Genomic DNA, 55,304 nt, shown 5'->3' on the forward strand with positions numbered 1-55,304 from the left:
CGTGCAACCAGGCACGTTCGCTGAAGTTCTTCTCCGGCAGGTCGGCCACGGCCTCGGTGAACTCAGCTGGTGGTAGTTCGCCGCACCCGTGTCTGGCCACGTCCTGGTACACCGTGTCGGAGAGGATGAAGGCGCAGTCCCCAGGCGGGGTGCTCGTGCAGGGCGGTCCGGAGCGGAGTGGAGTCGAGCATCCGGTGCACCGCGATCGTCGACCGCCCGACCCAGCCGTTCGCGCCGGGTGCCACGAACCCCCGTCGAGCGCGATGCGGACACGCAACCTGGCGTGGTCGCTGAGGCCGTTGTCGATCGCGTGAGCGGCGCGCTTGAACCCCACAAGGAGCCGTGGCACCACCAGGCTCTCGTCGATTCCCGCGGGCAGCACCGCGTACTGGCCGGCTCGGTCCTTTCGGTGTTCACGTCGACCTCGCCGATGTCCGCGTGTGCGCGTGCTCGCCGCCTGAGTTCGACGAACCGCTCCTGTGCGCGTGAGGCTTCAAGGTTGTGGAACCGGCTGTACCGCTCGACATCAGCGGCGATGCACAGCTGGACACCGGCGCCGCCGGTCGCCGGGGCGTTTCCCGGTTCGGCCGTGGCCGCTTCCGGATCGGCCGGCAGTCTGAGCCGGAAGGTCCACGGTTCGGCGGTCCGTGCGTGGTCGAGGCGCCATCGGCCTGGGAACCGCGGTCGGTGGAACGATCCGTCCACCTGCACGGTCAGCCCCACATCGTGTTCTTGTCGCACAGCGGGTAGGAAGGCGTGCAGCACCAGCGGCTCACCGGGGAGCGCGCCGTTGTCGAAGACTCCCAAATACCAGCTGAAGACGGACTCGTCGATCCCGGAGACTCGCGTGGTGACCGAGTTCGGTCCAGCCAGACCGGCCACGGACGTGGCGGGTGTCATCCGGCAACGGACGAAGGCCACCACGTGCCGCCAGTCGTCGGGTGCCGGCCCGAACGTGATCGTCAGGCGAAGTGCTGTGCCGTGGTCGCCGAACGAGTTGCCGGCAGTGACCGAGCAGTCCACAAAGGAGATCGGAACGCCGCTCGCGATCAGGTGCTGCCTGGTCATCGGACCGCCGGCAGGTCGGGCCAGGTGCGCTGATCGCCGACCAGGTAGGCGGAACGGGGTGCGATCAGCGCGCTGCCGGCACGTCCGTGTGCGATGTCCGACGAAGTCACGGCGATCACGGTGTCCACGGTGGGATCGTCGGCCAGGTCCACCAGGCGGCGCTTGAACTCCACCGCGTCACGTCCGGCGCACAGCAGGTCGTGGAACTCGAACCGCCGGAGCTGTTCGTACGGTTTGCCCGGAGCGGATTCCGGCCCTTCGACTCGGTGCGCAATGGTGCGAACCGCAGGGAGCGCACGTTCTCCCCGAGCTCCGGGAACCGACTTCGTCGAGTTCCTCGACCAGTTCCCTGTGCAGGCACTCCGTGGAGTCCTCGCGGTAGGCCCCGCTGTCGAACCACCGGCGGAACTCGGCGATCGATCGTGCGGGCAGCACTCCTCTCAGATCCGCCCGCATCCCCGCCGCTCGCTCGACCCAGCGGTCCGCTCTGAACTGCAGCCGGTCCAACAGGTCCGCCGCCGGGGCGAAGTACTTGAAGACACCTCCGGGGGGTGTGTGCGCCCGGCCTGGACCCGGAACCGAACAACACGTGCCGGTCGTCGTCCCGGATCCGCACCAGGGCCGCGTACGAGACGCGGACCGAGCGTTCGGGTCCCCACCGCGTCATCGTCCACCCCTTTCTCCTCGGGTTGTCGCACTCCTGGAGGTTTTCGTTTCGCAGGAACCCTGACGGACCGTCCGTCAGTAACTGCGGGACCGGGGACACGAGGAGTTCGAGATGACCAAGCGAAGACTGACCACCGCGCAGCGGCGACGACTGTTCGAACTGCTGCGACACGAACTGGCCGAAGCGGTGCGCAGATCAGCCGGTGCGGACAGCGCTGTCGTCGTCGACGACCAGGAGGACCGCGCCGATCACGCGACGGAGCCCTGCCTCGTCGAGGAGCTCCGCGTCGAGCCACTCGGCCAGGTGGCCGCCGAGGGCGTCGCCGCCGCAGAACAGCGTCCGGACGACGTCGTGCACCACGATCTCAGGCACCTCGCCCCGTCCGATGCGGGAAACGATCTGGTGCATGGCGAGCCTCGCGGCGGCCGTGAGCCGGGAGTCGGTGGTCTCGTGCTCGTCGACCAAGACAAGCGCCGGAAGCGGGCCGGGACTCGTCGCGGTTGGCGACTCCTTGCAGCCCAACGGTCTTTCGACGTGGTCGGCGTACCACGCCGGTCGGGTCCGCATGGCCGCCAGCACCACCTCGACCTCTTCGGCGACGAGCTCGGGGCTGCTGCGCTGCCAGTCGCAGCGGACCTCCGCGCGGAGGTCCGTCCAGCTGTCGAGCGGCCACAGACCGGTTCCGGCGGTCGCGGGCACACCCACCCACTCGAGCACGTGCACCGCGAGTCTTCCGAGCCATTCGTCACCGCCGAGTTCCCGTGCGAGCCATTGGGGGAGACGCGGGCGCTGCAGAGCGCCGAGGTCGCCACGGCGGCGCCGATGCGCGTCGACGGTCGCGGACCTGGCCATCGACGCGATCCAGGCTTCCAGGCCGGCGATCGGGCGATCGGCGCGCCGGACGATCTCCTGCACCACTGCCGCAACATCGTCGTGGAAGCGGTCGGCGCATTCCGGCATCAGGTTCGCGAACGCTTTGGCACAGCGTTGATGTCCACGCTTGCGCTCAGCCGGACGGGTGATTTTGGTGAACACGATCGGCCACGTGATCGAGTACAGCTCGCGCAGCATGCTGCGGCGGCTCAGAACGTCCGCTGTTGCGAAAGCGCTGGCCAGCAGTCCCCGACGAGCGAGGGTGATGAGGGTGGAGGTGTCCTGCGACGGCACCGGGATCTCCTTGACACCTGTGGTCTGTTCGGGTGGATGGCAAATGCTCTCCTGGCCGGGAACGCCGTCGTGGTCAGAAGATGGCCAACTTCTGCCCAGTCCACCGTCGAACCGAGGTGATGCGCCGTGAGCGGGCCGGAGCAGCGGCTGCGAGAGGAACTGGGCGCTCTGTGCAGGGGGTGGGGTCTTCACCGGAAGAAGTTGCACGTCCTGATCGGCCGCGCCGTCGCCGAGTGGGCCAACGTGTCCGGCAACGCGTCGGACTACGACGTGCGGATGCAGATCACCCGTGCGATCGACAGGCTGATCCCGCAGGGGCTGCTCAGCGACCAGCTGCGCGCGGTGCGCGTGGCCCTGGCGATCGAACCCGGCGTTCAGTTCCGCAGTCTGAAGGAGCGCACCGAGACGTTGGCGAGCGAGTACAACGTCTCGGACCGCACCATGCGACGGTGGATCAACGACGCACTGGACCACCTGTCCCATCTCGCCGTCACATCGGCGGGGGCGGAGGACCACGACCACGGCTGGGCGGTCGAGCGCTTGAAGACGTTGGTACGTCTCGACGACGACATGCCGCTGGTCATCGAGCAGCGCACCGTTGTGGCGACCGTTGACGGCCTGGAACGGGTCAGCGCGCGATTCAGCCTGCCGTGCGAACCGGGCACCCCCACCCAGGCTCGTGACGTCGTCGCGGAGGTCATGCACGGTGCTCGCATCAAGTGCGAGCACCGTGACGGCCTGGGCCACTTCCGCTACGACCTGGCTCTGCCCAATCCGCTGGCGCGCGGACAGGAGCTCACTTACACCATGGCTTTCCGAGTCGTGGACGGACTGCCGATCCGCAACTACTACGCGGTCGTGCCCGTGGTCACCTGCTCATCACTCGTCATCACCGTCCGATTCGGCCTGTCGCGGCTGCCCACCGCGGTCTGGAAGATCGACGAGGTGCACCATCGCGTGCTTTCCGACCCGCTCAAGCCCGGTGACGGCACCTTGCCCCTCAACGGCGCCGGCGAGGTCACGGTGCCGTTCGCCGCGCTGAAACCCAGCTTCGGTTATGGGGTCGCCTGGCATCTGTGACCGCCCAGATCTCGTCAGTCCCGGATGAGTTGGGTGCCGTCCTGGTGTTCGGCGAACCTCTTGAGCTCCCAGAGGAGCGAGCGGCGCCGAGGTGTCAGGTCGTGGTCACGAAGGGCGTCGTCCATCCAGCGGGCGGTGGGGCCACTCCGTACAGGTCTCTGGGCGTCGAGGGGCCGGGCGCCCATCGCTTGAGCGCGTTGCCCGCTGCCGCGAGCACGAGAGCCTCGTCCTCGGACGTCAGCAGCGGCACCCAGTCGCCCAGGTGTGCGAGGCCGACGAGGTCGGCGCCGCTGACCGCGTTGTGCTCCGCCTGCGTGACCTGCCCGACCCCGTAAACGTCCGCGGCACCGAGCAGCACCGCGACCGCGAGAAGCTTCCGCACTGGGCGGACCTCGGCTAATGAGGCTTGTTCACCTTGCGGCACAACAGGGTTCGCCCGACGTGACCCGCGTTCGTGAAGAGTCGCGGACCGCAGGGGAACCGGTCCTGGTTCCGGTTCCCCCGGGTGGTCCTCAGCGGCACCAGGACTGCACGGTCTCCTCGAAGTCCGGGAACTCCGCCCGCGCCTTGGCGAGCACCTCGACGGGCGTTCGCGGCTCGACCCCGGAGTGCTCCTCCGCGATCGCGCGGAGCTCCGGGTGGGGCACGCCGCTGTCCGTCCCGAACTCGACTGCCTCCTGCGGCCCGACCCCGCCCGCGAGCAACCACAGGAACTCGCCCAGGTTCGCCGCGACGGGCCCGACCTCGCCCTCGGAACCGAAGAACACCACGGGCTGCTCGGTCAACGGCCCCTCGCGCACCAGCCACAGCACGGCCATGCCGCCGGTGCCGTCCTCGCCGAAGAGCCGGAACCGGTCTCCGTCGAGCTCCTGGTTGCCGGTCCACGCCCGGATCCAGTCGGTCGTGTCCTCGGCCGACTCGAACTCGTCGTACGGCTCGTAGTCGATGTTGGTCGGCGCCGGCCCGTCGCCCTCCTCGTCGTGGTCCCAGGGGAACTCGACGCCGCTCAGGGCGGTCAGCGCGGCGGGGAAGGCGCGGTCGTCAGTGATCTCCACGCGCGCACGCTACTTCACGGGTCGCGCGTGGGCGGAACCTCAGTCCGGGAGAGGGGGAATGGGGAGATCAGGATTGTCGATCGGCACATTCAGCGCGTTCAGGTGAAAATCCATTCGGGACCGATGTGGAATGTCTTGCCAGGTCACGTGTTCCGCGAGGAACGGCTGCTCTGATGGTGCGGACATCCGTCGCACGCGGGTGACGGCGGTCCGACCGGTCTGCGGGGCCCCTAACGTCGGCCGCCTGTTCCCGAACCGCATCCGCCCCAGAAGGGATACTGCCCGTGCGAAGACGCTTGCCGGCGATGGCGCTGGCGACGGTGCTCGCCGGGAGCGCGCTCACCGCCGCCCTCCCCGTGGCCGCCCAGCCATCCGTTTCGACGCTCATCAAGTCCGTCCAGGGCGTGGCCGACCCCGCCGCCCACGGGGACGTCGCCACCTGGGTCGTGTCGTACTCCAGCGGTGCCAACGGTGCCGCGACCATCACCGACACCATCGGCGCCGGCCAGACGCTCGTGTCCGGCTCGCTGCGGGTGCCGCCGGGCTGGACCGGCACCGAGGGCAACCCCGTCAACGCCACGAACCCGAACGTGCGCAACGGCGGCACCGCCCTCTCGAGCCTGCTCACCCCGCCCGTGCAGGCCAGCGCGAGCAGCACCGGCGGTGACGGCTTCACCCCGATCCTGCACCGGACGCCGGACGGGCGCCTGCAGGCGTGGAACGTCTACCACCACGTGGCCGAGGCCGGTCCCAAGCTCGTCTGCACCGACCTCACCACCAGCGCGCTCTGCGCCGGCGGTCCGTGGCCGAAACCGCTGAACACGACGCCGGGCCCGTTCGGCGCGGGCAACACCGGGGACATCGCGAGCCCCCTCGAACCCCAGTACGTCCGCGACCCGGCCAACGCCGCCAGGGTCTACTACTCCGCCACCACCGCCTCCTCGATCGGCGTGGCCTGCCTCGACCTCGCCGCGCCCGGCAACTGCGGGTACTGGCCTCTGATGCCCCGCTCCGGGGCGACGTTCGAGATGGCCGGGCTCGTCGAAACCGGCGGGAACCTCTACGGCGTCGCGACTTCCGGGCACGTCGTGTGCTGGACGATCGCGACCCGGGGCGCGTGCGCGGGCCAGCCGTACGCGCCGGTCGTGCCGCCGACCAACCACGGCGGCTACTACCTCGGCGCGCTGGCGGTGGCCGGGGGCAAGCTGTTCGCGTCGTCCTCGCAGCAGGGCGCCAGGGCACCCGTGCTCGGGTGCTTCGACCCCGCCACCGCGGCCGCGTGCGCGGGCTGGCCCGCCCCGAAACCGCTGGGGCCGGTCGGGAACTTCAGCTACAACGCCTACACCGCCTACAGCACAACGGGTGCGGAGGTCGGCGCGTGTTCGAGCACGACCGGCGGCCTGAACGTCACCACCTGCTACGCGATCGACGGGTCGCCGCTGCCCGCACCGTCGGCGCCCGCCGGGCTGGAGTCCAACGTCATCTCGTTCAACCCCGAGGTGATCCGCACCGGTGACCGCGTGCGCAGCTACATCGGCATCTGGGGCGGCCCGTACTCGGGTGCCGCGGTGTGCCACGACTGGAGCACCGGGGCCTCGTGCGCCGGTCTGCCGTCGCGCATCACCCACCCGACCGTGAACGGTGGCGACACGAGGGATTACGGCTACGCCTACGACGCGCCCACCGGGTGCCTGATCGGCCTCGGAGACGCCGGCGTGCTGTTCTCGATGGATCCTGACACGGGGGCGTCGCCGTGCGTACGCAGTGGCGCCTCCGTGTCGCTCAACCCGTCGCAGTTCTACTGCGACGGCAAACCGCACAACGTCACCTACGGCAAGGCGCGGCTCACCGGTGTGACACCGGCGAACGTCAACTTCGGCGCGTCGACCGTCAAGATCGTCGACCAGGGTGGAAACCCCGTCAGCACACCGGGTTTCGCGCCGGACGGCACCGTCGACCTGACCGGGGTCTCCGCCGCCTCGCTGACCGTGACGGCGTCGATCGTGCTGAACAACGCGTCCGACTTCGGCGGCGGCAACCAGCCGGCGCTGGACGTGGAGTTCACCGGTGACGCACCGCAGATCTGCTTCCGCACCACCATCTCCGCGGAGTGCTCGGTCACGTCCGTCGCCAACACCGCCGGCGGCACCGACGCGACCGGCGGGTTCACCTCCAACACCGTGACGCGGCAGGTCGCACCCGGTGCGTCGTGCCTGCCGAACGTGGTGGTGAACAAGGAGATCTGCGGCTCGCACACCCCCGCCCACTGCAAGGCGGGCGGTTCAGGACCGTGGGTGAAGCAAGCACCCGTGGGCGTGCTCGGACTGTTGCACGCCACCGCGTACTGGCGGATCACCGTGACCAACAACGGCCCGATCGCCATCACCGACGCCTACGTGCTCGACGACGTGGAACCGTCCTGCCACACCGGCCCGTTCTCGCTGCAACCGGGTGAGTCGAAGCAGGTGCACTGCTCGACCTACGCGTTGCTCTCGCTCTTCCCCCTGGTCAACGAGGCGAAGGCGAAGTACACGCCGGTGAACGGCACGAGGCTCTACACCACCTGGTCGTCCGCCAAGGCCTGTTCACTGCTCTGCGCGCTGAACTGACCTCCGCGGACTGGCCGCGGCCGGGCTGGAACCACCACCAGCCCGGCCGCCCCGGGCGGCCATCGCCACCAGCGCCACCACGACCGCGGGAACGGCGGCGGCACCGGTGAAGGCCAGCACCACCAGCACGACCACGAACGCGGCCGCCGCGGCGACGCGCACCCCGCCGTCCAGCAGCCGCCATGCCGCCGCCGTGCACCCGAGGTACACCACCAGGAACAACGCACTGGGAACGGTCACCAGTGACTCGAGCTCCAGCACCCCGCCGGCGAGCAGGCCGATCAGCACGCAGCCGGAGGCGAGGATCGCGAGGTTCAGCCACCGGGGCGGCGTGTCCGCGTCGTCGTGGGGCTTCGTCAGGGTGCGCGCCAGGTTCGCGGCACCGGAGACGTAGGCGTTGATCGTGCCCATCGTGAGGACGACCGCGCACACCGACGCCAGCACCACACCGGCCGGGCCGACGGCGAGCACCAGCAGCTTCGCGACGGGCGTGGAACTCCCGGCCCGCGGCCCCAGCGCCGCCACGGTCACCGCCGCCAGCGACAGGTAGAGCAGGCTGGTGACGACGAGCGTGATGGCGACGATCCTCGGCAGCTGCCGGCGCGGGTCCGCGAGCCTCGCCGTGAGCGGTGCGGCGGCTTCCCAGCCGACGAACGACAGCATCAGCGGGGCAGCGGCCGTCCCGATCGCGGCCCACCCGTGCGGTGCGAAGGGCGTCCAGTTCGCGGCCTCGGCGCCGGCCGCCCCGCCGACGATGCTGATCGCGACCACCACGAGGAGCAGCACCACGAGTCCGAACTGGACGGTCGACGACGTCCGCAGGCCGCGGGACGTGACCGCGAGGACCGCCACCAGGATCGCGGCGGCGAGGAGGCAGGCGGTGACGCGGCCGGCCCCGGCGAGCTCGGCGACGTAGCCGCCGCCGATCACGCAGACGATCGGGGCGCCCGCGACGATCCCGGCGAGGAAGCACCACGACGTCGCCGTCGAAGCCCGGCGGCCGAGCCCCAGCGCCACGTAGCCCCGGACCCCGTCCGCGGACGGCAGCCGGATGCCCAGCGCGGCGAAGACCCAGCCCAGCAGGCCGGAGAGCACCAGCAGCGCCGCCCAGGTCACGACGGACGCCGGACCGGCCAGGGCGGCGGTCAGCCCGGGCAGCATCAGCAGGCCGGGACCGAGCAGGGCGCCGACGTACATCGCCGAGCCGCGAGCCACGGACAGGGAAGAGGAGGACATGGGCGAATTCTGCGGCGCGGAGCAGGGCAGCCGCTGCGAAGTTGCAGCGTGTGGAACTGGTTATATGCAATTCAGTTGTGCAGAAACGCGGAACAGTCGAATATTCTGCACATGGAGAGGTTCGACGCCATCGACAGGGCGATCCTGCGGAGGCTCCAGACCGACGGCCGGGTGCCGAACAACGAGCTGGCCGAAGCCGTGCGCCTCTCGCCGTCCGCCTGCCTGCGCCGCGTCCGCGCACTGGAGAGTGCCGGGATCATCGCGGGCTACCGGGCCGAGCTCGACCGGGCGAAGGCGGGCCTCGGCCTCACCGTGTTCCTGGAGCTCAAGGTGACCGGCCACTCCGCGGAGACGGCGCGCGAGGTGGAGGAGGCGTTGCTGGCGATCCCTGCGGTGGTGGCGTGCCACCTCGTCACGGGCTCCGCCGACTTCTTCGTCGAGGGCGTGCTGCCCGACCTGCCGTCCTACGAGCCGTTGCTGCTCAAGCACGTGCTGGCGATCCCCGTCGTGGTCGACGTGCGCAGCTCGTTCGCGATCCGGACCATGCGCTCGCGCGGCCCGCTGCCGGTCGACCACCTGAGGTGAGCGGGCGTCACGGCCGCCTGATCACGGCCAGCGCGTGCTCGCGGGCCGGGGCGCTCAGCCGGGTGTTCAGCTCTTCGAACAGCGCCTCGGCCGTCACCCCGTTCCAGCCGGGCGGCAGCAGCGACAGGGGCAGGCCGGGATCGCTGTAGGGCAGGCGCCGCCACTGGGTCAGCATCGGCACGTACGTCTGGAACGCCTGCTCGGCGGTCGTGGTGCCGGCGTCGAGGATCGGGCGGTGGCGCCGGACGAAGTCCGCGTAGAGGTCCGCCAGCTCGTCGAGGTTCCACCACGCGCGCACCTTGGAGCGCAGGTCGCCGAACGCGAAGTGCTGACCGGTGAAGATGTCCACGTACTCGGCCAGGCCGCGCCGCGCCAGGGTCCGGCGGGTCTCGGTGGCGAGGTTGCCCGGCGCGACCCAGACGCCGGGGGCGGCGGTGCCGAAACCGAGCTGGGTCAGGCTGGTGCGCAGCTCGTGGCGCTTCTCGCGTTCGGACTCGGGCACGGAGAACACCACGACGAGCCAGCCGTCCTCGGTGGTGGCGCGGCGGCGTTCGAAGATCCGCGCGTCCCCCTCGGCGAGGGTCTCGAGCGTCGATTCGGCGAGGGCGTACCCGGCGGCGCCGTCGCGGCGGTCGGCGCGGACCACGCCGCGGCGCTTCAGCCGGGAGATCGACGAGCGCACGGCCTGGCCCTCGACGCCCAGGTCCGCCATGAGCTGCACGACCGAGGCCACCGAGAGCCAGTTGTCCTCACCGCGCGCGTACAGGCCGAAGATCGTGATGATGAGCGGGCCGAGCCGGTCGCGCCCGGCGGGAGCCGCGGCCTCCGCGGTCGTGTCCGCGACGTTCAGTGCCCTCTCCTCACCTTGATCAGCTGCCGGGAACAGTACCGCCCGGCTCGCCGAGGTCGGTCAGCCTCACGGTGTTGCGCAGCTCGCCGAGTCCGCTGACCCGCGTCAGCACCACGTCGCCGTCGCGCAGGAAGACCTGCGGCTCGCGGGCGTTGCCGACGCCGCTGGGCGTGCCGGTGAGGACCACGTCGCCGGCGCGCAGGGTCATGCCGTGGCTCAGCTCGGCGATGATCCGCGCGAACGAGAACGCCATCTGCCCGCTGGAGGCGTTCTGCAGCAGCACGCCGTTGACCTCGCACTGCACTTGCAGCCGCGTCAGGTCGTCGATCTCGTCGAGCGTCGTCACCCACGGGCCGAGCGGCATCGTGGCGTCGAGGCTCTTGCCCTTGAGCCATTGCCCGCCGTGTGCGCGCTGGAGATCGCGTTGCGACACGTCGTTCGCGACGAGGAAGCCGAACACGTGGTCCAGAGCCTCCTCCTCGGGGATCGACCTGCCGTCGCGGCCGATGACCATCGCGATCTCGGCCTCGTAGTCCCACATCCGCGACAGCCGCGGGTCGTAGGCGATGTCGTCGGACGGGCCGACGACCGTGTCCGGGCCCTTGGTGAAGAAGGCCGGCCGCTCCGGGAGGGACGCCGGGCCCTGCCCCTCGCGCTTGCCCTTCGACTCCTCGAAGTGGTCGAGGTAGTTCCAGCCGGTGCACAGGACGTCGCGGTTGAAGCGGTGCAACGGCGACTCCAGCCGCACCTGCGACAGCGGCACGGTCCCGTCGGGAACGGCCTCCGCACCGCGCACCACGTCGTCGGCCGTCGCGGTGAGCAGCGTGATCGAGTCGCCGTCCACGACACCGCCGCGCCGCACGCCGTCGACGGTCACCGAAGCCAGCTTCACCCGCGGACCTCCCTTGATATGGCGTTCACATTTCGTAGATCATGAATGCGCTATCGATTCAGTTCGGACGGATCAGGCGTTCGTCCGGGATCACCGCGACCCCGAGGATCTCGATCAGCGCCTCCGGCTGCCACAGCGCGGTGCAGCCGATGCCCGCCATGGCGGGGTAGACCGGTCCGGCGAGCTCGCGCCACACCTCCCCGATCTCTTTGCCGTGCGCCTGGTAATCGGGGATGTCGGTGAGGTAGATCGTGATGCTGACCAGGTCTTCCGGTTCGCCACCCGCCGCGCGCAGCGTCGTCAGGACGTTGCCGAACGCTTGGCGGAACTGCTCGACGATGCCGCCGGGAACGATCTTCATGTCGGCGTCCAGCGCCGTCTGGCCGCCGAGGTGGAGGGTGTTGCCGGCGAGCGTGCCGTGGGAGTAGCCGCTCGGCTTCGGAAGGCTGGCCGGGTTCACTGCTGCGGGCCTCATGAGTATTGACAGTATCTGACGGTCGTGAAGAATACGAGATATGGAGCCCGACCTGAGCAGGTACCAGCTCGAAGGCGACAACTCGATGTACCGGCTGCCGAGTGGCCTGGTGGCGCCGGTCGTGACGCGCGGGGGTGCCGAGAACCCGGACACCGCGGACTCCGGTGGCGCGGTCCGGATCTCGGGCGTGAGCATCCAGCACACCCCGGCGACGAAGCTGTGGTTCGGCAAGGTCACCAACGAACCCGGCTACCGCTCGGTGACCCACCACCACGGCGAGGCCGAGACCGGCGGCTACGTGCTGTCCGGGCGTGCGCGGATCTACTTCGGCGAGAGGTTCGAGGACTACGTGGACATGGAGGAGGGCGACTGGGTCTTCGTGCCGCCGTTCATGCCGCACATCGAATGCAACCTCTCGCGCAACAACCCGCTCACGTGGATGACGACGCGCACGCCCGAGAACATCGTCGTGAACCTCGACGACGTCCCGGACGAGGAGCTCCGCGACTGGCTGACCCGATGACCGCCGGGATGCTCGCGACATCCGAGATCTTCACGTCGGCGATCACGCTGGAGCAGGCCGAGCCGGAGCACTTCGACCTCGCCTTCACCGCCGTCACCCAGCCCTGCCCGTGGCCCAAGGCGTACGGCGGCGACCTGGTCGCCGCGGCGGTGGCCGCCGCGATGCGCTCGGTCTCCGACGGCAAGACCGTGCACTCGATGCACAGCTACTTCCTTCGCCCCGCCGACATCGGCGCCCCGGTGCGGTACGAGGTCGAGCTGCTGCGCGACGGCCGCGGCTACAGCACCCGGCAGGTCCGCGGCTACCAGAACGGCAAGCCGCTCTACACCTGCCTGGCGAACTTCGCCGCCGGCGAGGCGGGCGGCAGCTTCCGGGCCGCGTTCACCGGCGACGTGCCCGGTCCCGAGGACCTGCCCAGCTCGGCGGACTTCCTCGCCGCGCGCGGCGGCGGCACCATGACCAGCGAGTCGAAGGCGTACTGGTCGGGCGGCCGCAGCTTCGACATGCGGCACGTTCCCGGCCCGGTCTACCTCGCTGTCGAGGGCGAGAAGGTCCCGCGCCAGGCGGTGTGGGTGAAACCGTTCGACCCGCTGCGCCCCGTCGAGGGGCTGACCGTGGCGCAACGGGACCTGGCCGCGCTCGCCTACGTCTGCGACTACACGATCCTGGAGCCGGTCCTGCGCGTGCTCGACCTGCCGTGGGCACGGCCGGGCCTCGTCACCGCGAGCCTCGACCACGCCATGTGGTTCCACCGCGAGAGCCCGGTCGGCGACTGGCTGCTCTACGTGCAGGAGGCCGTCGCCGCCGACTCGGGCCGCGGCCTGGGGTACGGCCGCTTCTTCACCCGCGATGGTCTGCACATCGCGACCGTTGCCCAGGAGGGCATGATCCGCGCTTCCTGACCCGCCGCCCGCGGAAGGACTCACCGATGGACACCTTCGCCCGCGACCACCTCCCTCCCACGGCGCTGTGGCCGACGATCGAGTTCACGACGCCGGAGCTGCACTACCCGGACCGGCTCAACGCCGCCACCGAGCTGGTCGACGTGCCCGTGGCGCGGTTCGGCCCCGACCGGGCGGCGCTGCGCACGCCGGCGGGGGAGGTGTGGTCCTACGGCGAGCTGCTGACCCGCGCCAACCAGGTGGCCCGGGTGCTGGTCGAGGACTTCGGCCTCGATGCGGGACAACGGGTTCTGCTGCGATCGCCCAACAACCCCTGGACCGTGGCGGCGTGGCTCGGCGTGCTGAAGGCGGGTGGTGTCGTGGTGACGACCATGGCCGCGCTGCGGACGCGGGAGCTCGAGCCGATCGTCGAGCGCACCCGTCCGTTCCTCGCGCTGGTGGACGGGCGGTTCGCGGAGGACGTCCGCGCCCTGCCCCCGCTGACCGTCGTGGACTACGACGACCTCCGGGCGCGTGCCGCGAGCAGGCCGGGGGAGTTCACCGCCGTGGACACCGCGGCCGACGACGTGGCGCTGCTCGCGCCCACGTCCGGCAGCACCGGCTCACCCAAGATCACCGCGCACTTCCACCGCGACGTCCTGTCCATCGACAACACCTTCGGCCGGCACGTGCTGCGGCTGGTGCCGGACGACCTGGTGGCGTGCACGGCGCCGTTCGCCTTCACGTTCGGCCTCGGCATGCTCGTCGTGTTCCCGTTGAGAGCGGGCGCCTGCGCCCTGCTGACCGAGGCGGCCACGCCCGCCCGGGTGGCCGATCTCGTGGCGGAGCAGGGAGTCACGGTGCTCGCGACGGCACCGACCGCGTACAAGGCGATCCTGCGCGACGGTGCCGAGGAGAAGCTGCGCGGTCTGCGGGTCGCGGTGTCGGCGGGCGAGCACATCCCGCGGGACACCTGGCAGCGGCTGCACGACCGGCTCGGGCTCCGCGTGGTCGACGGCATCGGTGCCACCGAACTCCTGCACATCTTCATCTCCGCCGCCGGCGACGACATCCGGCCCGGGGCGACGGGCCGGCCCGTGCCGGGCTACCGCGCCACCGTCCTCGGTCCCGGCGGCGAGGAGCTCGGACCCGGCGAGACCGGGCGGCTGGGCGTCATCGGGCCGGTCGGCTGCCGCTACCTCGACGACGCGCGGCAGGAGGACTACGTGGTCAACGGCTGGAACGTCACCGGCGACGTCTTCCACCGCGACGGGGACGGCTACTTCCACTACCACGCCCGCAGCGACCACATGATCGTGTCATCCGGGTACAACATCGGCGGGCCGGAGGTCGAGGAGGCCATCGACACGCACCCCGACGTGCTGGAGTCGGCCGTGGTCGCCAAGCCCGACGACGAACGCGGCTCGGTCGTGTGCGCCTTCGTCGTGCTGCGCGAGGGCGTCGAGGGCGACGCCGCCAAGGCCAGGGAGATCCAAGACCACGTGAAGCGGACCATCGCGCCGTACAAGTACCCGCGCGACGTCCGGTTCCGGACCTCGTTGCCGCGCAACGCGAGCGGCAAGCTGCAGCGCTTCGCGCTCCGCAGGATCGTCGAGGAGGAGGTGCCGCGATGAGGATCGCCGTCGTCGGCGGTGGCCCCGGTGGCCTCTACTTCGCCGCGCTGGTGAAGCAGCTCGACCCGTCGCATGACGTGACCATCTGGGAGCGCGACGCCGCGGACGTGACGTTCGGGTTCGGCGTGGTGTTCTCCGACGAGACGCTGGGCGGCATCGAGAACGCCGACCCGGAGTTCGCGGACGCGATGGCGCGGAGGTTCGCGCGGTGGACGGACATCGACATCCACCACCGCGGGGAGACGCACACCGTCGGCGGGCAGGGTTTCGCCGCGATGAGCCGCAAGGAACTGCTGCGCCTGCTCCAACAGCGGTGCCGCGACCTCGGTGTGGTCGTGCACTTCTCCACGCCCGCGCCCGCCGTCGAGCTCCTGCGCTCCGAGTACGACCTCGTCGTCGGTGCGGACGGCGCCAACTCGTTGGTGCGTCAGGCGTTCGCGGACGTGTTCGGCTCCACTGTGGACCGTCGGCGCAACAGGTACATGTGGCTCGGCACGGACCTGGTCTTCGAGGCGTTCCAGTTCTTCATCAAGGACACGCGGTGGGGGACCATGCAGGTCCACGGCTACCCGTACTCGGAGACCGGGTCGACGTTCATCGTCGAGATGCACGAGGACGTCTGGCGCCGCGCCGGGTTCGACACCGGCGAGGAGTTCCCGCCCGGTGCCTCGGACGACCGCGCCGTCGAACGGGTCCGCGAGCTGTTCGCGGAAGAACTGGCCGGGCACCGGGTGTTCGCGAACAACTCGAAGTGGCTCAGCTTCTCCACCGTGCGCAACGAACGCTGGCACGACGGCAACCTCGTCCTGGTCGGCGACGCCGCGCACACCGCGCACTTCTCGATCGGCTCCGGCACCAAGCTCGCGATGGAGGACTCGCTCGCCCTCGCCGCGTGCCTGCACGAGCACCCCGGCGTCGAGGCCGCGCTGGCCGCCTACGAGGCCGAGCGGCGTCCCGTCGTGGAGTCGACGCAACGCGCCGCCCAGGCGTCGCTGGAATGGTTCGAGAACATCGGCATGTACGCGGACCAGGAGCCGACCCGCTTCTGCTTCAACCTGCTCACACGCTCGCGCCGCATCACCTACGACAACCTCCGCACGCGCGACGCTGAGTTCGCCGACCGCGTCGACGCCGCGTTCGCCGCCTCGCAGGGCTCGGAGACCGTCGTGCCCGCGATGTTCCAGCCGTTCCGCCTGGGAGAGTTGGAGCTCAAGAACCGCGTGATCGTGTCACCGATGGACATGTACTCCGCCGTGGACGGCGTGCCGGGCGACTTCCACCTGGTCCATCTCGGGTCGAAGGCGATGGGCGGCGCCGGCCTGGTGATGACCGAGATGGTCTGCGTATCCGAAGAAGGCCGCATCACGCCCGGCTGCACCGGCCTGTGGACCGACGAGCAACGCGACTCGTGGGAACGCATCGTGTCGTTCGTCCACGAGAGGAGTACCGCCCGCATCGGCCTGCAGCTCGGCCACTCCGGCCGCAAGGGTTCGACGCGCCTGATGTGGGAGGGCATGGACGAGCCGCTGCCCGACGGCGGCTGGAACGTGGTCGGCCCGTCGGCCCTGCCCTACGGCCCGGGATCGGCTGTCCCGTCCGAGGCCACCCGCGAAGACCTGGACCGGATCACCGCCGAGTTCGTCGCCGCCACCCGCCGCGGCGCCTCGGCGGGCTTCGACCTGCTCGAACTGCACTGCGCACACGGCTACCTGCTGTCGTCGTTCCTCTCGCCGATCGCGAACCGGCGCACCGACCCCTACGGCGGCTCCCTCGCGAACCGCCTGCGCTTCCCGCTGGAGGTGTTCGACGCCGTCCGCTCGGCGTGGCCGGCCGAGCGCCCGATGATCGTGCGCATCTCCGCGACCGACTGGGCAGAAGGAGGCAACACCGAACACGACGCCGTGGAGATCGCCAAAGCCTTCATCGCCCACGGCGCCGACGCGATCGACGTCTCGTCCGGCCAGGTCACCGCCGACGAACGCCCGGCCTACGGCCGCTCGTACCAAACCCCGTTCGCCGACCGGATCCGCCACGAGGTGGCCGCCGCCACCGGCACGGCCGTGATCGCCGTCGGCGCCATCGCCTCCTACGACGACGTCAACTCGATCCTGCTGGCGGGCCGCGCCGACCTGTGCGCTCTCGGCCGCACCCACCTCTACGACCCGCACTGGACCCTGCACGCCGCCGCCGACCAGGACCACCGCGGCCCCGGCGCGGACTGGCCGGTCCAGTACCGGGCGGGCAGCCGCAAACCGCCGGCCTCGCGCACCGACGCGGTCCGGCCCCGGCTGTCGCTGTTGCGGGCGGACCCGCCGGATCGGGTTGTGCACCTGCGGTGGAGGCCGCGCCGCGAGCCGGCGGCCCTCGGGTAGGAGGGTTGGGGGAGGGCGGCAGAGGGGGCTGCTCGGGTGGGAGTTTGAGTGACTGCTCGGGTGACCGCTTGGGTGGTGCGTGGCTGGCGTCGCGGGCAGCGTGTGCGGACGCGGTGGTTCGTGGCGTAGTACGGCAGGCGGCTACTGCATGCGGAGACGCCATGGCGAAGGGCTGGGCGGGCTTCGTCGCTTGTCGGAATGTCAACATTCGGGCAAGCACTAGTTATAGGAATGTCAACATTCCTAAAACCGGCTCGCTCACGCTCGCACCACCGCATGACAAGAGCTGAGGCGCTCAGCGTCAACAACTCCACCCTCCCGCGCCCCAACAGCCACGCACCTGCCGAGCAACACATCTCAGACGTTCATGTAATCTGGATGATGTCATCATCTGAAATGGGCATCCGAGAGGAGCGGCCATGGTCCGGCTGACCAGAGCGCAGCAGCAGGCGCGCACGCGTGCCGCTGTGCTGGCCGCGGCGAGGGAGGAGTTCGCCGAGCGTGGATTCGTGCAGGCGAAGGTCGACCGGATCGCCGAGCGGGCTGAACTCACGCGCGGGGCGGTGTACTCCAACTTCCCGAGCAAGCGCGCGCTGTACCTGGCGGTGCTGATCGACCTGATCGAGAGGTCGGCGGAGGGGGAGCCGCGGGCGGCGGTTTCGCCGTCGTCGCGGCTGGACGCTCTGGGCGTGTTCGCCAGGGTGTGGCTGGAGCGGTTGCCGCTCACCACCGGCACGTTGTCCGGCGGGCGGCTGCAGTTGCGGTCGTTGGACGGTGTCCTCGACGACGAGCACGGGCCCGCCGTGCTCGCGCAGGTGGCGCGGCTGGAGGCGTTGTTGCTGGCCATCGCGCTGGAACGGGGTGCGCCGTACCGGCATGTGCGGCTGGCCGAGTTGGCGCTGACGCTGCTCGACGGCGCCGGCCACCGGGCGGAGACGGCGCCTGGCTTCGGTGACCCGTTCGACGTGGCGCTCGCGTGCCGGCACCTGGCGACCATCGACCTCACGGACACGTGGTCGCCGCCGCACCTGCCGTACGTCGCTCCGGCGCGCACGTGCAACGACGAGTGGACCGCGCCCGCCGGGCTCGTCGACCAGATCAGCGGTGCCGAGGTCGGCCTCGACGACGGGCTCGTCGTCGTGCTCGGTGCGAACCGGCTCGGTGCCGCCGAAGAGGCCGTCAGGTCCGGCAAGCGGGTCACGCTCGTAGTCGTGACGAGCGATCCGGAGGAGACCGGCCGCCTCGTGCGGCTCAAGGTGACCGACGCCGTGAGCTGCCTGCGGAGGGTGTTCGCCGCTGAGGCCTTCGCCCAAGTCCGCCTGGTGCTCGACGACGGTGCGGTGGTCGCGGCGGCACTCGGGATCGCCGACGCCGGTGACGACACCGAGGCCGCGGTCGAGGTCCGGAACGGTGCCGTCACCGCTCGGGCGCTGGGCCGGGGGGCGGGGCACGCGGTGGGTGTGCGCAGACGGGAGGCCATGCCGTGAGCCACGACCTGCTGGTGTTGCACGCCTTGCGCTGCGTGGGTGCGGCCGGGCCGGCGCGTGTCGCGTCGTTCACGGGGCTGTCCGAGTCCGAGGTGGAGTCCGAGCTGATCGACCTGGCCGTCGCCGGTCTCGTCACGCACCACCGGGAGTTCGGTGGCTGGGCGCTCACCGGGGCCGGGAAGGCGGCCGACCTCGAACGGACCACCGCCGAGCTGGTCGCCGCCGGCACGCGCCGGGAGCTCGCGGAGGCGTTCGACGACTTCCTCGTGCTCAACCCGGAGCTGCTCGACCTGTGCACGGCGTGGCAGATCCGGTCCACCGACGGCACCGTCAACGACCACGGCGACGCCACCTACGACGCCCGCGTCCTCGGGCTCTTCGAGGACTTCCACGGCCGCGCGGTGAAGGTCATCGCGGCGCTGTCCACCGCCCTGCCCCGGTTCGGGCGCTACGAGGACAGGCTCGCGCGGGCCCTCGGGCGGGCGCGGGCCGGGGAGCTCGGGTACGTGGCCGACGAGATCGGGTCGTTCCACGCCGTGTGGGCGGAGCTGCACGAGGACCTGCTGGCCACGCTCGGGATCCAGCGGTGGTGAGCCACGACGCGCCGCGGTGGGTGCGGCGGCTGTCCGCCGACCTCGGCGAACCGCCCGAGGTGATCGGCGGAAAAGCGCACGGGCTCGTCGTGCTGCACCGGCTCGGGCTGCCGGTGCCCGCCGGGTTCGTCGTCACCACGGCGGCGTGCCGGGCGTTCCTGCGCGACGGCCGGCTGCCAGACGGGCTCCGCGACGAACTCGCTGCCGCGACGCTGCCGCCGGTGGTGTCGGTGCGGTCCGGGGCCGCGGTGTCGATGCCCGGCATGATGGACACGGTCCTCAACCTGCGGCCGGCTCCCGACGCACTCGAGGACGCGCTGAAAGCGGTGTTCTCCTCGTGGAACACACCCAGGGCACGCACTTACCGCACCCTGAACGGCATCCCGCACGACCTCGGCACCGCCGTGGTGGTGCAGCAGATGGTGTTCGGCGACCGGGACGACCGCAGCGGCTCCGGTGTCGCGTTCAGCCGGGACCCGAACACCGGCGAGAACGTGCCGTCCGGTGAAGTCCTCTTCGGACAGCAGGGTGACGCCGTCGTCTCCGGCCGGTCGCTGACGCTGCCGCTGGAGGCGCTGGCGGAACGAGAACCGGTGGTGTGGCGGGGTTTGCGTGCCGCGTTCGGCAGGATCGAGGAGCACTACCGCGACGCCTGCTACGTCGAGTTCACCTTCGAGTCCGGTGTGCTGTGGCTGTTGCAGGTGCGGCGGGGCGGGTTCGGCGGGGCGGCCGCCGTGCGCGTCGCCGCCGACCTCGCCGACGAAGGCGCGATCGACCGGGGAGAAGCACTGCTGCGGGTGTCGGCGCAGCACCTCGCGCACGTCCGCACACCCCGGATCGCGCCCGGTGCGGAGGTCCTCGCCCGCGGCCTGGGCGTGTGCCCCGGCGTGGCGTCCGGGCGGGTGGCGCTCACGGCCGACGCGGCCGTGCGGATGGCCGCGGACGGGCCGGTGGTGCTGGTGCGGCCCGAGACGTCACCGGAGGACATCCGCGGGCTGGCGGCGGCGACCGGCATCGTCACGGCGCAGGGCGGGCCCGCCAGCCACGCCGCCGTGGTCGCGCGGTCGATGGGCAAACCCGCTGTCGTGGGTGTCACCGACCTCGTCGTCGGTGCTGACTCGCTCTCGCTGCGCGGGCACGAGGTCGGCGCCGGCGCGGTCATCGGCCTCGACGGGACGGGCGGTGAGGTCGTTCTCGGCACGCCGCGCGTGGTCACGGCTGCGGCGGACGCGCACCTGGGCCGCCTGCTGGAGTGGGCGGACCAGGTGTCCGGTGACCGCTCGGAGCGCGACGAGGCCGCGCGGCTCGAAGCGGCACACGCGGTGCTCCGCCGGCGATGACAGCTAGACCTTGGACCGCAACGCCTCGACGTCCTCGCGCAGCCTGCGGACCTCGGCGAGGATCTCCATCGTCGCGGCCATCTCCTCGCGGTCGTGCTCGGCGTGCTCCTCGGCCATCTGCGTCTGCATGGCGCTGACGGCGACCGCGATGAACAGGTTGAGCACGGTGAACGTCGTGACGGCGAGGTAGCCGACGAAGAAGATCCACGCGAACGGCTTCTCGGCCATGACGAGCCGGGCGACCTCCGACCACGCCTCGCCCGTCATGACCTGGAAGAGCGTGAACAGCGAGTCGCCCAGGTCGCCGAAGTACCCCGGCGCGACACCGCTGAACAGCTTGGTGGCGATCACCGAGGACACGTAGAGCACCAGCGCCAGCAGCGCGGTGATGGACGCCATGCCCGGCAAGGCGGTCAGCAGCGCGGACACCACCCGGCGCATGCTCGGCACGACGGACACCAGCCGCAGGACCCGCAGCACCCGCAGGGCGCGCAGCACCGAGAACATCCCCGACGCCGGGAGCAGCGTGACGCCCACGACGATCGTGTCGAACCAGTTCCACGGGTCGCGGAAGAAGTCCCTGCCGTAGGCGCCGAACCGCAGTGCCAGCTCGACGACGAACACGGTGAGCGCCAAACGGTCGACGAGGTGCAGCAAGTCCCCGTACGACGCCATCAGCTCCGGCGAGGTCTCGGCGCCGAGCGTCACCGCGTTGACCAGGATCACCGCCGTGATCACCTTGGTGAACCAGGGGGCGTCCACCAGGACGCGCAGCCGACCACTCGGGATCAACGGGAACTCCTGGCGCGGCGAGAAGGCGGAGCGGACGAAGATCAACCTATCGAGTGACCTCCGCCGCCGGTCGCTTCGCCCGTTCGGACGCTGCCCGCGCCGGTGGCCTCCGCACGCGGGCCCCGGTCGGCGCGCTACGCGTTCGGGATTCGCCCGAGCAGGTGCCGCAGTGCCGGTTCCAGCTCGGGGTACCGGAACCGGTGCCCGAGCTTCGCGAGCGCCGCGGGCCGGACGAGCTGGCTCGCCTCGGCCAGTTCCCCGGCGCCCTGCTCGCCCAGCAGCACGCGCGGCCCGAACGCCGGCACCGGCAGCAGTGCGGGACGCCGCAGCACCTTCGCCAGGGTGGCGGTGTAGGTGCTGTTGCGCACCGCGCCGGGGGCGACGGCGTTGACGGGACCCGAGACCGCCGTGTCGTAGAGCGCGCGGTGGTAGACGTCGACCAGGTCGTCGATGCCGATCCACGACTGCCACATGCGGCCGTCGCCGAGCCTGCCTCCCAGACCGGTGGAGAACAACGGGTAGAAGATCTTGAGCGTGCCGCCGGCGGGGGACTGCACCAGTCCTGTCCGGACGGTCACCACCCGCATGTCCGCGGTCGCGGCGGAGGTGGCCGCGCCCTCCCAGTCGGCGACCACGTCGGCCAGGAACCCCTCGCCGCGCTCGCTGTCCTCGGTGAGCTCCTCGTCGCCCCGGTCGGGCCCGTAGACGCCGATCGCCGAGGCGCTGACGAACACGCGGACCCCCGCGGCGGCGGCCAGCCCGGCGAGCGCCCTGGTCGGTCCCACCCTCGACTCCCGGACGGCACGCCGGTGCGACTCGGTGAAGCGCCCGGCGATCGAGGCGCCGGCCAGGTGCACCACCGCGTCCACACCGGACAGCAGGTCCGGGGCGGGCGCGTCGGGGTCCCACCGCCGCTCGTCCGGTCCGGCGGGATCGCGGCGGACGAGCCGGACCACCCGGTGCCCGGCCGTGGTGAGGAACGGGCCGAGCGCCTTGCCGACGAAGCCGCCGCCGCCGGTCAGGGCGATTGTCATCGGCGCGTCCCCGGCCTGCCGCGCGGCGGCCTGCGCGGCGAGATCGGCCGCGACCTGCCGGTGCCGGTAGGCGAACATCTGCCGCAGAAAGGCCGCGGGAACGGGCGTGTCGACCCGGTCGGTCATCCGCGTCCCGCCGCCCTCGGCCGCGAACTCGTGGGAGTGCTTCCAGCGCAACACCCAGCCCAGCGGCGCGGAGTCGAGCTCGTCGACGAACCTGTGCGGCGGCTCGTAGCCGCTGTGCCGCGCACCCCAGCGCAGCCCGAGCGGGAAGCTCAGCACGGCGCGCCCGTCGACGAGGGACTCCGCCTCCCGCACCACGCCGATCGGCTGCCACGGCGGGGAGAGCCGGTGGATCGCCCCCGGTCGTTCATGCCACGCGAACACCTCGTCGAGCGGAGCGTCGACGACGCTCGAGTAGATCAACGACATGGTTCCACGCTAGGTGAGCCGGTGCCCGGACGCTCGACGGGAGAAGAACCGCCCGCCATCATGCAGACCCCGTCGGGCGGCCATAGCGTTGTCCGCAGTGACCTGGAGACGCGAAAGGTGATCTCATGCGCCGCTTCACCGCCCCCGTGGCCGCCCTCGTGCTCGGGCTCTCCCTCGTTCCCGCACCGGTTTCGGCGCAGGCGCCGGGCGCCGAGGTGCGCCCCGTGCGCTCGGTCGACCTCGAGCGCTACCAGGGCCGCTGGGTGCAGGTGGCGGCGATCCCGCAGCCGTTCCAGGCGCAGTGCGCCCGCAACGACAACGCGGTCTACACCCTGCTGCCGGAAGGGCAGGTGCGGGTCGTCAACTCGTGCACGCGCGCGGACGGCGGGACGACGTCGCTGGAGGGCCGCGCACGTCAGGAGAGCCCCGATTCGACGTCGAGGCTGCAGGTGTCGTTCGTGCGGACCGCCGAGGGGTGGGACTTCGACCGGCCGGGGACCTACTGGGTCATCGGCCTCGACCGCGACTACCGCTGGGCCGTGGTGGGTGCTCCGGACCGCAGGTCGGGTTTCGTGCTCTCACGCACGGCAGTTCCGTCTCAGAAGGACATCGACGGTATGACGAAGGCGTTGCTGCGCAACGGTTACGAACTGTGCGCCTTCAAGATCACGGCACAGGACGGCGGTGCACCGGAGTCCGTTCCGCTGTGCCCGGCCGGGTAGCGCCGTGGGAAAGCCGAGGGTCTTGTGAACTCACCACCCCCGCCGACCGACGTGCGGGACGATCCGCCCGCCCGCGGTGCCTCGTCCCCGGCGTCCGGCCTGGGTCACCTGATGACCGCCGTCGCACGAGGTGACCGGACCGCGTTCGGCCGCGTGTACGACCTGCTCTCGGGCCCGTTCTACCGCCTGGTCCTCCTCGGCCTGCGCGCCGGGGACCGGGCCGGGCGCGAGGCGGTGGCCGAACAGGCCGCGCTGGACGCGTGGACCGGCGTCTGGCGCGACGCCCCGCAACTCCTCCGCCGGCGGGGCGGGGCGCTCACCTCCGCCGAGGCCGCGGCCTGGGTCCTGGCCAGGGCGACCGGCTCCTCAGCGGCCTGACGAGAATCGCGGTTGACCTTCCAGCGGCTGCAAAGTCCAGGATTCACCCCATGGACACCAGCACCGGCCTGCTCACCATCGGCCAGCTCGCCCGCCGCACGGGCGTCTCGGCGCGCACGCTGCGCTTCTGGTCGAACGAGGGGGCGATCGAGCCGGCGGGCCGCTCGGCGAGCGGCTACCGGCTCTACGACGCCGCCTGCGTGACGCGCGTCGAGCTCGTCCGCACCCTGCGCGAGCTCGGCCTCGGCCTCGACGACGTGCGCCGCGTGCTCGAACGCCGGGTCACGGTGGCCGAGGTCGCCGCGGCGCAGGTGGCGGCGATCGACGCGCAGATCCGTTCCCTCAAGGTGAGCCGTGCCGTGCTGTCCACTGTGTCCGAACGGGGATCCACCACGGAGGAGACAGCACTGATGAACCGGCTGGCACGGCTTTCCGCCGCCGAACGACTCCAGATCATCGACGACTTCAAGGCCGAGGTGTTCGGCCGCCTCGACCTCGAGCCACAGCTGCGCGAGCGCGTGAGGGACCTTGCCATCGACCTGCCTGACGACCCCACGCCCGACCAGGTGGACGCCTGGATCGAACTGGCGGAGCTCGTGCAGGACGAGGGCTTCCGGGCGAGGATGAGGACCTTCCTCGCCCTGACCACCCCGTCGCCGGGGCGGCAGGCGCCACCCGGTGCGAGCATCTGGTGGGCCCGGCAGGTGGTGAACAGGGTGGCCCAGGTCAGGGGAGAGGGTGTCGCCCCCGACGATCCCCGCGCGGCGGAACTGGTCTCGGCGCTGTTCGGCGACGCCGAGCCGGGTGCGGTGCTCACGTCCCTGGAAGCGGGGATCGACGCGGGCGCGGAACGGTACCGCTTGCTCGTCGGCCGCGTGAAGGGACAACGCAAAGCGCCGGACGCCACCGAAGAGCTGCTCTGGCTGGCCGCGGCTCTCAGGTCCGCGATCGCGCGGGGCTGAGGCTCACGACCCGCGCGTGGCCGACTCGATCAGGGCGACGGTGACGCGCGGGTCTTCGACCTCGACGACGAGGCGGGCATAGCGCTCGTCCGCCAGTTCGATCACCACGGCCTTGGCGGCGTCCCGCACGTCCCAGAAGATCCTCTCGCCCTCCCGGTGGAACGTGCCCGCGGTGATCACGCCCGGCAGGTGGGTGCCCGGCGCGCGGATGCCCTTGCTCTCCTTGACGATCCCGGGGTCGATCGTGGCGCCGCGCACGTTGCGCAACGGGATGGTGAGGCTGCTCTTCAAGGCCCAGAGCTTGTCCAGGCCTTCGATGGTGACCACCAGGTCGTTGTCCTGGACGGTGACGCGTGCCATTCGTGTTCCCCTGTTCTCACTTGCCCAGCCGGTCGGCCAGAGCCGCGGCGAGGTCTTCTGTGGACGGTCCGGTCGCCCTGGCGCGCAGGCGCACCCCGAGCAGCGCGGCGGTGAAGGCGCTCGCCAGCGGAGCGGGCAGCAGGCCGGCGAGGGCGCGGTCGAGCTCGCCGAACGCCCGGGCGACCACCTCGGCGACCTCCGGGTCGTGCGGGGCTCGTTCGACCGCCGAGACCAGCAGCAGGTCCAGCGGCGCCGCCGTGATCAGGCGTGCGGCCTGCTCCAGGCCGGCGGCACCGGCGAGCGCCTCGGCCAGCGGACGCACGTGGTCGTCCGCGTGGCGGCGCAGCGCCACCAGGTAGAGGCCCTTCTTGCTGCCGAACGTCTTGTAGAGGCTGTTGCGGTGCACGCCCAGGTGTGTCACCAGGTCGTCCACCGAGATCCCGTCGTAGGCGCGGGTGGCGAACAGCTCCACCGCCGCGCGCACCACGGTGTCCTCGTCGAACTGCCTCGTTCTTCCCATGCGGCCACCCTAGGCGATTCAGGAACGATCAGTCAAGAACGATCGTTCCTGAATTCGAGGTGGCTGTTGGAGACGGACCCGGTGACACCTGCGTAGAACAGGCCGGTGACCTCCGCCGGGTGCGCGGCCGGGCCGGCGGACGCGGCGCCGTTGTCCCAGCCGAGGTCCTCGTGCCGGCGCGGCACCGGGCCGCGGCCGGTGACGACCTGACCCGCGTTTCGGCCGGTTCGGCCTCGAACACGCCTGGGAACGCGAGATCGCGCTGTCGAAGAAGTGGTGCGGCTCAGCCCGCCGCGTGGCCGGGGTCGCACCGCTGCGCGGCCTCCTGCAGGGCGCGCAGTGCGGCCCGGCACGCGGGGCGGTTCGTGCTGCTGTCGCGCCACAACGCGAACACCCGTCGCCGGGGCGTCGGCAGCAGCGGCACGAACCGGACGCCCTCCGGCGCCCGGCCGCGGCCGAGCCGGGGGATGATCGCGACGCCGAGCCCCGCCGCCACGAGCGCGAGCTGGGTGGAGTGCTCCGAGGCGGTGTGCCGGACCCGGCGGCCGATCCCGCTGCGGCGCAACGTGTTCTCGAGCCAGCCGTGGCAGAGCTCGTCGCTGGGCCAGCCCACCCAGTCCTCGTCGCGCAGCTCCTCCAAGCCGACGGCGGCCCGGTCGGCGAACGGGTGCCGGTCGGGCAGGGCCACGTCGAGGACGTCTTCGAGCACCGGGGCGCACGAGAGCCCGTCGGGGATCGCGAGAGGTTCCTCCGGCCAGTCCTGCACCACCGCGAGATCGACGTCGGCGTGCCGCAGTTGCGCGATCGACTCCCCGGGCTCCAGTTCCACGAGCCGTGCCACCAGGTCCGGGTGTCGCTGCCGCAGTGCGTGCAGCATCGGCGGCACGAGGCCCCGTGCGGCCGTGGCGAACGCGGCCACGGCGAGGGTTCCGGTGACGGCGCCTCGGTGCTGGGCGAGGTCGGTCTCGACGAGCTCGACCTGGCGCAGCAGCCTGCCCGCGTGCTCGGCGAGCAGGTCGCCGACGTCGGTGAGCCGGATGCCGCGGCCCTGCTTCTCCAGCAGGCGCTGTCCCACCTCGCGCTCCAGCCTGGCCAGTTGCTGCGACACCGCCGAGGTGGTCACGTGCAGCGCCTCGGCGGCACCGCGGACCGATCCCGTGGTGGACACCGCGTGCAGCGTTCGCAGGCGTTCCAGGTTCAACACATTAGCGATGCTACGCGGTAGCTCCAAGAATGTTTCGATTGTCTTAGCAAAGTCGGGTCGGCAGGGTGGGCGTTGAAAGAACCGACACTGCAAGGAGATCCCCGTGCGTTCCGATCGGCACTTCGTCCTCGGTGGCGACCTTCCCGTGCACCGCTTGGGTTTCGGCGCCATGCGGATGCCCGCACACGACCCGGCCGCGGCGCACGCCCTGGCCCGTCGCGCGGCCGACCTCGGCGTCACGCTCTTCGACACCGCCGACTCCTACGACCTCGGCCGCAACGAGGAACTGCTGGCCGAGGCCCTCCACCCGTACCCGGACGGCGTCGTCGTGGCCACCAAGGCCGGGCAGTGCCATCCCGGCGAGGAGTGGATCCCGCTCGGGCGGCCGGAGTACCTGCGCCAGCAGGCCGAGCTGAGCCTGCGGCGGCTGCGGCTCGACCGCATCGACCTGTTCCAGCTGCACCGCATCGATCCCAAGGTGCCCCTGGCGGACCAGATCGGCGCGCTGCGGCAGCTCCAGGACGAGGGGAAGGTGCGCCATGTCGGGCTGTCCGAGGTCTCCGTCGACCAGATCGTCGAAGCCGGCCGGATCACGCCGGTCGTGAGCGTGCAGAACCGCTACAACCTCGACGACCGGCGGTGGGAGGACGTGCTGGTGCACTGCGAGCGGCACGGCATCGCCTTCCTGCCCTGGCTGCCGATCGCGCCGAGCGTGCGGCCGGGCTCGCCGGTGGCCGAGGTCGCCCGGCGGCTCGGTGCCACCGCGGCGCAGGTCGCGCTGGCGTGGCTGCTGCGCCGCTCGGAGGTCGTGCTCCCGATCCCGGGCACGTCCTCCCCGCGCCACCTCGAGGAGAACGTCCGCGCGACCGGTCTGGAACTGTCCGATGAGGACTTCGCGCTCCTCGACCGGCCCGCCGCGCTGCTATGACCCGAACTTCCGCCAGCGTCCTTCGGAGACCACCTCGACGGAGCCGTCGTCGACCTTGATGGCGGTCTGCTCGTCGATGGCGTACGCCGGGACGCCGAGGCCGGCGGCCCACTCCTCGGCGTGCGCCGGGGTGTTGGCGGGGAAGGCGTCCAGGTGGGGGAAGATCGAGAAGTCGACGACGCCGAGGGTGCGGTCGTCCGGTGCGGATGGCCACTCGACGAAGTACGAGCCGATCCTCGGCGTCAGCACCATGCTCCCGGCGCTCACGCCCACCCACACCGTGTCTGGCAGTGAGGGCAGCAGGCCGGCCAGCCCGGACTCCCGCAGCCAGTGGCAGAGGTAGGTCGCGTCGCCGCCGTCGACCAGGAGCACGTCCGCCTCCCGCACCCAGGGCACCCAGCGCCGCGCACCGGTGCTGGGCAGGGCGGTGAGCTCGAGGACGCCGAGCGACGCCCAGCCCAGGCCGGAAAGGTGCCGCGACCCGGCCTCGGCGGCGACGAACCCGCGCACCGATCCCGGACCGCACAGCGGGTGGCCCCACTGGGCGGTCGGGACGCACAGGGCGTGGCACTCGGAGATCGGTTTGCGCAGGAGCCGCACGAGCGCCGAGTGGATGCTGGGGTTCGTGACGCCACCCGAGGTGAGCAGGAGCTTCACGGCAGGCCTCCGGAACGGTCGGGGGAGGGGAACGTCCCGGTAGACCCCCGGCCGGGCCGGAACTCATCGCGGCGCCGGCTCAGCCGGGCACCTCGTCCAGGTAGGCCTTCGCCTGCAGCGTGAACAGCTCGGCGTACCCGGCCCCGGCCGCCATCAGCTCCTCGTGCGTCCCGTACTCGGCGACCTTCCCGTGCTCCAGCAGCAGGATCCGCTCCGCCTGCCGCACGGTGGAGAACCGGTGCGAGATGTAGAGCGTGGTCCTGCCTTCCGACAGCTCCCGCAGTCGCGAGAACAGGTCGTGCTCGGCCCGCGCGTCCAGCGCGGACGTCGGCTCGTCGAGCACCAGGATCGGCGCCTCGCGCTGGAACGCCCTGGCCAGCGCGATCTTCTGCCACTCACCGCCGGACAGGCTGACGCCCTGGTCGAACCAGCGGCCGAGCGGGCTGTCGTAGCCCTGGGGCAGCCGCTCGATCCGTTCGGCGGCGCCCGCGCGGCGGGCCGAGTCCTCGATGTGCGGCCGGTCCTCGAGGCGGGTCAGGTCGCCGAGGCCGATGTTCTCCGCGGCGGTGCCCTGGTACGTCACGTAGTCCTGGAACATCGCGCTGATCCGCGTGCGCAGCTCGACCGGGTCGTACTCGCGGATGTCCACGCCGTCGAGCAGGATGCGGCCGTCTGTCGGGTCGTAGAGCCGGCAGAGCAGCTTGAACAACGTCGACTTGCCCGCGCCGTTGCGGCCCACGACCGCGACCGTCTCACCGGGCCGGATCTCGAAGCTGACGTCGTCGAGCGCCGGTTCGGCCGAGCCCGGGTAGCCGAAGGTCACCGAGTCGAACTCGATGTGCCCCTCCACCGAGGACGGCATCGGCCGCGGCGACGGCGGGACGGTGATCTCGGGCTTCGTGTCCAGGAACCGGTAGAGCGTGTCGAGGTAGAGGTTGTTCTCGTACATCCCCGAGAACGCCGTGAACAGTCCGGACACCGAGGTCTGCACCGAGGCGGCCGCGGCGGTGTAGAGCGCCAGGTCGCCGAGCGTGAGCCGTCCGCCGACCGCTTCCAGCGCGATGTACAGCGTGATCGCCGAACCCGCCAGCGTGCTCAGCAGCCCCCAGGACGTCGAGCTGATGTTGCGGTTGACCGTGAGCTTGCGCTGCCGCTCGTAGGAGACGGTGCCGAGCCGGCGGAACCGGTCGACGAAGTACGGGCCGAGCCCGAAGAGCTTGGTCTCCTTGGCGTAGGTGTCCGTCGTGACCAGGGAGGACAGGTAGTCCATGCGCCGCTTGATCGGCGACATGACGAAGGTCAGCCAGAACGCCCGCGTGCCGTACTTCGACTGCGAGATGAACGCCGGGATCGGCGCCACGAGCGCGACCAGGGCCAGCAGCGGGCTGATCGAGACGAGCAGCGCGACCATGCTGCCGAACGTGATCAGCGTCCGCAGCAGTCCCAGCGCGGAGTTCATCATCGACAGCGGCCGCGTCGGCGCCTCCTGCGCGGCCTGCCGCAGCACGTCGTACGACGCCGAGCCCTCGAAGTAGGCGAGGTGCAGGTCGCTGGCGTGCGCCATCACCCGGTGGCGGATCGTCAGCGTCATGCGCTCCTGCAGCAGCGACTGCGCGATCGACGTCAGCGCGCTGCTGACCGCGGTCGCGGCCAGCACGCCGAACTGCAGCAGCGCGACGTCCACGATGTCGCGCGTGGTGCCGGTGCCCTGGATCGCCGCGACGACCGAGTCCAGCAGCAGCTTCGCGATGTACGCGGTCGCGGTCGGCAGCAGGCCCGACAGGAGCGTGATGAGCGCCAGGACGACGGTCAGGACCGGGCTCGCCTGCCACGTCAGCTTCGCGACCTTCGGCAGGCCGCGGACGGTGCCCGCCACGGACGTCCTCACGCGCTTCAGCCGGGAGCGCAGGTCCTTCGGCCCGTCCTCCGGCTTGGCCTCGGGGATGTCGACCGGCCCGGTGAGCCCGCTGTCCGGCACCGTCGTGGCACGCCGCCGGCGGCCGCGCCGGCTCAGCACGAACTCCAGGCCGCCCCCGCCGCCCGGCATCATCCGGCCTCCACGGCGCCGTGCAGGAAGAAGTCGACCACCTGGCGCGTGGTGGGCGAGTCGTCGGACGCCATCCGGCGCCCGCCGAACAGCAGGGCCAGGAAGAGGGCGGCGAGCTGCTCGGGGGGCAACCTCAGGCGGTCGGCGTCCGGCGCGAAGAGCTCGGCCAGCGCCTCCCGGATGGCGGCCATCGACTCGCGGCGCCCGCCCTTCCAGGGAGCGCGCCGGCCGGAGCCGCGGGGCTCGAGCCGCCCGGAGGCGCGCAGCGCGCCCATCAGGGCGCCCATCCGCTCGAGGTGCGCGCCGAGGGTGCCGGCGGCGTCGACGAGGCGGTCCTCCAGAGGGCGGTCGAGGGGAATCTCGGCGATCGCGTCGAGCACGCGGTCGGGCTTGAGCGCCTCGGCCGTGCAGGCGTCGAACAGCTCGTCCTTGTCCTTGAACGCGCGGAACACGGTGCCCTCGCCGATGCCGGCGGCGCGGGCGATCTGGCTGCTCGTCACGGTGGTGCCGTGCTCGACGAGGAGCGGCAGCACCGCGTGCACGATCATGGCGCGCCGGTCCTCGGCGCTCATGCCCGGCGCTCGGCGCCGGGTCTCGGGTGCTGGTGTCATGCGCCCATCCTGCGGAGTGAGCGCTCACTCCGTCAAATGGTTTCGGCTCATCCCTGGTGCGCACCCGTGTGGGCACGCACCAGGGAACCCTTCCGGCCAGTCCGTCAGATCGATCCGCGCGTGGGATGTGCAGAACCCGGTGACCCGGTCACGGACCGTGCGCAGCACCTCGGCCGCGTCGTCGCGCTCGACCCCTGCCGGCAGCTCGGCGATCAGGGCCGCGCGCTCCGCTCCGGCGGCGTTGGCGGACCTGAGCTCCGCCACCAGGCTCTCGACGTCGCCGCCGGGCGCCGTGGCGTCCACCGCTCACCTCCGCCCGGATCGCGGCCTCGGTGTCGGCGTACGCCGTGAGCAGCGCCGCGACCTCCTCGCCGCGCAGCTTGATCTCGTGCAGCGCCTCCAGCGCCCGGACTCCGCCCGCGCGACGCGGTAGTGCTCGCCGTACTTGCGGCGCGGATCCCCGCGCCACCGCCCGCGACACGCCGGGTCGTCGTCCACCGTGGGGATCGAGGGCCGCGCGACGCGACCAGCGGTCGTCATGCGCCCAGCCGGACACCGGTGCCCGCCGGAGGTACCGTCTGGCCGTGACCACAACCTGCGAACACGTAGCGGAGCTGGGGCCCGACCCCGCTCCCGCCACTCCGGAGGGGTGCGAGGACTGCCTGTCCACCGGCGGCAGGTGGGTGCACCTGCGCCTGTGCCTCGGTTGCGGCAAGGTCGCCTGCTGCGACTCCTCACCCGCCAAGCACGCCTCGAAGCACTTCGCCGACGAGGGCCACCCGGTCATCCGCTCGTTCGAGCCGGGGGAGACCTGGCGCTGGTGCTTCGTGGACGACGCGGTCGTCTGATCCTCGCGGCCGTCGCGCCGGCCAGACCTCGCGTGGGGAAGCTGTGGCCCGATCGAAGGTTGGCGCCCCGCCGGGCAGGGCATCCGGGTGCAGATCACCGGAACGTTCGCCGTCGAAGGAGGACCAAGTGGGCACCGACGACAAGATCGACGCCAACGCCGACCAGCTCAAGGGCAAGGTCAAGGAAGGCGTCGGCTCCCTCACCGACGACGAGGGCCTGGAGGCCGAAGGTCAGGGCGACCAGGCCAAGGGCCACCTGAAGGAAGGCGTCGAGAAGGTCAAGGACGTCTTCAAGAAGGACTGAGCAGGTCGGGATGAGCACCCAGGCCCGCGTGGGACGTCAGCACAGGACCCGGTAGTCGTAGGGCGACAGATCGGGATCGGCGTCCCACTCGGCCTGGGGTGAGGCCCCGGCGGACGAGTCCGCGGGGATTGGCTGCCGGGACCGCTCGCGCCCCACAACGTGACGACGCCGTTGGGGGAACCGGCGGCCGGCAAGGGTCCGGTCGGCGGGAACGCCGCCACCACCTGGCCCGTCGGGCCGGACACCGCGCCCGTTCTCACCGCTGCCCGCCTTTCTGCCGGAACACTGTCACGCATCCAGGAGCGATTGCTGTGACGGGAGAGCGATGCCGGGCAAATACGCACCCCTGACGGCCTACCTCGTGGATGCGGCAGGGCATGGTCGAGAGAGCGTCGAACTGTCGTTCGCCGAGCTCGCCGAACTCGTGGGCGGTCTTCCTCCGTCGGCGTCCGAGCATCGGGCGTGGTGGGCCAACGGCACGTCGTCCCAGCAGGCGGCGTGGCGCGGCGCCGGGTGGCGGGTCGGATTCCCCGACCTGGAGCGTCGCCGCGTGCGGTTCGTGCGAGATGCTGCTCCGTCGGCCACATCGCCTCGGAGCCTGCGGCAGGTTGAAGCGGGTGAGCTACCCCTCGACGAAGACACCCCTGCTTTGGACGTCCGCGTGCGTTGCATGTGGAGGATCGCCGGTGAGGTCGGGTTGTCGGGCGGCAAGCTGGTCTTCCCGAGCCTGCCCGAGGTAGCCGCGATCTACCGCTTGACGTTGAACGGCCTGACGGGGAGGCCTCGGATCTACGTCGGCGAGACCGACAACCTCCGGCGTCGCGCCGGCAACTATCGCAATCCTGGACTGACACAGCAGACGAACCAGCGGCTCTACGACGAACTCGTCCGGCATCTGGCGTCGCACGGCACGGTCAGCCTGTCCGTGGCCACGGAGGCCGAGATCGAAACGGGCGGCCTCCGCTCCGCGTTGCCGCTGACGCGCAAGACGGCCCGCGTTCTCGCAGAACACGCTGTGCTCGCTCTGGCCTACGTCGACGACACGGTGGACATCCTGAACGCTGACCGAGGCGCGGAGTGACGAGCCGCTGCACGGCGGCGAAGCCAGGCACCGCCTCTCGTACGATGACGCCATGTTCGCCCTCCTGCGGTCGGTGTGGGACGAGCCCCGGCCGGCTCGGGGCGCGGCACGCCTTTGGTGGGACTGGGCGCTCGTCGTCGTCCTGCTGCTGGTCGCGGTGCTCGAAGCGGTGCTGCGGCCCGGCTTGGAGACGAGGGCGGGCTCGTTCGCCGTGGCGGTGGCACTGCTGCCGTTGTTGCTGATACGTCGGACCAGGCCGCTGGTGGCGGTCGCCGGGGCGTTCGGGGTGGCGGCGGTTGCCTCGCTCGTGTTCGGAGGTGAGCCCGAGCTCGGCGTGCTGGTGTTCATGGTGCTGTTCCCGTACTCGCTGTTCCGGTGGGGGTCGGGTCGCGAGGCCGTGATCGGGCTGGCGGTGATGCTCGGCAAGGTCGTGGTGTCGGCGGTGCTCGGGTACGTCGGCGCGGGCGAGACCGTGGCCGGGGCCGCGGTGCTCGGGGCCGCGTGTGCCGCCGGGGCCGCGGTGCGGTACCGGGGGCGGGCGCGGGCTCGGGAGTTCGAGCAGGTCAAGTTGCTGGAACGGGAGCGGCTGGCGCGGGATCTGCACGACACGGTGGCGCACCACGTGTCGGCGATGGCGATCCGGGCGCAGGCGGGGCTCGCGCTGGCTCCGGCGCGGCCCGAGGCGGCGGTCGAGGCGCTCGCGCTGATCGAGTCGGAGGCCTCGCGGGCGCTCACCGAGATGCGCACGATGGTGAGAGCACTGCGCCGCAACGACTCCGCGGACATGGCGCCCAGTCCCGGCGTTGCCGACGTCGCGCTGCTCGCCAGTCCGGGGAAGCCCGGGCCCGAGGTGGACGTGCGGATCGACGGGTCCGTCGGCGACCTGTCCCGGTCGGTGGGGACCGCCGTCTACCGGCTCGCCCAGGAGGCCGTCACCAACGCGCGGAGGCACGCCCGGCACGCCACCCGCGTCGAGGTGCGCGTCACCATTGGCGGCTCGTCGGTGCGCCTGCGGGTGAGCGACGACGGCGACTCCGGCACGACGGTGGGGGAAGGGCACGGGTTGATCGGCATGGAGGAGCGCGCGAGCCTGCTCGGCGGCAGCTGCGAGGCGGGACCCGGCGCCGGCCGGGGCTGGACAGTGACCGCCGTGCTGCCGCTGACGGGAGCGGGCCGGTGAGCGTGCGGGTCCTGGTCGCCGACGACCAGGAGATCGTCCGCACCGGGCTCGCGATGATCCTCGGCGCCCAAGAGGGCATCGAGGTCGTCGGGATGGCGCCGGACGGGCGGCAGGCCGTGGAACTGGCCCGGCGCCTGCGGCCCGACGTGTGCCTCTTCGACATCCGGATGCCGGAGGTCGACGGCATCGAGGCCACCCGCCTGCTCACCGCGTCCGGCGCCGCCGACGCACCGGCTGTCGTCGTGATCACCACGTTCGACCTCGACGAGTACGTCTACGCCGCGTTGCGCGCGGGCGCCAGGGGATTTCTGCTCAAGGACGCCGGTCCCGCCCTGCTCGCCCAGGCGGTCCACGCGGCGGCGGCCGGTGACGCCTTGATCGCACCGAGCGTCACGGCGCGGCTGATCGAGGCGTTCGCCGACACCGGGCCCGCGGGACCGGACGTGCGGCCGGCCGAACCGCTCACCGAACGCGAGGAGCAGGTCCTCGCCGCCGTCGCGGGCGGGCGCACCAACGGCGAGGTGGCCCAGGAGCTGCACATCACGCTCAGCACCGTGAAGTCGCACATCGCCAGCCTGATGGCCAAGATCGGCGCCAGGAACCGGGTCGAGATCGCGATCTGGGCCTACGAGACCAGGCGCGTCCGGGGCGGTTTCCGGCCGCGGTCAGCCGAAAGTACGACGACGGCGCCCGACCATCGGCCAGGATGATCGAAGCCCTTCCGCCGATGAGGTGACGGCCCCGCGCACGCCACGATCTGGTGCATGACCTCCACCAAGCGGGACGTGCTCATCCCGGCCGCGATCCTCCTCTTCAGCGTCGTCCCGGTGCTCGGCGGCGTCCTCCGGCTGGCCGAGCTCGGCGCCGGCGCGCAGATCACGCCGGACAACGCGCGGTTCTTCGCCTCACCCGTTCCCGTGGTGGTGCACGCCGTCACCGTCACCGTCTACTGCCTCCTCGGCGCCTTCCAGTTCGCTCCCGGCTTCCGCCGGCGCAGACCCGGCTGGCACAGGGTTTCCGGACGGCTCCTGGTCCTTTGTGGACTTGTCGGGGCGTTGTCCGGTCTGTGGATGACCGCCTTCTACCCGAAACCCGCCGACGTGGGCGCCTTCCTCACCGGCACGCGGCTCGTGTTCGGCACAGCTTGGGCGGTGTTCCTCGTCCTCGGCGTCGCCGCCGTCCTCCGCCGGGACGTCTCCGGGCACCGGGCGTGGATGATCCGCGCGTTCGCCGTCGGGCTCGGTGCCAGCACGCAGGCCGTGACGATGGGACCGTGGATCGCGCTCGTCGGCCCGCTGGACCGGCACAGCAAGGCGGTGCTGATGCTCGCCGCCTGGCTCGTCAACCTCGCCGTGGCGGAGTGGATCATCCGCCGTCCCGCTCGCACGGCCGTTCGGCTGCGCGCCCGGCTCGCGGTGGGGGAGAGCCGGTGAGGGCGGTCGTCCGGCCTCACCCGCGGTCGACCGCCTCCAGCGGCTTCGCCGGTGCCTCGAGCCGCCACGCCTGCTCCACCGGCTCGGCCGGCTGCCCGGAGTCCACTTCGGCCAGATCGGCCAGGATCGCGCCGTACCCGTCGTAGTGCGATGTCGTGAAGAACGCCGGGTCGCCGGACGCGAGCAGCGCCGCTCGCCGCGCAGCTGGGCGAAGCTCCTGCCCGCCACCTCCAGCGCCGGCGTCCGGTACCAGGTCACCTCCTCGACCTCCGGCAGGCGCGAGGCCGGGGTCGCCACGTCGCCCCAGGTCGTCATGGTCGCCATCGTCGCAGCGGTCCGGTGCGTCCGGCTTGGACGAAGGGAAACTCGCCGAAGGGTGACCAACGGCGCGCGACGGGGTACTCGTGAGCGGCCGGAGCGCGCGCTCCGGCCGCCGGGAGGTCACATGAGTGCGCAGCTCGACATCAGCCTGCTGACCTGGCTGCTGACGATCGGCCTGGTCGTGGCGCTGCTCGCGGTCGACCTGGTCGTCGCGGCCAAGCGCCCCCACCACGTCGGGATCGGCGAGGCGGCCGCGTGGTCGGTGGGGTACGTGGCGATCGCCATCGGGTTCGGCGTCTGGTTCACGCTGCACTACGGCGGCGGGCCGGGCACCGAGTTCTTCGTCGGCTACCTCGTCGAGAAGAGCCTCTCGGTCGACAACCTGTTCGTCTTCGTGATCATCATGTCGACCTTCTCGGTGCCCGACCGGCACCGGCACAAGGTGCTCACCTTCGGCATCGTGCTGGCGCTGGTCATGCGGGGGATCTTCATCGCGCTCGGCGCCACTCTGCTGTCGCTGTTCTCGTTCGTGTTCCTGCTGTTCGGCCTGCTCCTGATCTACACGGCGGTGCAGCTGTACCGGCACCGGGACGAGGACCCCGACATCGAGGACAACGTCGTGGTCAAGACCTCGCGCCGGGTGCTGCCGGTGACCGACGACTACGCGGGCGGCGACCTGTTCACCCACGAGGGTGAGAAGCGGATGGTGACGCCGCTGTTCGTCGTGCTGATCGCGATCGGGACCATCGACCTGCTGTTCGCGCTCGACTCCATCCCGGCGGTCTTCGGCATCACGTCCCAGCCGTACGTCGTCTTCGCCGCCAACGCCTTCGCGCTGCTGGGCCTGCGCGCGTTGTTCTTCCTCGTCCAGGGCCTGCTGGACCGCCTGGTGTACCTGTCGGTCGGGCTGTCGCTGATCCTGGCGTTCATCGGGGTGAAGCTGATCCTGCAGTGGGCGCACGAGGACGTCAGCAAGAGCGTGCCCGAGATCCCCACGCTGCTCAGCCTCGCGGTGATCGCCGTCGTGCTCGCGGTCGTGACGGTGGCGAGCCTGGTCAAGACGAAGCGGGACCCGTCGGTCAAGGCCCACCCGGGCTCGCTGCGGACGCGCAGGGCGTCCGCCGGGCGCTCGGAGAAGGGCCGGCCCCAGGCGGCGGATCGCCGGTCCTCGTAGCCGAAGCGCCACCGACGGGTGTCCTGCCCGGCCCGTCCCGGCGGCACCGCCCGCCGCCCACAGGGTGGAAACCGGCTGCGCCACGCCGGGACGGATGCTTGTCTGGTCGGCATGACGAGCTGCGGAAGTGCGCCGGCATCCCCGTCTCGCGAACGGGCCCGGTCCGGTGCCCGCTGACACCGCGACGGCGCGACCCGATCTCGGTACCGGGCTGCGCCGCGTGCTGGTCGTCCTGTGCAACACCGAGATCATCAGCTGGGGAGTGCTGTACTACGCCTTCCCGGTGCTGCTGCCGACCATCAGCGCCCGGACCGGGTGGTCGCTCGCGGCGATCACGGCCGGGTTCTCCGCGAGCCAGGTCGTGGCGGGCCTGGTGGGCATCCCCGTGGGCAGGCTGCTCGACCGGCACGGTCCGCGCGCCGTCATGACCACCGGCTCGGTGATCGCCGTGCTCGCCCTCGTGGCGCTGGTGAGCGCGAGGTCGTTGGTGTGGTTCACCGCGGCGTGGCTGCTGGCCGGTGTCGCGATGGCCGGTGTCTTCTACGCGCCCGCGTTCGCCGCCCTGACCCGCTGGTACGGGCCGCGCCGGGTGACGGCCCTGACCGCGCTGACCCTGGTCGCCGGTCTGGCGAGCACCGTGTTCGCGCCACTCACCGCGGTGCTGAACGACCGGCTCGACTGGCGCGGCACCTACCTCGTGCTCGCCGCTTTCCTGGCGGTCACCACGATCCCGCTGCACCTGTGGGGTCTGCGGCTGCCGTGGCCCGCGATCGAGCACGAGACCGTCCACACGCCGTCGGCGGTGGCGCGCAGCAGGCCGTTCCTGGTGCTCGTGGTCGCGATGAGCCTGGCCGCGTTCAGCGTGTACGCCGTCGTGGTCAACCTCGTCCCGCTGCTCACCGAACGCGGCATGACCACCTCGGGCGCCGCTGTCGCCCTCGGCCTCGGCGGTGTGGGCCAGGTGCTCGGGCGCCTCGGCTACGCCAGGCTGGTCGCGAGGACGTCCGTGCGCGCCCGCACCCTGGCGGTGCTCCTCGTCAGCGCGGCGGTGACGATCCTGCTCGGGCTCGTCCCCGGACCCGCGCTCCTGCTGGTCGCGGGCTCGGTGCTCGCCGGCGTCACGCGCGGGATCTTCACCCTGGTGCAGGCGACCGCGATCACCGACCGGTGGGGCGCCGTCCACTACGGACAGCTCAACGGCCTGCTGACGGCGCCGGTCATGCTCACCGCGGCCGTCGCGCCGTGGGCGGGCAGCGCACTCGCGGCGGCACTGGGCGGCTTCCCGGCGGTGTTCGTCGTGCTCGGGCTGATCGGGGTGCTGGCGGCCGGGCTGTCCACCGCGAGCGTGCCGCGTCAGCCCACCGGTCACCTGCGGTGACGGATTCCGGCGTAGAGGAAGGTGCCCCCGGCGAAGGCGACCGCTGGGCCCGTCCACCCGCGCTGGCTCGCGGCCATCACCGACTCGTACCGGTCCTCGGTGAGCTCGCGGACGACAGCGCCGTCCTCGGACTCCGCGTACTTGCCGTCGCGCTGCTCGAAGGTCCCGGCGGTGGTGCCGGTCAGCAGCGGGTGGGCGAAGAGAAAAGCCCCGCCCGGCAAGGCGATCGCCGCCACCACGACCGACCACGCGGGCAGCGTCGGGTTCTCGGAGTCGTACCCGCCCCCGGTCAGCAGCGCCGCCGCCGGCACCAGGGCCAGGGAGATCACGGTCAGCACGACGTTCGCCGGCCGCGGCAGCAGCGGGCTGCCGGTCACGAACCCGGACAGGATGACGACGGCATCGATGGAGATCACGACGAGCGAGGCTCGCTGCAGCGGCACCAGTCCCCTGCGTCGTCACGGTAGGGCCGGGAGGCCGTTCCCGGGCCACAACGGCGATCTACGTCCGCGTCAGCGGGACAGCGACAGGATGAGCGTCTGCTGACGGCCGTCCTCGCACTGACCGATCACGGTCCAGCCGGCCGACTCGTAGAGCCGCCGCGCGGGCGCGTCGGGGTGGGTGCCGAGCCAGGCCGTGGCGTGCCCTTCGACGATGCGGTCCAGCAGCAGCCGGCCCAGCCCGCGCCGCCGGTGGGCCGGGTCCACCACGAGCTCCACGACCTCGAACGCCGGCGGCCGGAGCAGGTGGTGCAGGTGCGGCGCGACGCAGCTGTGCACCAGGGCGTAGCCGCGATCTCCTGGCACCTCCCCGCGAGCGGGCCAGCCGTAGACCAGCCCGGCGACGGTCTCACCGTGCCACGCCACGAACCCGTGAGCACCCGGTGTGGCCATGCTCCGGTCGAACCGCTCGTCCGTGAAGAGGGCGATCTCCTCCTCGGTCTCCGAGTAGGGCGGCGCCGCGAAACCCGAGCGGTACAACCGGAACACCTCCGATCGCAGGCCCAGCAACGCCTCCGGATCCGCGAACCGCACCTCGTAGCCCACGGCGACCAGGATGGCGGCCTGCCGGAGGTCTGTCACGACACCCGTGCGGTGGCTCGTCCGCCGGGGTTCACCTCGGTGTGGCGACGATCCGCTCGGCGACCAGGGGCGGCGGCGCGGCGACACCGGGACCGCCCGCGTCGACCCAGTCGGCGACGCCGTGCACCGCCTCGTCGTCCAGCACCGATCCCACCCACACGGGTTTCGCTCCCGCGGCGCGCGCGGCCGGGCTGGGCTGGACCACGACCACGTTCGACACCTCGCAGGCGTCGAGGCAGTCGGCCACGCGCACGGACGGGAGCCGTTCGCGCAACAGCTCCAACTGGCGGTCGTGGTCGACCTCGGGGTGCTTGCGCGCGGTGCCGCAGCAGCAGCCGCGGCAGACGGTGATCCGTGACGTCATGACGTTGTTCCACCCGCTTGTGCGCTGGAGCGAGGACAGCGGCGAGCGCCGGACGCGTGCATCGGAACCCTTTCCCGCACATCCACGACAGGAGTTGGTGACACCGCGCGGAACGGGTGATCGGGCTCGCCTCGCGAGGAGGCACACCGTTGCGGGACAGCGCCGGATTCCCACCGGACTTCCCCCACGCCGCGCTGAACGTCCCCCAGGCTCTCACGTCCCGGGCGGAGATCCGATGTGGGGAGGAACACCGCGTCCGGGACGACGATCAGCCCTTGCCGGGGTGGCCCTTGCCCTTGGCGGGCGGCGCGGGCTTGTCGTGCGCCGGCTTCTTGGCGGGCTCCTCGTGGTGCGGGCTCACCTCGGCGACCAGGACCGGGGCCGGCGTCTGCGTCTGCGTCCGGGGTGGGTCGGTGGTCGGTGCCGGGGCGGCGGTCGTGGACGCCGGAGGAGGCGCGGTGGTGGTCTGGGCGGGTGCGGACTCGCCGGGAGGCGACGGTGAGAGGACCGCGAAGGCGACGCCCGCCGCGGCCACCACGGTCGCCGTGGCCGACACGGCGAGCACACGCGCCGTGCGCCGTGGTCGCGCGGGAGGCAGGACGTGGGTGATCGGCCGGTCCGGATCGCGCAGCACCCGCGCGCACTCCGCGGCGCTGGGGCGGCGGCGCGGGGACAGGGACGTCATCAGCATCAGCAGGCGTTCGAGGTCGGGAGGAAGGCCTTCGGGGATGAAGGGTTGCCGGTGCAGCCGCGCCACCGCGGCCTCGATCTCGCTGCCCTCGTACTCGCGGTGGCCGGTGAGGCATTCCAGCAGGACCAGGCCGAGCGCGTAGATGTCGACCGCCTGGCCGAACTCGTCGCCGCGCACCTGTTCCGGGGCCAGGTAGGCGGCGGTGCCGACCACCTGGTCTGTCCTGGTGAGCCGCGTCGAGCCGATCAGCCTGGCGAGGCCGAAGTCGGCCAGGTGGGCGTTGCCGTGCCGGTCGAGGAGGATGTTGGACGGCTTGATGTCGCGGTGGACGACATCTCGCGCGTGGACGTACGCGAGCGCATTGGCCAGCTGGGCGCCGAGGTGCCGCACGTCGTCCACCGCGAGCGGCCCGTCGGTGAGGCGCTCGCGCAGGGTGGGACCGTCGATGAGCTGCAGGACGACGAACGGGGCACCGTCGGCGGTGCCCGCGTCGTGCACCCGGACCAGGCCGGGGTGGGACAACGCGGCGAGGGTCTTGACCTCGTTGGCGAACCGGCGCTCGTGCGAGAGCTCGGACCCGGCCCGGAAGAGCTTGACCGCGACGTCGCGGTGGAGCCTGGTGTCCCGGGCGCGGTGGACCTCGGCCATGCCGCCGGTGCCCAGCAGCTCGGCGATCTCGTAGCGGTCGGCGAGCCTGCGGTCGTGAGCGGACGAGGTCATCGCAACCCTTCTCCGGCGGTCGGTCGCCCCGTGTGTTCCCTCGTCCGGAGAATCCCAACCACCCGGATTCCGCCGGGCGGTCGACGACGACCGCCCGGCGGCGGGTGGGTGCCTCGGTTCAGCCGCTGACCGAGGCCGAGAAGTTGTCGACCGCCAGGCCGACACCGCCGTTCCACGGCTCGAACCCGGCCTGGATGCTGGTCAGGTACCAGGAGCTCGTGATCGCACCGCGGGCGCGTACGTCGTTGATGAAGTCGAGCACGTTGAACGACCACGAGGTGATAGCCGACGGCGCGACGTAGGAGATGACGTTGTTGGAGCCGTTGCTGCCCCGCCACACCTGCCAGCTGCGCCCGCCGATCGTGGTGGTGCCGACCGCGCTGCCGATGGGCTGGATCGAGCCCTGGCGGTGGAACCAGATCATGATCTCCATCTGGTTCACGCCGTTGGTCTTCGGCGTGGGGTCGAGCCAGATGTCGTACGAGGCGTTGTAGGTGCCGCCCGCGTACCGGTAGTTGATCGACGACGTGGCGCTGCGGATCCGGCTGACCTGCATCGGCAGGGTCGAGCCGGGGGAGCAGTTGGTGTAGTGGCAGCCGAGGAACACCGACGGGTACGACACCGGCGCCCCGTTGGTCGGGGCGGAGCCCTGCTGGGTGGTGATCTGGAAACCGGACGACGTGGCGTTGATGCACTGCTGCGCCGAGGTGCCCCACCGGTTGTTCTGGACCACGTAACGGCCCTGGATGGTGGTCGAGCCGTACTGGTCGCAGATGGTCACATCGGCCTGGGCCGGACCCGTCGTCGCGATCAACGTGCTCGCGACGAGGAGGCCGGCGGCAGCGACGGCACGGATGGTCCTTCGCATGATGACTCCTACAGGAGAGTATGGGAGCGCTCCCAATGTACCGGCGTGTCAATGAGCGTGCGAATTCGTCGAATGGGTGCGTGAATGGCCCAATGGGGGAGAAACCGCTGGTAGAGCGGGTTTTCGTGGTTATCTCCGGGTGTCGAACGACAGGTCGAATCGACGGTGTCATTCGGCGGGGCTGCTTTCTTGATCAGCGCAGTTCCCGGATCCCGGCAACGGTCTTTTCAGCCGTGGATGAACGTCCGGCCTGTGCCCCGTGCAGGCTCGCTAGGCTCGATCGACTCGACCACGTCGCCCGGGGGAGCCAGTGCACCGTTTCGCGGCCAGCCCTGCCCTGGCGAGACTGGAGTGGATCCTCGACGGCCTGGACGGCACACCCGGCTGGGGAGCGGACGCGTCCGACGTGTTCGCGGCCGCGTTCAGCGCCGTGGTCACGCCCGAGCGGTACGTCGAGGTCACCCGTGACCGTGCTGCCCGCTACGCACCGGTCGTCGTGGTCGGTCTCGACGTCGGCGAGACCACCGCGCGGGCGCGGATCCTCCGCCACGACGGCACCGTCGACGTCGTCACCTGCGTCGTCGAGACCGCACGGCCGCATCGGATCGCCACCACGTGGGTCGAAGGACTGGTGCCGGCCGGTCTGACACCGGGTTTGCCGGCCGATTTCACCGGGCACGACCTGCCCTCCGCCGCCACGGGTGCCCGGCTGGTCGTGTTCTCCGGGGTGCCCGGCAGCGGGAAGAGCACCCTGGCCGACGCCGCGGGCGCCGAGCTGGGGATCCCGGTCTTCGCCACCGACTGGCTGCTCGGCGCGCTGACCCCGTTCGGAGGGCGCCATTTCGACGACCCGCTGGCGATGGCCGAGGAAGTGCTCACCACGCTCGCCCTGCGGCAGCTCCTCGCCGGGCAGTCCGCCATCCTCGACCACCCCACCGAACTGGTCGCGACCAGGGAGCGCTGGCGCAGCCTGGCCCGCCGGGCCGGCGCGGAGTTCCGCGTGGTCGAGTGCCGGTGCTCCGACCCGCGGGTCCACCGCGCGAGGCTCGAAGGCCGCAGCCGCGGAATCCCCGGCTGGCACGACTCGGGCGACTGGTCCGACGTGCGGCAGCGGCTCGCGAGCTTCCCCTCCTGGCACGGGGAGGCGCTCACCGTGGACACCGTGCAGCCGCACGAGCTCGCCCTGGCCGCGGTCCTGCGGCACATCACCGCCTGACCGGCTCGCACGCCACGGCGATGACGGGTGCTACTGGGTGGCTTCCTGCTGCTCCAGCCACTTCAAGACCGCCCGGTTCAGCTCTTCCGGCCGTTCCTGCTGGATCCAGTGACCGGCGTCGAGGCTGATCACCTCCGCGCGGGGCACGAACTCCGCCAGCCTCTCCGACCTGGCCACCGGGTCGCGGTCGCCGTGGACCACGAGCGCGGGCTGTCGCAGGACCGGGTCCGCGTCCGCCAGCAGGTGCCAGTCGCGGTCGAGGTTCCGGTACCAGTTGATGCTGCCCGTGAACCCCGTCGCCTCGAACGCGGAGACGTAGACGGCCAGTTCGTCGTCGCTCAGCAGGGGGTCGCCGAGCGGCGTTTCGGCGGTGGCGAGGTCGATCATCACCATGCCCGGCCCGGGTTCTCCGGGGGGCACGTTCTTCCGGTAGAGGTTGCGCAGGAAGCGGGACGTGTTCGTGTCGAGCACGGCGTCCGCGACGCCGGGCTGCCGGGCGAAGTGGACGAAGTAGAAGTCGCCGCCGAGCACGGCTTCCATCGACTCGATCCAGGGGCGTTCCCCGCGCTCCTGGTAGGGCAGGCTCAGGTTGACCAGCTTGCCGACCCGGTGCGGGTGCAGCAGGGCCAGTCCCCAGACGACGAACGCACCCCAGTCGTGGCCGATGAAGGTGGCGTCGGAGTAGCCGTAGTGGTCGAGCAGTCCGACGAGGTCTCCTGTCAGGTGTTCGATGTCGTAGTCCGCCACGCCGGCCGGGCGGGACGAGTTCCCGTAGCCCCGCTGGTTCGGGACGATGACGTGGTAGCCCGCCTCGACGAGGGCCGGCAGCTGGTGGCGCCAGGAGAAGGCGTGTTCGGGCCAGCCGTGGCAGAGCACGACGGGCTTTCCCGCGTTGTGCCGCCCTGCTTCGAAGACTTCGAGCTGCACGCCGTTGACCGCGACGAGGGTGGGCTCGGGGAAGGCGGTGGAGTTCGCCGGTGGTGTCATGGCGCGATCATGCTGACCGAAAGCGGTCATCCCGTGACCGCTTTCCCCGGGAATCTTGCGACATGCGCACCGATCGGCTCTTGGCCGTCCTCCTCCTGCTGCAACGACGCGGGCAGGTGACGGCGGCGGAGGTCGCCCGCGAACTGGAGGTCTCCGAACGCACCGCCCGTCGTGACCTCGACGCCCTGGCCACGGCCGGGGTGCCGGTGTACTCCCTGCGGGGCCGGGGAGGCGGCTGGCGTCTCGTGGGAGGTGCCCGCACCGACCTGTCCGGGTTGACCGCGAGCGAGGCACGCGCCCTGTTCCTGGTCGCCGGCCCGGCCTCGGCCGCGACACCGGGCGTGAAAGCCGCTCTGCGCAAGCTCATTCACGCCTTGCCGGAGCCCTTCCGGGAGCAGGCCGAGGCAGCGGCGGCCTCGGTGGTCGTGGACCCGCGGCGGTGGGGGTCGGGTCCGGACGGGCACCGGCCGCCCCGCTTCCTCGACCAGCTGCAGGACGCGGTGATCCGCGGCGTCCAGGTGCGGCTCGGCTACGTCGACCGCGAGGGCGCCGAGACCGGGAGGACCGTCCACCCGCTGGGTGTCGTCGCCAAAGGCCCCTCGTGGTACCTCGTGTCCTGCACCGAGGCCGGGCGCCGGACCTTCCGGATCGACCGCGTGTCGTCGGTGGACCCGACCGGCGAGCCCGTGCACCGGCCCGAGGGCTTTGACCTGGCCGAGAGCTGGCGCGCCATCGCGGACGAGGTGGACCGCGGGCGAACGCCCCTCGAGGCCCGGGCGCTGTGCACGCCCGGTGAGCTCGGCGTGCTCCGGATCGCGTTCGGCGGCCGTCTCGAGGTGGGCGGTGCCGTGGCGGACGGCCGCATCGAGGTCGTGGTCCGCGGCCGCGACGAGCACGTGCTCGCCGGCGAGCTCGCCGCGTTGGTCGACTGGGTCGAGGTGACCGGTCCCGCCGGTGTGCGGGACCGCCTGGCCTCGATCGGCAGCGCGCTCGTCGGCAGATACGCCTGAGACAGCGGCAGATCGCCCTTCACGGTCGCGGGGCTGAGGTGACCGGCCCGCGGCTCAGTCCCGCGGCCCGCGCGCCGCGAGCTTGCGCTGGGTCCGGCGGCCCTGCGCGACCATCACCGGGATCGCGCGCAGGCCGAAGCGCGGGAAGGTGTCGGCGAGCCGGGCCAGTGCTCCGCGCCACCCCGGCACGGTGGTGACCGGTTTCGGCCTGTCGAGCACCTTGGCGACGGCGGCGGCGATGTCGGCGGGCTGCAGCAGCGTGCCGGAGAACGACAGCGCCGCCGCCGGGTCGTCGAGCTTGTCGTACAGCATCGGGGTCCAGATGCCGTCCGGGCAGACGCACGAGATGGCGACGTCCCGCACGCCCGCCTGCCGGAGGTCGGCGAGGGTGCTGAGGCTGAAGCCGATGGCCGCGTGCTTGGAGGCGGCGTAGACCGCCTCGCCCACGACGGGCGTGATGCCCGCGAGGGACACGACGTTCACGACGTGGCCGCCCCCGCGACCGCGCATGGCCTCGATCGCGGCGACCGTCCCGTTGATGGTCCCGAGGGCGTTGACCTCGACCATCAGCCGCCGGGTGGCGGCGTCCTGCTCCCACGCGGGACCGGTCACGAGCACGCCCGCGTTGTTGACCCAGACGTCGAGCCGGCCGGCACGGGCGACGATCTCGTCGCGCGCCGCCGCCACTGCCTCGTCGTCACGCACGTCGAGCACGCGTGCGATCGCGCCGAGCTCGGTGGCCGTCGCGGTCGCCGTGGCTTCGTCGACGTCGGTCACCAGCACCGTGTAGCCGCGGTCGACCAGCATCCGCGCGACCAGCTTGCCCACGCCGCGTCCCGCTCCGGTCACGACCGCGCCCGCTTTCGCCGTCATGGCAGGAGTATCGCGTTCTTCCGCGCCACCGCGAGAGGCATCAGGCGGAGTGCCACGTCACGGCGCTTTCGGTGTCCGCGCGGCTGGTGCGGAAGCCGTTGGCCGGGTGCGTCGTGTCGGGGTGGCCGAACGAGACCCCGACCACGACGCGGCGGGAGTCCGGGAGCCCGAAGTGCTCGCGCAGGAAGCCGGAGCACCCCGCGAGCGCGGCCTGGGGTGCCGCGCCGAGGCCGAGGCTCTGGGCAGCGAGCAGGAACGAGTTGAGGTAGAGCCCGCAGTCGATCGCGCCGTAGACGCCGAGGTCGGCTTCGGTGGTGATGATCGCGACGTGCGGTGCGCCGAAGAACTCGAAGTTGCGCAGCATCTGCCGTGCGGCGCCCTCGTGATCGCCGCGTTCGATGCCGAGGCTCGTGTAGAGCTGCTTGCCGCACTCGCGCCGGCGTTCCCGGTAGGCGCCCGTGTACTGCGCGGGGAAGGGGAAGTCCGGCTGGCCGGGACCGGTTCGCAGGTGGTCGAGCAGCCCGCTGCGCAACCTGTCCGTCGCGGCGCCTTCGGTGACGATCACCTGCCACGGCTGGGTGTTGCACCACGACGGGGTGCGCTGAGCGAGGGCGAGCATCTGCTCGATGGTGTCCCTCGGAACCGGCTCGGGCAGGAACTGCCGACAGGTCCACCGCTCGGCAAGCAGGCGGGTCAGCGCCTCGTGCAGGTCCGGGGACGTGACGGTGGCCGTGCTCACGGGAACCTCCAACGCGGTCTCGATCCGGGCCGACGCTAGCACGAACCAGTCTCGAAAAGAGACCACCTTCGGTAGGCTTCCGCGCATGCGGTACGAACAGCTCGCCGACCTGCCCTGCTCGATCACCCGCCCGCTGGTGGTGCTGGGGGACCGGTGGACGCTGCTGGTCCTGAAGGAGGCGTTCTCGGGGGTGCGGCGGTTCAACGCGTTCCAGAGCAACCTCGGGATCCCGCGCAGCCGCCTGCAGGACCGGCTCGGCAGGCTGGTGGACCACGAGATCCTGGTGCGGAGGCAGGCCGACGACGGGGACCACGCCGAGTACCGGCTCACCCGCAAGGGGCACGGCCTCTACCCCGTCCTGATGGCGATCAAGGACTGGGGCGACGCCCACATGGCACCGGACGGTCCGCCCGTGCGATACCGGCACCGCGAGTGCACCGGTGAGGCACGGGTCGCGCTGGCGTGCGACTGCTGTGGAGAGCTGATGACGGCGCACGACGTCCAGCCCGAGCCCGGTCCCGGTCTTCTGCCGTACGTGGAGGCGGGTGCGCGGAACTAGTTCTCCTGCGGCCACGGCAGCTGGATCCGGTCGCCGGCTCGGCGCCTGATCATGTGGCGGTGGTAGTGGAACACCGTCTGCGACGCGTCGGCGCCGACGTTGTCGATCATGTTCAGGTGCTCCCAGCCGAGCGCGTTGGCGAGCTGGGCGGCCCGCACCGCCACGGTGCCGGTGACCGTGGGGTCCTCGGTCGCGGAGGCGACGTGGCAGCGGGGCAGGACGAGGACGTGGCCCCCGCCGGCGGTGACGGCGTCGAAGGGGATGATCGCGATCGCGTCCGGCCACTCGTGGACGACCTCGGCCGGGACCTCGCCCGCGGCGATGGAGCAGAAAGTGCAGGTCTGGGTGGTCGGCATGATCCCCACCCTGATTCGAGTGATCGACTGGAGGAAGGCGTTGCCCGTTTCCTCGCGCAACAGGAAACGGCGCGGCTCACTTCGTCGTGCTGCACGCGGGGCGCACCGGACAGGGCTCACCCGCGTCACCGGTTCACGGCGTCCCGACCCGCTCGGCCACCGCGGCGAGACGGCGTGAGTTGACCGGGTCGGGCGCCCGGAAGTGCAGTTGCCGCGCCATCTCGAGTGCGCGGCGCGCTGCGTCGAGATCGCCTGCCACGGCGTGCACTTCGGTCACGTCGAGATGGGCGGCGACGGCGAGATGCACATCATCGGTGTCGTGGTAGAGCTGTGCGGCGGTGTCGAAGTGGCCGGCCGCGGCCGTGGTGTCGCCGAGGACGCGGAGGCTGCGGCCCAGCTCGCTGTGCGCCAGGCCCTCGGTCATCTTGTTGCCGGCGTCCGAGACCGGGGCCAGCGAGGCGCGGAAGTGCTCGACCGCCTCGTGGTGCCGATGGGCCCGTGCGTGTGCCTGGCCGAGGGAGACCAGCGAGTCGCCTTCCTGGCCGAGGAGACCGTCCTCGCGGGCGATGGCCAGTGACCGTTCGAGGGCTTCGACCGCGCCGGTGAAGTCGCCGAGCAACGACTTCGCGTCGCCGATGTTCTGCAGCGTGATCGCCAGGTAACCGCGGTCGTCCGTCGCGGTGAACACCGGCAGGGCCGCCTCGTACGAGGCGAGGGCGCGGGCGTCGTCGCCCAGTTCGTGGTACATCCAGCCGAGGTTGTTGAGCGTCGCCGCTTCTCGTTTCCGGTTCCCGGTTTCCTGCGCGAGCGCGAGGCACCGCTGCTGCTCCACCACCGCCTCGGCGACGCGTCCGGCGCGGACGAGGGCGATCGAGAACTGCACCCGGACCGGGCATTCGAGGTCGGCGTCGCCGAGTTCCACCACGGCGTCGACCGCGGCCCGCAGCAGGCGCGTGCCGAGCGACCACGCGCCGCGGTGCTCGAAGAACCCGCCCATCAGGAACGGGATCTGCCAGGCCGCGTCGTGCCGTCCCGTGGACGTGGCGTGGCGGGCCAGCGCGATGAGGTTCGACTTCTCGTCGTCCAGCCACGCCAGCGCGTCGAGCGCGGTGCCGAACGGTGCCGCCGGGTCGGCCGCGAAGACCATCGGGCGGTACGGCACGAGCAGCCGGTCCACCGCGGCCAGCCTGCCAGCGTACCACGCGTAGAGCCGGTCGAGCGCCACCCCGCGGTCCCGCGGGTCCTCCTCCTCGTCCGCGCGTTCGCCGGCGTACAACCCGAGCAGGTCGTGGAACCGGTAACGACCGTCCACGTGGGACTGCAACAGGTGGGCGTCGTGCAGCAGCTCCAGCAGCCGCGTGCTCTCCGCGGTGCCGGTGGCGTCCAGCGCGGCGGCGGCCTCGGGTGTCGCGTCGAACCCCGGGACCAGGCCGAGCCGCCGGAACAACCTGCGCGCGGACGGTTCGAGGCGTTCGTACGACAGCGCGAACACCGAGCGCACGGCCGCCTGGCCGTCGTCCGCGACCTCCAGCGCGCACAACCGGTTGCGGGCCAGGCCGGCGACGAAGTCGGCGAGACGGCGGCGCGGTTCGTCCAGCAGGTTCGCGGCGGCGATCCGCAACGCCAGCGGCAGATGACCGCAGGCCTCGGCGACCGCGGCGGCGGCCTCGGGCTCGGCGTCGACCCGCCTCTTGCCGAGAAGCGCCACGAGGAGTTCGTGCGACTCCTGCGGGCTCAGCGGCGCCAGCAACAGGCGGTGCGCCCCGTTGATCGCGACGAGGCCACCGAGACGGCTCCGCGAGGTCACCACCGTCACGGTCGTGGCCGTGCCGGGCAGCAGCGGCCGGACCTGGTCCACGTCGTGCGCGTTGTCCAGCAGCACGAGCATTCTGCGGTCCGCCACCAGGGACCGGTACAGCCCGGCCGCGCTCTGGGGTTCCTGGGGAACCTGCTCGGCCGGCACGCCCAGCGCGCGCAGGAACTCGCTCAGCGCGTGTGCCGCGTCGACCGGCTCGGCGGTGGCGGCTCCGCGCAGGTCGACGTAGAGCTGGCCGTCGGGGAAGTCGGCACGCCTGTGGTGCGCCCACCGCAACGCGAGCGCGGTCTTGCCGACACCGGCCGCACCCGCGATCGCGGAGATCGTCACCAGGCCCGCGCCGCCCGCCACCACGGCGTCCAGTTCCCCGAGCTCGCCCACCCGGCCGCTGAAGTCGCGGGGCGCGGCGGGCAGCTGCGCCGGCCGGGGACGGCTCGGCCGCGCCGGGAGGTCCAGCACCGGATCGGCCCGCACCACCTCCTGGTACCGGGTGCTCAGGGCCTCGCCGGGATCGACTCCCAGCTCGTCGCGGAGCAGTTCCCTCGCCTGGTGGTAGGTCGCCAGCGCGTCCGCCTGCCTGCCGCAGCGGTAGAGGGCGAGCATGAGCTGGGCCCGCGCCCGTTCGTGCAACGGGTGCCGCGCCACCACCTCGGTCAGCTCCGCCACGAGCTCGTCGTGCCTGCCGAGCTCCAGGTCGACGTCGACGCGCTCGGCCAGCACCGCGAGCCGGCGGTCGGCCAGCGCGTCGGACATCGTCAGCACGGCGGGGACGTCGGCGAACTCGGCGAGCGGAACACCGCGCCAGAGCCCGAGGGCTTCGCGCAGCAACGCGGTGCGCCGGCCCGGGTCGACGGTCGCGTGGGCGTCCGCGACCAGCCGCCGCATCTCGTCGGCGTCGCACTCGTCCGGTGCCACGACGAGCCGGTAACCCGCCGGCCCGTGGACGATCCGGTCCGGATCGCCGAGCTTCCTGCGCAGCCGGTGTACGTAGAGCTGCAGCGTCTTCCTCGCGGACGCGGGTGGTTTCGCCTGCCACAGCGCGTGGGCGAGCGCGTCGGCGGAGACCGGCGAGTTCGCGTTGCACAGCAGCACGGCGAGCAGACGGCGGAGCATCGGCTGGTCCAGTTCGACGTCTTCCCCGTCCACCGCGAGGCGAAGTGGACCGAGCACGCCGAATTGCACCTTCATGACTGCCTCCCCGGGGACAACGGTGGCACCGCGCCGATGAAACCGCAGTGAAACCGAGGAACTCCAGGGTGTTCCGCAGACGTTCCAGCCGAATTTCCAGCTACCGCGGAATCGCGTGGACAAGGGGGAGAACATGCGGTGGAGAAAGCTCGCCGGCAGGCTCAGGACCGCGGGGGTCGTCGTGGCCTCGCTGACCGGCGTCGTCCGACGGGGCATCCGGCGACGGCCGGCACACCGGCCGTGATGGCCGACAGGTCTTGCACGGTGACCACCCGGTGGATCTGCAAGACGGCACCGCTGTGGGTCGGCAGCGGTGCCAATCCCCACATCACCACGGTGGGCATCCCGTGGGGAGCACCGTGGGAGCCGGGCGAGCCGGAAGAGGTCAACTCGTTCGTCATCGTGCGGTACCTCGACGCTCCGGGAGACCCGGAAATCCTGCGCGACAACAAGAAGCGCGGAGAAGAACACGACATCTGGCGCAAGGGCTGGCCGGCCGGCAACTACTCGGCCGAGCTGCACTGCCGCTATTCGTACCAGGGCGCCACCCTCAACTTCGACAACTGACGGACCAGGAGTGAAAATGCGCAGAAACGGTGTTATCCCGGCATTTCTCGGTGCGGCCCTCGTGGCGGCGCTCACCTTGGCAACGCCGGCGTCCGCCGCCCAGGACCCGCGGTCCGGCGGTGTCACCGCACTGGCCGACTGCCCGCGGGTCTCGAACTCCTACGACATCGGTCCCGGCGCCACGGGCGGCAACGTCCTGGAGGTGCAGTGCCTGCTGAACCGCACGCTCTCGTGGAACGCGTTCCCGTTCGTGATCAAGCGCGACGGCGAGTACGGCCCGATCACCGCCGCGGCGGTGTGGGAGTTCCAGGAGTGCGTCAACGCCAGGGGCACCGCGATCGGGGTGGACGGACGCGTCGGCCCGGAGACCCTGCCGCACCTGCGCTGGTGGGGGAACGTGCACAGCCCCGCCACCGGTGAGCGGATCTGCTGACGGTTCTCGGAACGGATCGCGGCCGCGAGCGCCGCCGTCCTGCTGCTCACTTCGGCGCGGGCGGCGGTGCCACCGGCGGGGGTGGCGGCCAGAGCCGCCTGTCCCGCGGAGCGAACGGATCCGATGTCCGCCGCGATGGCGGCACGGGCGTGCGACGGCCGCGTGGAGGTGCTGTCCCAGCACATGGAGACGGCCAGGGTGCAGGCCCGGCCGGACGGCGGTTCCAGCGCCGAGATCCGGGTGCGCTGACGAAGTCGGCTCGGCTTTCCGGTGGCCGCTCCTCGGAGCGGTCACCGGTTCGCCACGACCGGGCGTTGCTGCGGCAGGAGTCACGAGCGAATGGGGTTCGAACGCGGCAGCGCATTTGTCCTATGTGGACGAGATCGTCCGCCTGGTCGGTCAGGACGCCGGTGGGTTCCGCCGGAACTGACCTGGGACACCGTGGAGCGCGAGTTCGGTGTGCGGTTCCCGTCGGACTACCGGGCCTTGATGGAACCCGGAGCAGAGCGCCGAGGAACTCATGAGCGTCAAGCGCCACAACGCAGGGCACCCCGGGCCGATGTCGAGGGTCCTCCACGAACTCCTGGTGTGCACCGGCAAGGACAACCTCCTGGGGTGAGACCTCTCGGCCATTCCGGTCAAGTTCTCCAGGTACCTGCGCGACTTCTGGCGAGGCAGCGGTCCGGCGCGGACAGTTCACCACGGGCGTCAGCCGTCGGCGAGGTCCTGCCCCATGAGCCGGCCCGTGAGCTCGACGCAGCGCATCCGGGCGGGGGAGAAGTCGTAGGGCATCTTGGTGAACGCTTCGTAGGCGCTCATCTCCCTGTCCTGCTCCCCGTCGTCGTCGACCGCGAACAGCTCCTCGTCGGCGGCGTCCAGCCCTGCGGCCTCGATGGCCCGCTCCAGTGCCTTGTGGTGGGCGAAGCGCTGGGCGGCCAGGTCGTCGACGCGCGGGTCGTCGGGTGCGACGCCGTCGTCGAGGGCGGCTTCGGCCGCGTCGAGGCGGTCGTCCTCGGCCCGGAGTTCGGGATGGGTGGCCAGCACGACGAACACACCTGCCTGGACCGCGGCGGCCCGCGCGCCGAAGATCCGCTCCGTGACCATCAGGGCGTCCACATCGGACGGACGCAGCGCTCCGGGAGGCAGGTGGCGGAGCCGGTCCGCCACCAGGTCCGAGAGCAGGCCCAGCGGGCTGCCCACCGCGCGCAGGCGCCGGACGGCCGCTCGCTGGCGTCGGATGGCGGCTTCCTGGGCGGCGAGCGCCTCCTCCAGGCGGTCCAGGTTCTCCTCGACGTCGCGGCTGCCGTCGAACGCGGCCCGCATGTCGTCGAGCCTGATGCCGGTTTCCGCCATCTTGCGGATCCACAGCAGCCGGATCATGTCGTCGTGGCCGTAGCGGCGACGGCCGTCCGCGCCCCGCTCGGGCTCCGGGAGCAGGCCGATCTGGTGGTAGTGGCGCACGGCGCGCGGGGTGGTGCCGGCGAAGGCGGCGGCGTCGCCGATCTTGACGTGGCGGGGAGGCGTGAACGAGAGGTGCATCGCGGGCGGTGCCTTTCGAGCGGGGGTACCGCGAAGGACAGCACATGCCGCTGCGTCAGGTGCAACTCCCCGCCCGTCGAGCCCGGACCGGCCCGTCGGGTGACGGGCCGGTCCGGTGGGTCAGCCGGTGAGGTGGGCCGCGACCGTGCCGGCGATCTCGGCCATCGGCACCGGGTGGGTCATGTCACCGTGGGTGGTGGCGACGGGGTGGACGTGGAGGGTGCCGGTGAGGTGCGGCGTCCACGCGTCGGGGTGGGGTGAGGAGTCGGTGCGGCCTTCGGTGGCCAGGAAGAACAGGGCGTCGCCGCGGTAAGGGGTCGTGGGCGTGTGGGTGTCGGAGAGGTGGCGGTTGTGGGCGAAGACGGCCGGGAGGGCGGCCACGGCGCGGGCGCCGAGGACGGGGACCAGGTCGTCGAGGGAGGTGCGGCCCAGGGAGGCCAGCAGGTCCGCGGTGGGGTCGAGGTCGGCTGCGGGGGAGGCGGGGTTGCCGGGGTAGCCGTCCAGGAGCGCGAGGAACGCGACCTCCGCGTTCTCCGCCTGGAGGCGGGTGGCGACGGCGTGGGCGACCTGGGCGCCGAAGGACCAGCCCAGCAGGTGGTAGGGGCCTTCTGGCTGGACGGCGCGGATCTCGGCCACGTAGTCCTTGACCATCTCGTCCAGGGTGCCGGTCCACGGTTCGGTGAGGGCGCGGGACTGCAGGGCGTGGACGGGGCGGTCGTCGAGGTGGCGGAGCAGTCCTGAGTAGACCCAGCCGATGCCGGCGGCGGGGTGGACGCAGAACAGCGGTGCCCTGGAACCGTTGGAGCGCAACGGGAGCAGGACGTTGAGGGGATCGGTGCCTGCCTCCTCCAGGCGCGTGGCCAGCCCCGCGGGGGTGGGGGCGTCGAAGACGGAACGGATCGTGGCGCGCACCCCCAGGGCACGGCGGACGCGGTCGACGAGGCGGGTGGCGAGCAACGAGTGGCCGCCCAGGTCGAAGAAGTCGTCGTCGACACCGACGGAGTCGAGGCCGAGGACGTCGGCGAACAGGGCGCAGAGAACGCGTTCGCGGTGGTCGCGCGGCGCACGGGTGGGCTTGCGGGTGAAGTCGGGGGCGGGCAGGGCCCTGCGGTCGAGCTTGCCCGACGGGCTCAGGGGCAGTTCCGGCACCGCGACGACGGCCGCGGGGACCATGGCCTCGGGCAGCGACCGCGCCGCGAACTCGCGCACCGCCACCGGGTCGAGGTCAGCCGAAGCAACCGCGTAGACGACCAGGCGCTTGTCGCCGGGACGGTCCTCGCGGACCACCGCGGCCGCCTGGACCACCGACGGGTGCGCGGAGACGGCGGCGGCGACCTCGCCCAGCTCGATCCGGACGCCGCGGATCTTGACCTGGTCGTCGGTGCGGCCCAGGTACTCCAGCACGCCGCCGTCGTG

Annotated in this window: 57 protein-coding genes, 2 pseudogenes and 1 riboswitch (1 of these 60 running past the window's edge); of the genes and pseudogenes, 29 read left to right on the top strand and 30 right to left on the bottom strand. The window is 71.7% G+C overall.

The features are described 5' to 3' along the window. Window positions 1–1,064 precede the first annotated feature (1,064 nt). The 3 genes and pseudogenes from L6E10_RS22265 to L6E10_RS22270 all read right to left on the bottom strand — a co-directional run bounded on the left by L6E10_RS22265 (window position 1,065) and on the right by L6E10_RS22270 (window position 2,902). Window positions 1,065–1,241, bottom strand: a complete 177-nt coding sequence (locus L6E10_RS22265; protein WP_236221473.1) for a hypothetical protein — start codon at window positions 1,239–1,241, stop codon at window positions 1,065–1,067. Window positions 1,242–1,245: 4 nt separating this feature from the next. Next, window positions 1,246–1,614 (bottom strand): annotated as a pseudogene (locus L6E10_RS41235) (hypothetical protein); the annotation flags it as partial. Window positions 1,615–1,930: 316 nt separating this feature from the next. Next, window positions 1,931–2,902 (bottom strand): hypothetical protein, encoded by a 972-nt coding sequence (locus tag L6E10_RS22270; protein WP_236221474.1) that lies wholly within the window; start codon window positions 2,900–2,902, stop codon window positions 1,931–1,933. Between the two features lie 126 nt (window positions 2,903–3,028). Here L6E10_RS22270 and L6E10_RS22275 point away from each other — a divergent pair, with 126 nt between their 5' ends. After that, the gene (locus tag L6E10_RS22275) at window positions 3,029–3,982 is read left to right on the top strand and encodes a hypothetical protein (RefSeq protein ID WP_236221475.1); all 954 of its coding nucleotides are present in this window, start codon (window positions 3,029–3,031) and stop codon (window positions 3,980–3,982) included. Window positions 3,983–4,076: 94 nt separating this feature from the next. Here the strand turns inward: L6E10_RS22275 and L6E10_RS22280 are convergent, their stop codons facing one another. Next, window positions 4,077–4,364 (bottom strand): hypothetical protein, encoded by a 288-nt coding sequence (locus tag L6E10_RS22280; protein WP_236221476.1) that lies wholly within the window; start codon window positions 4,362–4,364, stop codon window positions 4,077–4,079. 130 nt (window positions 4,365–4,494) lie between these two features. Then, the gene (locus L6E10_RS22285; protein ID WP_236221477.1) at window positions 4,495–5,037 is read right to left on the bottom strand and encodes an SMI1/KNR4 family protein; all 543 of its coding nucleotides are present in this window, start codon (window positions 5,035–5,037) and stop codon (window positions 4,495–4,497) included. A gap of 284 nt (window positions 5,038–5,321) precedes the next feature. Between L6E10_RS22285 and L6E10_RS22290 the strand changes: the two genes are divergently transcribed. Continuing rightward, a complete protein-coding gene (locus L6E10_RS22290) occupies window positions 5,322–7,646 on the top strand; it encodes a hypothetical protein (protein ID WP_236221478.1) in 2,325 nt (774 codons plus the stop codon). Here the strand turns inward: L6E10_RS22290 and L6E10_RS22295 are convergent. Then, on the bottom strand, window positions 7,623–8,882 hold the full coding sequence (locus L6E10_RS22295) for an APC family permease (protein ID WP_236221479.1): 1,260 nt from the start codon (window positions 8,880–8,882) through the stop codon (window positions 7,623–7,625). The two genes, L6E10_RS22290 and L6E10_RS22295, sit on opposite strands and share 24 nt — an antisense overlap. 111 nt (window positions 8,883–8,993) lie before the next feature. Between L6E10_RS22295 and L6E10_RS22300 the strand changes: the two genes are divergently transcribed. After that, entirely contained in the window at window positions 8,994–9,467 is a 474-nt protein-coding gene (locus tag L6E10_RS22300) for an Lrp/AsnC family transcriptional regulator (RefSeq protein WP_236221480.1), read from the top strand. A gap of 7 nt (window positions 9,468–9,474) precedes the next feature. Here the strand turns inward: L6E10_RS22300 and L6E10_RS22305 are convergent, their stop codons facing one another. Genes L6E10_RS22305 through L6E10_RS22315 form a run of 3 tightly spaced genes read right to left on the bottom strand, consistent with a single transcriptional unit; the run spans window position 9,475 to window position 11,684 of the window. Continuing rightward, a complete protein-coding gene (locus L6E10_RS22305; protein ID WP_374237275.1) occupies window positions 9,475–10,353 on the bottom strand; it encodes a PaaX family transcriptional regulator C-terminal domain-containing protein in 879 nt (292 codons plus the stop codon). Next, entirely contained in the window at window positions 10,337–11,209 is an 873-nt protein-coding gene (locus L6E10_RS22310; protein ID WP_236221482.1) for a fumarylacetoacetate hydrolase family protein, read from the bottom strand. The genes L6E10_RS22305 and L6E10_RS22310 overlap by 17 nt, the downstream gene beginning before the upstream one ends. Before the next feature lie 58 nt (window positions 11,210–11,267). Then, entirely contained in the window at window positions 11,268–11,684 is a 417-nt protein-coding gene (locus L6E10_RS22315; RefSeq protein ID WP_236221483.1) for a RidA family protein, read from the bottom strand. Between the two features lie 40 nt (window positions 11,685–11,724). Here L6E10_RS22315 and L6E10_RS22320 point away from each other — a divergent pair, with 40 nt between their 5' ends. The 7 genes from L6E10_RS22320 to L6E10_RS22350 all read left to right on the top strand — a co-directional run bounded on the left by L6E10_RS22320 (window position 11,725) and on the right by L6E10_RS22350 (window position 20,514). Beyond that, a complete protein-coding gene (locus L6E10_RS22320) occupies window positions 11,725–12,207 on the top strand; it encodes a cupin domain-containing protein (protein ID WP_236221484.1) in 483 nt (160 codons plus the stop codon). Beyond that, complete coding sequence (locus tag L6E10_RS22325; RefSeq protein WP_236221485.1) at window positions 12,204–13,109, top strand: acyl-CoA thioesterase II; 906 nt, start codon at window positions 12,204–12,206, stop codon at window positions 13,107–13,109. The genes L6E10_RS22320 and L6E10_RS22325 overlap by 4 nt, the downstream gene beginning before the upstream one ends. Window positions 13,110–13,135: 26 nt before the next feature. Next, a complete protein-coding gene (locus L6E10_RS22330) occupies window positions 13,136–14,722 on the top strand; it encodes an AMP-binding protein (protein ID WP_236221486.1) in 1,587 nt (528 codons plus the stop codon). After that, window positions 14,719–17,094, top strand: a complete 2,376-nt coding sequence (locus L6E10_RS22335; protein WP_236221487.1) for a bifunctional salicylyl-CoA 5-hydroxylase/oxidoreductase — start codon at window positions 14,719–14,721, stop codon at window positions 17,092–17,094. Before L6E10_RS22330 ends, L6E10_RS22335 begins: the two co-directional genes overlap by 4 nt. Window positions 17,095–17,513: 419 nt before the next feature. Next, complete coding sequence (locus L6E10_RS22340; RefSeq protein ID WP_236221488.1) at window positions 17,514–18,581, top strand: TetR/AcrR family transcriptional regulator; 1,068 nt, start codon at window positions 17,514–17,516, stop codon at window positions 18,579–18,581. Then, a complete protein-coding gene (locus L6E10_RS22345; protein ID WP_236221489.1) occupies window positions 18,578–19,174 on the top strand; it encodes a transcriptional regulator in 597 nt (198 codons plus the stop codon). Before L6E10_RS22340 ends, L6E10_RS22345 begins: the two co-directional genes overlap by 4 nt. Beyond that, on the top strand, window positions 19,168–20,514 hold the full coding sequence (locus L6E10_RS22350; protein ID WP_236221490.1) for a PEP/pyruvate-binding domain-containing protein: 1,347 nt from the start codon (window positions 19,168–19,170) through the stop codon (window positions 20,512–20,514). The genes L6E10_RS22345 and L6E10_RS22350 overlap by 7 nt, the downstream gene beginning before the upstream one ends. 3 nt (window positions 20,515–20,517) lie before the next feature. Here the strand turns inward: L6E10_RS22350 and L6E10_RS22355 are convergent, their stop codons facing one another. Continuing rightward, entirely contained in the window at window positions 20,518–21,348 is an 831-nt protein-coding gene (locus L6E10_RS22355) for an ion transporter (protein WP_374237277.1), read from the bottom strand. A 92-nt stretch (window positions 21,349–21,440) separates the two neighbouring features. Further along, the gene (locus L6E10_RS22360) at window positions 21,441–22,772 is read right to left on the bottom strand and encodes a TIGR01777 family oxidoreductase (RefSeq protein WP_236221491.1); all 1,332 of its coding nucleotides are present in this window, start codon (window positions 22,770–22,772) and stop codon (window positions 21,441–21,443) included. A gap of 125 nt (window positions 22,773–22,897) precedes the next feature. Between L6E10_RS22360 and L6E10_RS22365 the strand changes: the two genes are divergently transcribed. The 3 genes from L6E10_RS22365 to L6E10_RS22375 all read left to right on the top strand — a co-directional run bounded on the left by L6E10_RS22365 (window position 22,898) and on the right by L6E10_RS22375 (window position 24,834). Continuing rightward, a complete protein-coding gene (locus L6E10_RS22365; RefSeq protein ID WP_236221492.1) occupies window positions 22,898–23,494 on the top strand; it encodes a lipocalin family protein in 597 nt (198 codons plus the stop codon). Between the two features lie 111 nt (window positions 23,495–23,605). Further along, on the top strand, window positions 23,606–23,872 hold the full coding sequence (locus L6E10_RS22370) for a hypothetical protein (RefSeq protein ID WP_236221493.1): 267 nt from the start codon (window positions 23,606–23,608) through the stop codon (window positions 23,870–23,872). Window positions 23,873–23,922: 50 nt separating this feature from the next. Continuing rightward, entirely contained in the window at window positions 23,923–24,834 is a 912-nt protein-coding gene (locus L6E10_RS22375) for a MerR family transcriptional regulator (RefSeq protein ID WP_236221494.1), read from the top strand. A gap of 3 nt (window positions 24,835–24,837) precedes the next feature. On the opposite strand, the gene L6E10_RS22380 is transcribed toward L6E10_RS22375, so the two are convergent. The 3 genes from L6E10_RS22380 to L6E10_RS22390 all read right to left on the bottom strand — a co-directional run bounded on the left by L6E10_RS22380 (window position 24,838) and on the right by L6E10_RS22390 (window position 26,918). Beyond that, window positions 24,838–25,194, bottom strand: coding sequence for a hypothetical protein (locus L6E10_RS22380; RefSeq protein WP_236221495.1), 357 nt, complete (start codon window positions 25,192–25,194; stop codon window positions 24,838–24,840). 16 nt (window positions 25,195–25,210) lie between these two features. Then, entirely contained in the window at window positions 25,211–25,714 is a 504-nt protein-coding gene (locus L6E10_RS22385) for a TetR/AcrR family transcriptional regulator (RefSeq protein ID WP_236221496.1), read from the bottom strand. A gap of 283 nt (window positions 25,715–25,997) precedes the next feature. Then, a complete protein-coding gene (locus L6E10_RS22390; RefSeq protein WP_236221497.1) occupies window positions 25,998–26,918 on the bottom strand; it encodes a LysR family transcriptional regulator in 921 nt (306 codons plus the stop codon). 97 nt (window positions 26,919–27,015) lie between these two features. Here L6E10_RS22390 and L6E10_RS22395 point away from each other — a divergent pair, with 97 nt between their 5' ends. Then, window positions 27,016–27,846: an aldo/keto reductase gene (locus L6E10_RS22395; RefSeq protein WP_374237279.1), complete on the top strand. Its 831-nt coding sequence runs from the start codon at window positions 27,016–27,018 to the stop codon at window positions 27,844–27,846. Here L6E10_RS22395 and L6E10_RS22400 read toward each other — a convergent pair. The 3 genes from L6E10_RS22400 to L6E10_RS22410 all read right to left on the bottom strand — a co-directional run bounded on the left by L6E10_RS22400 (window position 27,841) and on the right by L6E10_RS22410 (window position 31,122). Continuing rightward, window positions 27,841–28,503, bottom strand: coding sequence for a Type 1 glutamine amidotransferase-like domain-containing protein (locus L6E10_RS22400; protein ID WP_236221498.1), 663 nt, complete (start codon window positions 28,501–28,503; stop codon window positions 27,841–27,843). The two genes, L6E10_RS22395 and L6E10_RS22400, sit on opposite strands and share 6 nt — an antisense overlap. 79 nt (window positions 28,504–28,582) lie before the next feature. Then, window positions 28,583–30,529 carry an ABC transporter ATP-binding protein gene (locus tag L6E10_RS22405; RefSeq protein WP_308102851.1) on the bottom strand — a complete coding sequence of 649 codons (1,947 nt, stop codon included), beginning with the start codon at window positions 30,527–30,529 and terminating at the stop codon, window positions 28,583–28,585. Window positions 30,530–30,549: 20 nt separating this feature from the next. Next, window positions 30,550–31,122: a TetR/AcrR family transcriptional regulator gene (locus L6E10_RS22410; RefSeq protein ID WP_236221526.1), complete on the bottom strand. Its 573-nt coding sequence runs from the start codon at window positions 31,120–31,122 to the stop codon at window positions 30,550–30,552. A gap of 178 nt (window positions 31,123–31,300) precedes the next feature. Between L6E10_RS22410 and L6E10_RS41240 the strand changes: the two genes are divergently transcribed. The 7 genes from L6E10_RS41240 to L6E10_RS22445 all read left to right on the top strand — a co-directional run bounded on the left by L6E10_RS41240 (window position 31,301) and on the right by L6E10_RS22445 (window position 36,007). Beyond that, window positions 31,301–31,594, top strand: a complete 294-nt coding sequence (locus tag L6E10_RS41240; protein ID WP_374237263.1) for a hypothetical protein — start codon at window positions 31,301–31,303, stop codon at window positions 31,592–31,594. A gap of 151 nt (window positions 31,595–31,745) precedes the next feature. Next, on the top strand, window positions 31,746–32,009 hold the full coding sequence (locus tag L6E10_RS22420) for a UBP-type zinc finger domain-containing protein (protein ID WP_236221500.1): 264 nt from the start codon (window positions 31,746–31,748) through the stop codon (window positions 32,007–32,009). A 127-nt stretch (window positions 32,010–32,136) separates the two neighbouring features. Continuing rightward, the gene (locus L6E10_RS22425; protein ID WP_090096525.1) at window positions 32,137–32,313 is read left to right on the top strand and encodes a CsbD family protein; all 177 of its coding nucleotides are present in this window, start codon (window positions 32,137–32,139) and stop codon (window positions 32,311–32,313) included. A 325-nt stretch (window positions 32,314–32,638) separates the two neighbouring features. Further along, window positions 32,639–33,394, top strand: coding sequence for a hypothetical protein (locus L6E10_RS22430; protein ID WP_236221501.1), 756 nt, complete (start codon window positions 32,639–32,641; stop codon window positions 33,392–33,394). Window positions 33,395–33,446: 52 nt separating this feature from the next. Continuing rightward, entirely contained in the window at window positions 33,447–34,574 is a 1,128-nt protein-coding gene (locus L6E10_RS22435) for a sensor histidine kinase (RefSeq protein WP_236221502.1), read from the top strand. After that, window positions 34,571–35,284, top strand: a complete 714-nt coding sequence (locus L6E10_RS22440) for a response regulator transcription factor (protein ID WP_236221503.1) — start codon at window positions 34,571–34,573, stop codon at window positions 35,282–35,284. Before L6E10_RS22435 ends, L6E10_RS22440 begins: the two co-directional genes overlap by 4 nt. A gap of 54 nt (window positions 35,285–35,338) precedes the next feature. After that, a complete protein-coding gene (locus L6E10_RS22445) occupies window positions 35,339–36,007 on the top strand; it encodes a DUF2306 domain-containing protein (RefSeq protein ID WP_236221504.1) in 669 nt (222 codons plus the stop codon). Window positions 36,008–36,023: 16 nt separating this feature from the next. Here the strand turns inward: L6E10_RS22445 and L6E10_RS22450 are convergent. Next, window positions 36,024–36,322: pseudogene (locus tag L6E10_RS22450) on the bottom strand (hypothetical protein). Window positions 36,323–36,452: 130 nt separating this feature from the next. Between L6E10_RS22450 and L6E10_RS22455 the strand changes: the two are divergent. Together L6E10_RS22455 and L6E10_RS22460 are read left to right on the top strand one after the other, a co-directional pair. Then, complete coding sequence (locus L6E10_RS22455; RefSeq protein WP_236221505.1) at window positions 36,453–37,502, top strand: TerC/Alx family metal homeostasis membrane protein; 1,050 nt, start codon at window positions 36,453–36,455, stop codon at window positions 37,500–37,502. Between the two features lie 166 nt (window positions 37,503–37,668). Next, complete coding sequence (locus L6E10_RS22460; RefSeq protein ID WP_374237282.1) at window positions 37,669–38,880, top strand: MFS transporter; 1,212 nt, start codon at window positions 37,669–37,671, stop codon at window positions 38,878–38,880. Here the strand turns inward: L6E10_RS22460 and L6E10_RS22465 are convergent. From L6E10_RS22465 to L6E10_RS22485, 5 genes are all read right to left on the bottom strand, one after another. Further along, on the bottom strand, window positions 38,868–39,323 hold the full coding sequence (locus L6E10_RS22465; protein WP_236221506.1) for a hypothetical protein: 456 nt from the start codon (window positions 39,321–39,323) through the stop codon (window positions 38,868–38,870). The genes L6E10_RS22460 and L6E10_RS22465 overlap by 13 nt on opposite strands. A 69-nt stretch (window positions 39,324–39,392) precedes the next feature. After that, complete coding sequence (locus L6E10_RS22470; RefSeq protein ID WP_236221507.1) at window positions 39,393–39,962, bottom strand: GNAT family N-acetyltransferase; 570 nt, start codon at window positions 39,960–39,962, stop codon at window positions 39,393–39,395. 31 nt (window positions 39,963–39,993) lie between these two features. Beyond that, window positions 39,994–40,326 carry a hypothetical protein gene (locus L6E10_RS22475; RefSeq protein ID WP_236221508.1) on the bottom strand — a complete coding sequence of 111 codons (333 nt, stop codon included), beginning with the start codon at window positions 40,324–40,326 and terminating at the stop codon, window positions 39,994–39,996. Window positions 40,327–40,440: 114 nt separating this feature from the next. Next, window positions 40,441–40,511: riboswitch (cobalamin riboswitch) on the bottom strand. Between the two features lie 83 nt (window positions 40,512–40,594). Further along, window positions 40,595–41,737 (bottom strand): serine/threonine-protein kinase, encoded by a 1,143-nt coding sequence (locus L6E10_RS22480; RefSeq protein ID WP_236221509.1) that lies wholly within the window; start codon window positions 41,735–41,737, stop codon window positions 40,595–40,597. A 118-nt stretch (window positions 41,738–41,855) separates the two neighbouring features. After that, window positions 41,856–42,605 (bottom strand): hypothetical protein, encoded by a 750-nt coding sequence (locus tag L6E10_RS22485; protein WP_090096537.1) that lies wholly within the window; start codon window positions 42,603–42,605, stop codon window positions 41,856–41,858. A 310-nt stretch (window positions 42,606–42,915) separates the two neighbouring features. Here L6E10_RS22485 and L6E10_RS40905 point away from each other — a divergent pair, with 310 nt between their 5' ends. Continuing rightward, window positions 42,916–43,821, top strand: coding sequence for an AAA family ATPase (locus L6E10_RS40905; protein WP_236221510.1), 906 nt, complete (start codon window positions 42,916–42,918; stop codon window positions 43,819–43,821). 30 nt (window positions 43,822–43,851) lie between these two features. Here the strand turns inward: L6E10_RS40905 and L6E10_RS22495 are convergent, their stop codons facing one another. Next, window positions 43,852–44,808 (bottom strand): alpha/beta fold hydrolase, encoded by a 957-nt coding sequence (locus L6E10_RS22495; protein WP_236221511.1) that lies wholly within the window; start codon window positions 44,806–44,808, stop codon window positions 43,852–43,854. 62 nt (window positions 44,809–44,870) lie between these two features. Here L6E10_RS22495 and L6E10_RS22500 point away from each other — a divergent pair, with 62 nt between their 5' ends. Then, on the top strand, window positions 44,871–45,818 hold the full coding sequence (locus L6E10_RS22500; RefSeq protein ID WP_236221512.1) for a YafY family protein: 948 nt from the start codon (window positions 44,871–44,873) through the stop codon (window positions 45,816–45,818). A 54-nt stretch (window positions 45,819–45,872) separates the two neighbouring features. Here the strand turns inward: L6E10_RS22500 and L6E10_RS22505 are convergent, their stop codons facing one another. Together L6E10_RS22505 and L6E10_RS22510 are read right to left on the bottom strand one after the other, a co-directional pair. After that, window positions 45,873–46,691, bottom strand: a complete 819-nt coding sequence (locus tag L6E10_RS22505; RefSeq protein ID WP_236221513.1) for an SDR family oxidoreductase — start codon at window positions 46,689–46,691, stop codon at window positions 45,873–45,875. A gap of 40 nt (window positions 46,692–46,731) precedes the next feature. Then, window positions 46,732–47,430 (bottom strand): nitroreductase, encoded by a 699-nt coding sequence (locus L6E10_RS22510; RefSeq protein WP_236221514.1) that lies wholly within the window; start codon window positions 47,428–47,430, stop codon window positions 46,732–46,734. A gap of 85 nt (window positions 47,431–47,515) precedes the next feature. Here L6E10_RS22510 and L6E10_RS22515 point away from each other — a divergent pair, with 85 nt between their 5' ends. Further along, on the top strand, window positions 47,516–47,989 hold the full coding sequence (locus L6E10_RS22515) for a helix-turn-helix domain-containing protein (RefSeq protein WP_236221515.1): 474 nt from the start codon (window positions 47,516–47,518) through the stop codon (window positions 47,987–47,989). Here L6E10_RS22515 and L6E10_RS22520 read toward each other — a convergent pair. Both L6E10_RS22520 and L6E10_RS22525 read right to left on the bottom strand, forming a co-directional pair. Continuing rightward, window positions 47,986–48,345 (bottom strand): HIT family protein, encoded by a 360-nt coding sequence (locus tag L6E10_RS22520; protein ID WP_236221516.1) that lies wholly within the window; start codon window positions 48,343–48,345, stop codon window positions 47,986–47,988. The genes L6E10_RS22515 and L6E10_RS22520 overlap by 4 nt on opposite strands. Before the next feature lie 133 nt (window positions 48,346–48,478). Then, window positions 48,479–51,349, bottom strand: coding sequence for a BTAD domain-containing putative transcriptional regulator (locus tag L6E10_RS22525; protein WP_236221517.1), 2,871 nt, complete (start codon window positions 51,347–51,349; stop codon window positions 48,479–48,481). A gap of 264 nt (window positions 51,350–51,613) precedes the next feature. Between L6E10_RS22525 and L6E10_RS22530 the strand changes: the two genes are divergently transcribed. From L6E10_RS22530 to L6E10_RS40415, 3 genes are all read left to right on the top strand, one after another. Continuing rightward, window positions 51,614–51,916 (top strand): hypothetical protein, encoded by a 303-nt coding sequence (locus tag L6E10_RS22530; protein ID WP_236221518.1) that lies wholly within the window; start codon window positions 51,614–51,616, stop codon window positions 51,914–51,916. Window positions 51,917–51,932: 16 nt separating this feature from the next. Continuing rightward, a complete protein-coding gene (locus tag L6E10_RS22535; protein WP_236221519.1) occupies window positions 51,933–52,349 on the top strand; it encodes a peptidoglycan-binding protein in 417 nt (138 codons plus the stop codon). Between the two features lie 123 nt (window positions 52,350–52,472). Beyond that, on the top strand, window positions 52,473–52,598 hold the full coding sequence (locus L6E10_RS40415; RefSeq protein ID WP_275676885.1) for a hypothetical protein: 126 nt from the start codon (window positions 52,473–52,475) through the stop codon (window positions 52,596–52,598). Between the two features lie 459 nt (window positions 52,599–53,057). Here L6E10_RS40415 and L6E10_RS22540 read toward each other — a convergent pair whose 3' ends face one another. Next, the gene (locus L6E10_RS22540; RefSeq protein WP_236221520.1) at window positions 53,058–53,888 is read right to left on the bottom strand and encodes a MerR family transcriptional regulator; all 831 of its coding nucleotides are present in this window, start codon (window positions 53,886–53,888) and stop codon (window positions 53,058–53,060) included. 120 nt (window positions 53,889–54,008) lie between these two features. Further along, window positions 54,009–55,304 carry the end of a non-ribosomal peptide synthetase gene (locus L6E10_RS22545; RefSeq protein ID WP_236221521.1) on the bottom strand. Its footprint extends 7,449 nt past the window's final position, so 1,296 of the gene's 8,745 nt are visible here — the last part of the coding sequence; the start codon falls outside the window, past its right edge — the gene reads right to left on this strand; the stop codon is at window positions 54,009–54,011.

Origin of the sequence: Lentzea sp. CC55 (genome assembly GCF_021056325.1) — a bacterium.
GTDB classification, from domain to species: domain Bacteria; phylum Actinomycetota; class Actinomycetes; order Mycobacteriales; family Pseudonocardiaceae; genus Lentzea; species Lentzea jiangxiensis.

Bases quoted from the DNA above. Each gene is read 5' to 3' on its own strand.
- L6E10_RS22480 (WP_236221509.1), bottom strand. From the start codon at position 41,737: ATGACCTCGTCCGCTCACGACCGCAGGCTCGCCGACCGCTACGAGATC.
- L6E10_RS22330 (WP_236221486.1), top strand. From the start codon at position 13,136: ATGGACACCTTCGCCCGCGACCACCTCCCTCCCACGGCGCTGTGGCCG.
- L6E10_RS22500 (WP_236221512.1), top strand. From the start codon at position 44,871: ATGCGCACCGATCGGCTCTTGGCCGTCCTCCTCCTGCTGCAACGACGC.
- L6E10_RS40415 (WP_275676885.1), top strand. From the start codon at position 52,473: ATGTCCGCCGCGATGGCGGCACGGGCGTGCGACGGCCGCGTGGAGGTG.
- L6E10_RS22505 (WP_236221513.1), bottom strand. From the start codon at position 46,691: ATGACGGCGAAAGCGGGCGCGGTCGTGACCGGAGCGGGACGCGGCGTG.
- L6E10_RS22475 (WP_236221508.1), bottom strand. From the start codon at position 40,326: ATGACGTCACGGATCACCGTCTGCCGCGGCTGCTGCTGCGGCACCGCG.
- L6E10_RS22445 (WP_236221504.1), top strand. From the start codon at position 35,339: ATGACCTCCACCAAGCGGGACGTGCTCATCCCGGCCGCGATCCTCCTC.
- L6E10_RS22295 (WP_236221479.1), bottom strand. From the start codon at position 8,882: ATGTCCTCCTCTTCCCTGTCCGTGGCTCGCGGCTCGGCGATGTACGTC.
- L6E10_RS22360 (WP_236221491.1), bottom strand. From the start codon at position 22,772: ATGTCGTTGATCTACTCGAGCGTCGTCGACGCTCCGCTCGACGAGGTG.
- L6E10_RS22315 (WP_236221483.1), bottom strand. From the start codon at position 11,684: ATGAGGCCCGCAGCAGTGAACCCGGCCAGCCTTCCGAAGCCGAGCGGC.
- L6E10_RS22435 (WP_236221502.1), top strand. From the start codon at position 33,447: ATGTTCGCCCTCCTGCGGTCGGTGTGGGACGAGCCCCGGCCGGCTCGG.
- L6E10_RS22380 (WP_236221495.1), bottom strand. From the start codon at position 25,194: ATGGCACGCGTCACCGTCCAGGACAACGACCTGGTGGTCACCATCGAA.
- L6E10_RS22520 (WP_236221516.1), bottom strand. From the start codon at position 48,345: ATGCCGACCACCCAGACCTGCACTTTCTGCTCCATCGCCGCGGGCGAG.
- L6E10_RS22535 (WP_236221519.1), top strand. From the start codon at position 51,933: ATGCGCAGAAACGGTGTTATCCCGGCATTTCTCGGTGCGGCCCTCGTG.
- L6E10_RS22485 (WP_090096537.1), bottom strand. From the start codon at position 42,605: ATGCGAAGGACCATCCGTGCCGTCGCTGCCGCCGGCCTCCTCGTCGCG.
- L6E10_RS22525 (WP_236221517.1), bottom strand. From the start codon at position 51,349: ATGAAGGTGCAATTCGGCGTGCTCGGTCCACTTCGCCTCGCGGTGGAC.
- L6E10_RS22455 (WP_236221505.1), top strand. From the start codon at position 36,453: ATGAGTGCGCAGCTCGACATCAGCCTGCTGACCTGGCTGCTGACGATC.
- L6E10_RS22320 (WP_236221484.1), top strand. From the start codon at position 11,725: ATGGAGCCCGACCTGAGCAGGTACCAGCTCGAAGGCGACAACTCGATG.
- L6E10_RS22515 (WP_236221515.1), top strand. From the start codon at position 47,516: ATGCGGTACGAACAGCTCGCCGACCTGCCCTGCTCGATCACCCGCCCG.
- L6E10_RS22300 (WP_236221480.1), top strand. From the start codon at position 8,994: ATGGAGAGGTTCGACGCCATCGACAGGGCGATCCTGCGGAGGCTCCAG.
- L6E10_RS22340 (WP_236221488.1), top strand. From the start codon at position 17,514: ATGGTCCGGCTGACCAGAGCGCAGCAGCAGGCGCGCACGCGTGCCGCT.
- L6E10_RS22495 (WP_236221511.1), bottom strand. From the start codon at position 44,808: ATGACACCACCGGCGAACTCCACCGCCTTCCCCGAGCCCACCCTCGTC.
- L6E10_RS22365 (WP_236221492.1), top strand. From the start codon at position 22,898: ATGCGCCGCTTCACCGCCCCCGTGGCCGCCCTCGTGCTCGGGCTCTCC.
- L6E10_RS22540 (WP_236221520.1), bottom strand. From the start codon at position 53,888: ATGCACCTCTCGTTCACGCCTCCCCGCCACGTCAAGATCGGCGACGCC.
- L6E10_RS22430 (WP_236221501.1), top strand. From the start codon at position 32,639: ATGCCGGGCAAATACGCACCCCTGACGGCCTACCTCGTGGATGCGGCA.
- L6E10_RS22370 (WP_236221493.1), top strand. From the start codon at position 23,606: ATGACCGCCGTCGCACGAGGTGACCGGACCGCGTTCGGCCGCGTGTAC.
- L6E10_RS22385 (WP_236221496.1), bottom strand. From the start codon at position 25,714: ATGGGAAGAACGAGGCAGTTCGACGAGGACACCGTGGTGCGCGCGGCG.
- L6E10_RS22410 (WP_236221526.1), bottom strand. From the start codon at position 31,122: ATGAGCGCCGAGGACCGGCGCGCCATGATCGTGCACGCGGTGCTGCCG.
- L6E10_RS22335 (WP_236221487.1), top strand. From the start codon at position 14,719: ATGAGGATCGCCGTCGTCGGCGGTGGCCCCGGTGGCCTCTACTTCGCC.
- L6E10_RS22375 (WP_236221494.1), top strand. From the start codon at position 23,923: ATGGACACCAGCACCGGCCTGCTCACCATCGGCCAGCTCGCCCGCCGC.
- L6E10_RS22325 (WP_236221485.1), top strand. From the start codon at position 12,204: ATGACCGCCGGGATGCTCGCGACATCCGAGATCTTCACGTCGGCGATC.